At 65.4% G+C, this 57671-nt stretch carries 46 protein-coding genes, 1 tRNA gene and 1 pseudogene (1 of these 48 only partly in view); 20 read left to right on the plus strand and 28 right to left on the minus strand.

Features of this window, described 5'->3' with window-relative positions:
- Positions 1-199: 199 nt before the first annotated feature.
- From BRX37_RS04175 to pabB, 3 genes are all read right to left on the minus strand, one after another.
- Positions 200-1402, minus strand: a complete 1203-nt coding sequence (locus BRX37_RS04175) for a pyridoxal phosphate-dependent aminotransferase (RefSeq protein ID WP_017500850.1) — start codon at positions 1400-1402, stop codon at positions 200-202.
- A gap of 185 nt (positions 1403-1587) precedes the next feature.
- Complete coding sequence (locus tag BRX37_RS04180) at positions 1588-2211, minus strand: aminotransferase class IV (RefSeq protein ID WP_017500849.1); 624 nt, start codon at positions 2209-2211, stop codon at positions 1588-1590.
- Positions 2212-2243: 32 nt separating this feature from the next.
- Positions 2244-3422 carry an aminodeoxychorismate synthase component I gene (gene pabB, locus BRX37_RS04185; RefSeq protein ID WP_125985647.1) on the minus strand — a complete coding sequence of 393 codons (1179 nt, stop codon included), beginning with the start codon at positions 3420-3422 and terminating at the stop codon, positions 2244-2246.
- A 93-nt stretch (positions 3423-3515) separates the two neighbouring features.
- On the opposite strand from pabB, the gene BRX37_RS04190 reads away from it, so the two are divergent.
- Complete coding sequence (locus tag BRX37_RS04190; protein WP_125985648.1) at positions 3516-3902, plus strand: DUF983 domain-containing protein; 387 nt, start codon at positions 3516-3518, stop codon at positions 3900-3902.
- Positions 3903-3916: 14 nt separating this feature from the next.
- Here BRX37_RS04190 and BRX37_RS04195 read toward each other — a convergent pair whose 3' ends face one another.
- Complete coding sequence (locus BRX37_RS04195) at positions 3917-4357, minus strand: acyl-CoA thioesterase (protein ID WP_004210293.1); 441 nt, start codon at positions 4355-4357, stop codon at positions 3917-3919.
- Between the two features lie 219 nt (positions 4358-4576).
- Between BRX37_RS04195 and BRX37_RS04200 the strand changes: the two genes are divergently transcribed.
- The 4 genes from BRX37_RS04200 (at position 4577) to BRX37_RS04215 (ending at position 10672) form a co-directional block, all read left to right on the plus strand.
- A complete protein-coding gene (locus BRX37_RS04200; protein ID WP_125985649.1) occupies positions 4577-6847 on the plus strand; it encodes a TonB-dependent receptor in 2271 nt (756 codons plus the stop codon).
- 1 nt (position 6848) lies between these two features.
- On the plus strand, positions 6849-8189 hold the full coding sequence (locus tag BRX37_RS04205; protein ID WP_125985650.1) for an alkaline phosphatase family protein: 1341 nt from the start codon (positions 6849-6851) through the stop codon (positions 8187-8189).
- A gap of 103 nt (positions 8190-8292) precedes the next feature.
- Complete coding sequence (locus tag BRX37_RS04210) at positions 8293-9528, plus strand: YceI family protein (RefSeq protein WP_125985651.1); 1236 nt, start codon at positions 8293-8295, stop codon at positions 9526-9528.
- Between the two features lie 49 nt (positions 9529-9577).
- A complete protein-coding gene (locus BRX37_RS04215) occupies positions 9578-10672 on the plus strand; it encodes an AI-2E family transporter (protein ID WP_125985652.1) in 1095 nt (364 codons plus the stop codon).
- Positions 10673-10744: 72 nt separating this feature from the next.
- On the opposite strand, the gene BRX37_RS04220 is transcribed toward BRX37_RS04215, so the two are convergent.
- Positions 10745-12613 (minus strand): ABC-F family ATP-binding cassette domain-containing protein, encoded by a 1869-nt coding sequence (locus tag BRX37_RS04220; RefSeq protein ID WP_125985653.1) that lies wholly within the window; start codon positions 12611-12613, stop codon positions 10745-10747.
- Between the two features lie 198 nt (positions 12614-12811).
- Positions 12812-13687, minus strand: a complete 876-nt coding sequence (locus BRX37_RS04225) for an OmpA family protein (RefSeq protein ID WP_026109112.1) — start codon at positions 13685-13687, stop codon at positions 12812-12814.
- Positions 13688-14344: 657 nt separating this feature from the next.
- Here BRX37_RS04225 and BRX37_RS04230 point away from each other — a divergent pair.
- Positions 14345-16495, plus strand: coding sequence for a TonB-dependent siderophore receptor (locus tag BRX37_RS04230; protein ID WP_125985654.1), 2151 nt, complete (start codon positions 14345-14347; stop codon positions 16493-16495).
- Positions 16496-16946: 451 nt separating this feature from the next.
- On the opposite strand, the gene katG is transcribed toward BRX37_RS04230, so the two are convergent.
- From katG to BRX37_RS04250, 4 genes are all read right to left on the minus strand, one after another.
- Positions 16947-19181 carry a catalase/peroxidase HPI gene (gene katG / locus BRX37_RS04235; RefSeq protein WP_125985655.1) on the minus strand — a complete coding sequence of 745 codons (2235 nt, stop codon included), beginning with the start codon at positions 19179-19181 and terminating at the stop codon, positions 16947-16949.
- A gap of 131 nt (positions 19182-19312) precedes the next feature.
- Entirely contained in the window at positions 19313-21598 is a 2286-nt protein-coding gene (locus BRX37_RS04240) for a glycoside hydrolase family 3 N-terminal domain-containing protein (protein WP_125985656.1), read from the minus strand.
- Positions 21599-21772: 174 nt separating this feature from the next.
- On the minus strand, positions 21773-22093 hold the full coding sequence (locus BRX37_RS04245) for a DMT family transporter (protein ID WP_097385455.1): 321 nt from the start codon (positions 22091-22093) through the stop codon (positions 21773-21775).
- Between the two features lie 85 nt (positions 22094-22178).
- A tRNA-Tyr gene (locus BRX37_RS04250) sits at positions 22179-22264 on the minus strand.
- A 103-nt stretch (positions 22265-22367) separates the two neighbouring features.
- Between BRX37_RS04250 and rlmB the strand changes: the two genes are divergently transcribed.
- Positions 22368-23108: a 23S rRNA (guanosine(2251)-2'-O)-methyltransferase RlmB gene (rlmB, locus tag BRX37_RS04255; protein ID WP_010339339.1), complete on the plus strand. Its 741-nt coding sequence runs from the start codon at positions 22368-22370 to the stop codon at positions 23106-23108.
- A gap of 85 nt (positions 23109-23193) precedes the next feature.
- Positions 23194-23961: a hypothetical protein gene (locus tag BRX37_RS04260; RefSeq protein WP_125985657.1), complete on the plus strand. Its 768-nt coding sequence runs from the start codon at positions 23194-23196 to the stop codon at positions 23959-23961.
- 9 nt (positions 23962-23970) lie between these two features.
- On the opposite strand, the gene BRX37_RS04265 is transcribed toward BRX37_RS04260, so the two are convergent.
- Entirely contained in the window at positions 23971-24288 is a 318-nt protein-coding gene (locus BRX37_RS04265) for a 2Fe-2S iron-sulfur cluster-binding protein (protein WP_004210272.1), read from the minus strand.
- Positions 24289-24364: 76 nt separating this feature from the next.
- Here BRX37_RS04265 and BRX37_RS04270 point away from each other — a divergent pair, with 76 nt between their 5' ends.
- On the plus strand, positions 24365-24994 hold the full coding sequence (locus BRX37_RS04270; protein ID WP_125985658.1) for a DNA-3-methyladenine glycosylase family protein: 630 nt from the start codon (positions 24365-24367) through the stop codon (positions 24992-24994).
- 39 nt (positions 24995-25033) lie between these two features.
- On the opposite strand, the gene BRX37_RS04275 is transcribed toward BRX37_RS04270, so the two are convergent.
- Both BRX37_RS04275 and BRX37_RS04280 read right to left on the minus strand, forming a co-directional pair.
- On the minus strand, positions 25034-25666 hold the full coding sequence (locus BRX37_RS04275; RefSeq protein ID WP_125985659.1) for a YidH family protein: 633 nt from the start codon (positions 25664-25666) through the stop codon (positions 25034-25036).
- A gap of 13 nt (positions 25667-25679) precedes the next feature.
- Entirely contained in the window at positions 25680-26216 is a 537-nt protein-coding gene (locus tag BRX37_RS04280) for a DUF4136 domain-containing protein (protein ID WP_125985660.1), read from the minus strand.
- A gap of 293 nt (positions 26217-26509) precedes the next feature.
- On the opposite strand from BRX37_RS04280, the gene BRX37_RS04285 reads away from it, so the two are divergent.
- A complete protein-coding gene (locus BRX37_RS04285; RefSeq protein ID WP_037506240.1) occupies positions 26510-26707 on the plus strand; it encodes a hypothetical protein in 198 nt (65 codons plus the stop codon).
- 195 nt (positions 26708-26902) lie between these two features.
- Positions 26903-27577, plus strand: coding sequence for a hypothetical protein (locus BRX37_RS04290; protein WP_099234052.1), 675 nt, complete (start codon positions 26903-26905; stop codon positions 27575-27577).
- Between the two features lie 5 nt (positions 27578-27582).
- On the opposite strand, the gene BRX37_RS04295 is transcribed toward BRX37_RS04290, so the two are convergent.
- The 3 genes from BRX37_RS04295 to BRX37_RS04305 form a co-directional block, all read right to left on the minus strand.
- The gene (locus BRX37_RS04295) at positions 27583-28257 is read right to left on the minus strand and encodes a hypothetical protein (RefSeq protein WP_125985661.1); all 675 of its coding nucleotides are present in this window, start codon (positions 28255-28257) and stop codon (positions 27583-27585) included.
- Positions 28258-28272: 15 nt separating this feature from the next.
- On the minus strand, positions 28273-29004 hold the full coding sequence (locus tag BRX37_RS04300; protein WP_125985751.1) for a hypothetical protein: 732 nt from the start codon (positions 29002-29004) through the stop codon (positions 28273-28275).
- Between the two features lie 241 nt (positions 29005-29245).
- Positions 29246-29917 (minus strand): murein L,D-transpeptidase catalytic domain family protein, encoded by a 672-nt coding sequence (locus BRX37_RS04305; RefSeq protein ID WP_029547954.1) that lies wholly within the window; start codon positions 29915-29917, stop codon positions 29246-29248.
- A gap of 133 nt (positions 29918-30050) precedes the next feature.
- Here BRX37_RS04305 and BRX37_RS04310 point away from each other — a divergent pair, with 133 nt between their 5' ends.
- Positions 30051-30620, plus strand: coding sequence for a helix-turn-helix domain-containing protein (locus BRX37_RS04310; RefSeq protein WP_125985662.1), 570 nt, complete (start codon positions 30051-30053; stop codon positions 30618-30620).
- Between the two features lie 21 nt (positions 30621-30641).
- Here the strand turns inward: BRX37_RS04310 and BRX37_RS04315 are convergent, their stop codons facing one another.
- The 9 genes and pseudogenes from BRX37_RS04315 to BRX37_RS04350 form a co-directional block, all read right to left on the minus strand.
- A complete protein-coding gene (locus BRX37_RS04315; RefSeq protein ID WP_125985663.1) occupies positions 30642-31964 on the minus strand; it encodes an oligogalacturonate lyase family protein in 1323 nt (440 codons plus the stop codon).
- Between the two features lie 14 nt (positions 31965-31978).
- Complete coding sequence (locus tag BRX37_RS27590; protein ID WP_486056197.1) at positions 31979-33247, minus strand: exo-rhamnogalacturonan lyase family protein; 1269 nt, start codon at positions 33245-33247, stop codon at positions 31979-31981.
- Between the two features lie 3 nt (positions 33248-33250).
- Positions 33251-34636: pseudogene (locus tag BRX37_RS27595) on the minus strand (exo-rhamnogalacturonan lyase family protein); the annotation flags it as partial.
- A gap of 73 nt (positions 34637-34709) precedes the next feature.
- Positions 34710-35402, minus strand: coding sequence for a DUF6250 domain-containing protein (locus tag BRX37_RS04325; protein WP_125985665.1), 693 nt, complete (start codon positions 35400-35402; stop codon positions 34710-34712).
- Positions 35403-35507: 105 nt separating this feature from the next.
- Positions 35508-38234 carry a TonB-dependent receptor gene (locus BRX37_RS04330; protein WP_125985666.1) on the minus strand — a complete coding sequence of 909 codons (2727 nt, stop codon included), beginning with the start codon at positions 38232-38234 and terminating at the stop codon, positions 35508-35510.
- A 320-nt stretch (positions 38235-38554) separates the two neighbouring features.
- On the minus strand, positions 38555-39367 hold the full coding sequence (locus BRX37_RS04335) for a class I mannose-6-phosphate isomerase (RefSeq protein WP_125985667.1): 813 nt from the start codon (positions 39365-39367) through the stop codon (positions 38555-38557).
- A 100-nt stretch (positions 39368-39467) separates the two neighbouring features.
- Positions 39468-40880 carry a succinylglutamate-semialdehyde dehydrogenase gene (gene astD, locus BRX37_RS04340; RefSeq protein ID WP_125985668.1) on the minus strand — a complete coding sequence of 471 codons (1413 nt, stop codon included), beginning with the start codon at positions 40878-40880 and terminating at the stop codon, positions 39468-39470.
- Between the two features lie 177 nt (positions 40881-41057).
- Entirely contained in the window at positions 41058-42092 is a 1035-nt protein-coding gene (locus BRX37_RS04345) for a tyrosine-protein phosphatase (RefSeq protein ID WP_125985669.1), read from the minus strand.
- A 20-nt stretch (positions 42093-42112) separates the two neighbouring features.
- Positions 42113-44392, minus strand: coding sequence for a TonB-dependent receptor (locus tag BRX37_RS04350; protein ID WP_125985670.1), 2280 nt, complete (start codon positions 44390-44392; stop codon positions 42113-42115).
- 226 nt (positions 44393-44618) lie between these two features.
- On the opposite strand from BRX37_RS04350, the gene BRX37_RS04355 reads away from it, so the two are divergent.
- The gene (locus tag BRX37_RS04355) at positions 44619-45824 is read left to right on the plus strand and encodes a TetR family transcriptional regulator (protein ID WP_318276597.1); all 1206 of its coding nucleotides are present in this window, start codon (positions 44619-44621) and stop codon (positions 45822-45824) included.
- On the opposite strand, the gene BRX37_RS04360 is transcribed toward BRX37_RS04355, so the two are convergent.
- From BRX37_RS04360 to BRX37_RS04370, 3 genes are read right to left on the minus strand one after another with little or no spacing between them, the layout of a single operon-like run.
- Positions 45806-46645, minus strand: coding sequence for an SDR family NAD(P)-dependent oxidoreductase (locus BRX37_RS04360; protein ID WP_125985672.1), 840 nt, complete (start codon positions 46643-46645; stop codon positions 45806-45808). The genes BRX37_RS04355 and BRX37_RS04360 overlap by 19 nt on opposite strands.
- A gap of 5 nt (positions 46646-46650) precedes the next feature.
- On the minus strand, positions 46651-47931 hold the full coding sequence (locus BRX37_RS04365) for a cytochrome P450 (protein WP_125985673.1): 1281 nt from the start codon (positions 47929-47931) through the stop codon (positions 46651-46653).
- Positions 47928-48251, minus strand: a complete 324-nt coding sequence (locus tag BRX37_RS04370; protein WP_373562050.1) for a 2Fe-2S iron-sulfur cluster-binding protein — start codon at positions 48249-48251, stop codon at positions 47928-47930. Before BRX37_RS04370 ends, BRX37_RS04365 begins: the two co-directional genes overlap by 4 nt.
- A gap of 173 nt (positions 48252-48424) precedes the next feature.
- On the opposite strand from BRX37_RS04370, the gene BRX37_RS04375 reads away from it, so the two are divergent.
- The 7 genes from BRX37_RS04375 to BRX37_RS04405 form a co-directional block, all read left to right on the plus strand.
- On the plus strand, positions 48425-49717 hold the full coding sequence (locus BRX37_RS04375) for an amidohydrolase family protein (protein ID WP_125985674.1): 1293 nt from the start codon (positions 48425-48427) through the stop codon (positions 49715-49717).
- Positions 49714-51123 (plus strand): aromatic ring-hydroxylating oxygenase subunit alpha, encoded by a 1410-nt coding sequence (locus BRX37_RS04380; RefSeq protein WP_125985675.1) that lies wholly within the window; start codon positions 49714-49716, stop codon positions 51121-51123. The genes BRX37_RS04375 and BRX37_RS04380 overlap by 4 nt, the downstream gene beginning before the upstream one ends.
- Positions 51124-51132: 9 nt before the next feature.
- Entirely contained in the window at positions 51133-52938 is a 1806-nt protein-coding gene (locus tag BRX37_RS04385; RefSeq protein WP_125985676.1) for a hydantoinase B/oxoprolinase family protein, read from the plus strand.
- Positions 52935-55022, plus strand: coding sequence for a hydantoinase/oxoprolinase family protein (locus BRX37_RS04390; RefSeq protein WP_125985677.1), 2088 nt, complete (start codon positions 52935-52937; stop codon positions 55020-55022). The genes BRX37_RS04385 and BRX37_RS04390 overlap by 4 nt, the downstream gene beginning before the upstream one ends.
- Positions 55019-56131, plus strand: a complete 1113-nt coding sequence (locus tag BRX37_RS04395) for a CaiB/BaiF CoA transferase family protein (protein ID WP_125985678.1) — start codon at positions 55019-55021, stop codon at positions 56129-56131. Before BRX37_RS04390 ends, BRX37_RS04395 begins: the two co-directional genes overlap by 4 nt.
- Positions 56128-57327, plus strand: a complete 1200-nt coding sequence (locus BRX37_RS04400) for a CaiB/BaiF CoA transferase family protein (protein ID WP_125985679.1) — start codon at positions 56128-56130, stop codon at positions 57325-57327. Before BRX37_RS04395 ends, BRX37_RS04400 begins: the two co-directional genes overlap by 4 nt.
- Positions 57328-57397: 70 nt before the next feature.
- On the plus strand, positions 57398-57671 hold the 5' end (the start) of the coding sequence (locus BRX37_RS04405; protein WP_125985680.1) for a class I SAM-dependent methyltransferase. It continues 587 nt past the right edge of the window; only the first 274 of its 861 coding nucleotides appear in the window; its start codon is at positions 57398-57400; the stop codon falls past the right edge of the window.

Consider the following 57671-nt stretch of genomic DNA (forward strand, 5'->3'; position numbering starts at 1 on the left):
AGCGGAGCGACGAAATGCCACCGCACATAAGTTTCTTTACGCAACGGGCATATAGCGCCTGCGGCGTCAATCACAAGACGCTGCAGTGCGAAAAAGACCGTTTCATTTTTTGAGACAATGGAAAAATCCGGCCGCGATAGACAGTATCGCGACCGGATTTTCAAGAGCTTATTGCAGGCCGACGATCATCGGCCGGCGCTTATTTCAGCGCTGCACAGGCTTCCTGGATGCGCACGCAGGCGGTCTTGAGCACCTCTTCCGAGGTCGCATAGCTGATGCGGAAGGCCGGCGAGAGGCCGAAGGCGGCGCCATGGACGGCTGCGACCTTCGCTTCGTCGAGGAAATAGCCGATCAGCGCTTCGTCGCTGTCGATCCGCTGGCCCTTGGGCGTCACCTTGCCGATCACGCCGCTGGCGTCGGGATAGACATAGAAGGCGCCTTCAGGCGTCGGGCAGTCGAGGCCCGGCGCGTCGTTCAGCATGGCGACGACCATGTCGCGGCGCTTCTTGAAGGCGGCATTGCGCTCTTCCAGGAAATCCTGCGGGCCGGTCAGCGCGGCCACGGCGGCAGCCTGGCTGATCGAGCAGGGGTTGCTGGTCGACTGCGACTGCAGCTTGCCCATCGCCTTGATGATCCATTCGGGACCGCCGGCGAAACCGATGCGCCAGCCGGTCATCGAGAAGGCCTTGGAACAGCCATTGACCGTCAGGGTGCGGTCATAGAGATCCGGGCAGACCTGGGCGATGGTGGCGAAGGGGGTCGGCGCGTACCAGACATGCTCATACATGTCGTCGGTCATCACCAGCACATGCGGGTGACGCAGCAGCACTTCGCCCAGCGCCTTGAGCTCGGTCGCCGAATAGGCGGCCCCCGACGGGTTGGACGGCGAATTGAGCATCACCCACTTGGTGCGCGGGGTGATCGCGGCGTCGAGCTGGGCCGGGGTGATCTTGTAGCCCTGGCTGGCCGGGCCTTCGATAAACACGGGCGTGCCGCCGGCAAAGTTCACGATGTCGGGATAGCTGACCCAATAGGGCGCCGGGATGATGACTTCATCGCCCACGTCGACGGTCGCGACCAGCGCGTTGAACAGGGTGTGCTTGCCGCCCGAGTTCACGCTGATCTGGCTGCGCTTGTAGATCAGGCCATTGTCGCGCTTGAACTTGAAGGCGACCGCCTCCTTGACGTCGGCAGTGCCGTCGACATCGGTATAGCGGGTCAGATTCTTGCGAATGGCCTCGATCCCCGCTTCTTTGACGAAATCGGGCGTGTCGAAATCGGGTTCGCCGGCCGAAAGACCAATAACGTCCACGCCTTCGGCTTTAAGGGCATTCACGCGCGCGCTCATCGCCAGGGTGGCGGAGGGCTGGATGCGACCGAGGGCTGCGGAAGTCTGGCTCATGGCAATGATCTTTCTCCAGAGCGATGCCCAGACGGACAAAAGAGTCCGCGCTCAGCGACATCGCGACAAAAAATAATATTATCTCCTTGTCTGCCGCGCAGGCAGACGCGGCGGTCCTTAGTGCGCAAAGGACGCCGGAGCAACCGCCAGTTGCCGGTTATTGGCTTGTGCGCATCCTAGGAAAACTATCGGACCAGCGAGGCCGCGACCATCCCGCGCGACGCATTGCCGATGAAGAAGCCGCGTTCCAGATCATGGATGCGCAGGTCGCCCTCCACCGCCTCGCCCATGTCGAGCAGGCTCTGGCGCAGGATTCCGCGCAGCAGCCCGCGCGAGGCCGGCGGCGTCACCAGCTTGTCGCCCCGCTCCACGAAGATGGAGGAGAAGCAGCCTTCGGTCAGATAGCCCTGTTCGTCGGTCATCAGCACTTCATAGGTGCCGCCGCGGCGCAGCGCGTCGCGATAGAGGGAACGGTCGGTGGTCTTGTGCTCCAGCCGGGGATCCGTGGCGGCGGCGAGCCGGGGCACGACCTTCACCTGCATGATCGCCTTGGGCCAGGTGCGATGTTCGCGCACCTCGATCGACACCGAGCCCTGACGCGATACCAGCAGCCGCACGCGGCTGAGTTCGCGCAGGCGAAAAGTGGCGGCCTGAAGCTCATTGCGCACGCTGTGGCGGTCGAAGGCAAAGCCCAGCGCCTGCGCGCTGTCCTTCAGCCGGCCAAGATGCAGTTCCAGCAGACGCACGCCTTCATGCGGATCGAAGGCCATGGTCTCGAGCAGATCATATCGTCCGTCAGCCACCGACATCGAACCTATTCACGCCCCACTGCAATCATCTTTCATCCCAGCGACAGGAAGCGCCCCTTGGCCAGGCATTCCGCCCATTCGGCCGACGCATCCGAATCCGCAACGATGCCGGAACCCAGGCCCAGGCGACCGATACCGCTTCCTTCTTCGACGCAAATGGTGCGAATGGCAACATTGAAAGCCGCGTCCCCCGCCGGATCCATCCAGCCCATCGCCCCGGTATAGACGCCGCGGGCAAAAGGCTCGACCATGTCGATGATCTCCATCGCCCGCACCTTGGGCGCGCCGGTGATCGATCCGCAGGGGAAAAGCACCCGCAACACGTCGACCGGCGCCAGCCCCGGCAGCACCCGGCCGCGAATGGTGGAGACCATCTGGTGGACGGTCGGATAGGTTTCGACCTTGAACAGGTCAGGGACCGTGACCGACCCGGCCCGCGCCACCCGCGACAGATCATTGCGCAGCAGGTCGACGATCATCAGATTTTCCGCGCGCTGCTTGGCATCGCGCGCCAGATCGGTCGCCAGGGCGGCATCCCGTTCCGGATCATGATCGCGCACGGCGGTGCCCTTCATCGGCCGCGCGGTGAGTTGCCCGCGCACCTGGGTGAAGAAAAGTTCGGGCGAGAAGGACAATATCTGATGCCCGCCGATGTTGACGACGCCGCCATAGCCAGCCTGCGCGCGCGGACGCAGCGCCGCGTAGAGCGCCATCGGATCGCCGGCGAAGCGCAACTCGCACGGGAAGGTCAGATTGACCTGATAGATGTCGCCGGCACGGATCAGTTCCTGCACCTGGTCGAACTGCGCGCGATAGTCGGCCTCGCTGACCAAAGGCCAGGGCGCATCGACGCTGACCGCAGCAGGATCGGGCAGCAGGTCCGCGACGCCATCGGCCGGGATGAAGCGGCAGCCCTCGAACAGGCCGAACCAGAGCAAGGGCATGGCCTGCGGGCCGCCCTTGGGCGGACGGTGCGCGATCGGCGCCAGCCGTTCCTCCAGCGCCAACCCGGCTTCATAGCTGATATAGCCGGCGGCATGGAGGCCGGCCTCGCGCGCCTCGGCGATGCGGTCGAGCGCGGGCTGCACCTCCTCCATCCGCCAGGCCGCGATGACCGACACCGGATCGCGATACAGCCGCGCGGGCGCTGCCCCCTGGACGCGCGCATCGTCGAACAGGGCAAAGGCTTCGGTGGGACCAGGCAGGCGCATGGCGTCCTCTTAACAGGCTTTGGCGCGCACGAAAGAGCGATGCAGGTGGCGCCATGATTGCCCGGCGGGGCAAAGCTGGCCTAGACAGGGGCGATGTCCGACCAGCCCCCTGCCCCGACCAGCGAACCGCGTCCGTTCAAACCGGCCTTGCTGCTGGGCCTGCGCAGCCGCTGCCCGGCCTGCGGCGAGGGCAGGCTGTTCGCGCGCTTCCTGAAACCGGTGTCGGCGTGCAGCCATTGCGGCCAGCGCTGGGACGGGCATCAAGCCGACGATTTCCCGGCCTATATCGTCATCCTGCTGCTCGGCCATCTGCTGGTGCCGCTGATGATCGAGGTCAATGCCGCGCTGGCCATCCCATTGGGCTGGCAGGCGGTGCTATGGCCGACGCTGGCGGCGATATTGGGGCTGGCGATGATCCAGCCCGCCAAGGGGGCGGTGCTGGCCTTCCAATGGTCGCGCCGGATGCACGGCTTCGCCTGACGGCGCGCCGGGCCTTATTCTGCCGGCTTGCGGATGAAGTTGAGTTCCATCGCTTCGCGCAGCGTATCGTCGATCGAGCGACGGCCTTCGGCGCCATGGGTGACGACGGTGGTGTCGCAGGTGGCGACGCACACGCCCTTCTGGAAGCCGGCCGAGCTGATCGTCCAGCTGGTGCGGCCGATATGGCCGATCGCGCAATGGACCTCGAACGGATAGGGGAAATGCGATTCCTCGATGAAATTGAGGTTCACATTGGCCACCAGCCAGCGCACGCCCTGTTCCTGCGGGTGGCGGCCCATATGGTGATGAAAGCGGATACGGGCCGTTTCGAAGATACCGGAAATGGCCACATTGTTGATGTGCCCCATGGTATCGAGATCCTGGAAACGCGTATCGATGCTCGTGATGAAGCGATATGCGTCGGGACTGAACCGCCAGGATTCGGGTTTGGCCATGTCCTGCTTTCCTTGAAATTGTTTTTTTCGCTCTTAGCCCAGCGATCTTGCGATGCAATGTTCGCGACGAAAATGCCGCGACTGCGACCTTTATGACACAGACAAAATCATAACGACATTGTCACGAAACTGACGCCGCAGCGTCGCGATAGTCACATTGCAGTGCAACATGCCAGCCCTAGAGCGCCCGCCAATCACATCCGATTGGGGGATTTCACCATGCGCCACGCACTCAGCCTGCTGCTCGCTTCGACCGCCTGCATCGCCGCACCCGCCTTTGCCCAGGACATGGCGCCCGCCGCCGATGCCGCGGCCGACGCGGACAGCGCCGGCATCATCGTCTTTGGCCGCGGCGAGACCCGCCAGGTCCAGGAAATCACCACCCGCGACCTCGTCACCCTGACGCCCGGCACCAATGCGCTCAAAGCCATCGAGAAGCTGCCCAGCGTCAATTTCCAGTCGTCCGATCCGTTCGGCAGCTATGAATGGTCGCAGCGCGTCAGCATCCGCAGCTTCAACCAGAACCAGCTTGGCTTCACCTTCGACGGCATTCCGCTGGGCGACATGAGCTATGGCAATCATAACGGCCTGCACATCACCCGCGCCATCAGCAGCGAGAATATCGGCACCGTCCGCGTGTCGCAGGGCTCGGGTTCGCTCGGCACCCAGTCGACCGGCAATCTGGGCGGCACGGTCGAGACCTTCTCGATGGATCCGGCCGATGCGCTGGGCGCACAGGGCAACCTCACCTATGGCAGCGACGAAACCTGGCGCGCCTTCGCCCGGCTGAACATGGGCAGTGCCGACGGCATTCGCGGCTATGTCTCCTACGCTTACGGCTCGACCGACAAGTGGAAGGGCCAGGGCACGCAGGACCAGCATATGGTCAATGCCAAGGTCGTGATCCCGGTCGGCGACGGCAAGCTGGATGGCTGGCTGAGCTATTCGGACCGCCGCGAGCAGGATTATCAGGACATGTCGATGGACATGATCAACCGCCTGGGCTGGAAATGGGACAATACGTCGCCCGACTATGCCCGCGCCGTGCTCTATGCCGACATCGGCAATAATCGCGGCGAGACCGGCGCGCCGGTCAGCAACGCCGCCGCTGGCACCGTCTATCCCGACAATGTGACGTCGGTCTGGGACGCCTATTATGACGCCGCCGGCCTGCGTGAGGACTGGCTGGGCTCGATCGGCTACAGCACGCCGCTGGGCGATCATGCCAATTTCAAGATCAAGGGCTATTATCACAATAATAGCGGCATGGGCCTGTGGGCGACCCCCTCGGTCCCCAGCCCCACCGGCGGTTCGCCGCTGTCGATCCGCACCACCGAATATGACATGGACCGGATCGGCGCGTTCGGCAGCGTCGATGCGACGATCGGCGTCCAGACGCTGGAAGCAGGCGCCTGGTACGAGAATAACAAGTTCAACCAGGCCCGCCGTTTCTATGCGTTCAAGAGCCGCACCGAAGCCGGCCTGTCGTTCCGCGACTATCCCAAGAACCCGTTCGCGACCCAGTGGGAGTTCGATTTCACCACCGACACGATCCAATATTATGTCCGCGACAAGATCGACCTGGGCATGCTGACGATCAACCTGGGCTGGAAGGGCTTCAAGGTCACCAACGAGGCCGAGGCGGTCGTGTCGAGCAGCTTCCCCGAGGGCAAGATCAAGGCCGAGGACTGGTTCCAGCCCCATGCCGGCTTCGCCGTCGAGCTGAGCCCCGAGGCGGAAATCTTCGGTGGCTTCACCCAGGTGACCAAGGCCTTTGCCAGCGCGACCACCACCGGCCCCTTCTCCACCAACCAGGCCGGCTTCGACCAGATCCGCGACGACCTGAAGCCGGAAAGCTCGGACACGTACGAGCTGGGCCTGCGCTACAATAGTTCGCGCTTCAACGGCACGCTGGGCGCCTATCTGGTCAATTTCCGCAACCGCCTGCTGGCGGTGCAGGTCGGCAGCCCGATCCTGGGTCTCGCCTCCGCGCTGCAGAATGTCGGCAATGTCCGCGCCGTCGGCATCGAGGCGGCGGGCGACCTGAAGCTGGGCCAGGGCTTTGGCCTCTATGCCAGCTACAGCTACACCGACGCCACCTATCGCGACGATGTGCTCAACAGCTCGGACGGCACACTGGTCGCCGCGATCAAGGGCAAGACCGTGGTCGACAGCCCCAAGCATATGCTGCGCGGCGAACTCAATTATGACCAGGGGCCGCTGTTCGGCCGGATCGGCGCCAACTATATGTCGAAGCGCTATTACAGCTACACCAACGATGCGTCGGTCGATGGCCGGGTGATCGTGGACGCCTCGATCGGCTATCGCATCACCGACCAGATCGAAGTGCAGCTCAACGCCAGCAACCTGTTCGACAAGAAATATATCAGCACGATCGGCTCTGGCGGCTTTGGCAATAGCGGCGACGCGCAGACGCTGCTGATCGGCGCGCCGCAGCAATTCTTCATCACCCTCAAGGCGGGTTTCTAAGATGAACAAGGCCGCGCTGCTTGCCTCCGCCCTGCTCGCCCTCGCGCCGCTCCCGGCGCTGGCCGAGCCGGTGCTGCTGATCTCGATCGACGGGCTGCGCCCCGGCGACGTGCTGGAGGCGGACAAGCGCGGCCTTGCCTTGCCCAATCTGCGCCGGTTCCTGACCGATGGCGCCCATGCCTCGGGCGTCACCGGCGTGCTGCCGACGCTGACCTATCCCAGCCACACCACGCTGATGACCGGCGTGTCGCCGGGCAAACATGGCATTGTCAGCAACAACAGCTTCGACCCGATGCAGATCAACCAGGGCGGCTGGTATTGGTATGCGCAGGATGTGAAGGTGCCGATGCTGTGGGATGCGGCCGCAAAAGCCGGGCTTTCCACCGGCAATATCCACTGGCCCGTCAGCGTCGCCGCGAGGGGCGTCCGCTGGAACCTGCCGCAAATCTGGCGCACCGGCCATGCCGACGACGCGCAACTGCTGGATGCGCTGGCGACGCCGGGCCTGAAAGCGGAGCTGGAACGGGCAGTCGGCCAGCCCTATGCCATGGGTATCGACGAGAGCCTGTCCGGTGACCAGAACAGGGGCCGCTTCGCCACCGCGCTGATCGCCGCGCACCAGCCTGATTTCCTGACCGTCTACCTGACCGCACTCGACCATGAACAGCACGGCAGCGGTCCCGACACGCCAGCCGCCAAGGCCGTGCTGGAAAAGATCGACGCGATCGTCGGCAACCTGATCGCGGCCGAGCGCAAGGCCCATCCCGACGCGCTGATCGCGCTGGTCAGCGACCATGGGTTCGAGGCGACGCACAGTGGCCTAAACCTGTTCCGCCCCTTCATCGACGCTGGCCTCATCACCCTCGGCGCGGACGGCAAGGTCGCATCCTGGCAGGCCATGCCCTGGATCGGCGGCGGATCGGCCGCGATCATGCTTGCCCGCCCCGATGACCAGATGCTGGCCGACAAGGTGAAGGGCCTGCTCGACAGGCTGGCCGCCAACCCCGCCAACGGCATCGACCGCATCGTCGGCCGGGCGGAGATGGCGAAGCTCGGCGGCAATGCGCAGGCCAGCTTCACGATCAACCTCAAGCCCGGCTTTGTCACCGACATCTTCCGCGGCGCCAATGCGCCGCTGGTCGCGCCGACGCCGGTCAAGGGCATGCACGGCTATTTCCCCGGCCCGGCCAATCTGCGCGCGACCTTCATGGCGATGGGACCGGGCGTGAAGCCGGGCAAGGATCTAGGCCTGATCGACATGCGCGCAATCGCGCCCACCCTGGCCAAGGCGATGGGCGCCAGCCTGCCCGACGCGGAGGCGGCGGCGATCGACCTGCGCTGATCCACCCGGCAACGGATCGTTTCCGGCTGCGACGATGGACTTCATTACCCCCGCGACATAATTTTGCGCCCAATCCAACAGGGTCATTTTCGGGGTAGTCCATATGCCGCAGCGTTACAGCCTGGCCGCCATCATCTTGCACTGGGCGATCGCCGCCCTGCTCGCCTTTCAGATCGCCGTCGGCTGGGCGCTGGGCAGTTTGGGCGCGCGCGGCTTTGCGCTGTTCCAGTTGCACAAGTCGATCGGCATCACCGTGCTGCTGCTGACCCTGCTGCGCATTGGCGTGCGCTGGTGGAAGCCGCGCCCGGCCAAGCTGGAAGGCGGCTGGCAGGGCGCGCTGGCCTCCGGCGTCCATGTCGGCCTCTATGCCTTCATGCTGGGGGCGCCGCTGACCGGCTGGGCGCTGGTCTCGACCGCCAAGGTCAAGGTGCCGACGCTGTTCTTCGGCGTCATTCCCCTGCCCCATCTGCCGCTGCCGATGGCGAGCCATGGCCTGGCCGAAGGCGGCCACAGCCTGCTCGCCTGGATCGGCATCGCGCTGGTCGCGCTGCATGTCGCGGGCGCGCTGCGCCATCATGTGATGATGCGCGACGGGCTGATCTGGCGGATGGTGCCGGGCCGTTCGACCGCCTTGCTGCTGGGATTGCCCGCGCTGATCCTCGTCGGCTTCCTGCTGGGCCGGGCGATCCTGCCGGGTGCAGTGCCTGAAGCGCCCGCTGCCCCCGCCGCCAATGCGGTCGAGGCGCCGGTCGAAGACAATGCCGTCGAAGCCGCCGGCAATGCGAGCGACAATGCCGCCGCTCCGGCTGCGAACGAGACCGCAGCCGTCGCCGAGGAACCCGCCGGCCCGCCGCCCGCCTGGGCCGTGCAACCCGGCGGCAAGATCGGCTTTGCGGTCGGCAACAGCGGCGAGACGATCAGCGGCAGTTTCTCGAAATGGACCGCGAAGATCGTGATGGACCCCGACCATCCCGAAAGCGCCGACATCAAGGTGACGATCGACATGGCATCGGCCAGCGTTGGCGACGCCTATAAGGACGGCATGCTGCCGGGCGACGAATTCTTTGGCAGCGCCGCCCACCCGACCGCGACCTTCGTCGCCAAGGGTGCGGAGAAGACCGGCGCCAACGCCTATCGCGCCCATGGCACGCTGACGCTGAAGGGCGTGGCCAAGCCGCAGGCGATCCGCTTCACCCTGTCGGGCAGCGGCACAAGCCGCAAGGTCAGCGGATCGGCCAGCGTCGCCCGCCTGCCCTTTGGCGTGGGCAATGGCGACAGCAGCACCGGTCTTGATCCCAAAGTATCGGTGACCTTCAGCTTTGACGCCAAGGCGCAATAAGGCCATGCGACGCATGGATTAACGTAACGGTTTCTGCCAAGAAGCGGACATGGAACGACAGAGCCGGCATCGCCGAACGCAGATTGAGGATGGGGTGTTCGTCGCCCTGGTGGTGCTGGTTTCCATCGCCTTCGCGCTGGTGGTCGAGCCCTTCTTCGGGGCGATCCTCTGGGGCGTGATCGTCGCCATCCTGTTCATCCCGGTGAACCAGGGACTGCTCAAGCTGATCCCCGGCCATCGCAACAGCGCCGCGCTGCTGACGCTGTTGCTGATCATCGCCATCGTCATCGTGCCGGCCATCATCCTGTCGATCGCGCTGGTGCAGGAAGCGACCGCGCTCTACGCCCAGATCAATGTGGGGAAGATCAACATTCCCCACATGTTCGCACAGTTCCAGGCGGCGCTGCCGGATTGGGCGTCGATCGGCCTGCGGCGGCTGGGCATATCCAATTTCGCGGCGGTCCAGCGGCTGCTGACCGATGGCCTGACCGCCAGTTTCCGCACCGTCGCGGCGCAAGCCTTCCTGATCGGCCAGAGCGCCTTCAGCTTCCTCATCGCGCTGACGGTGATGCTCTATCTCACCTTCTTCCTGCTGCGCGACGGGCTCGACCTGACGCGCAAGCTGGACCGGGCCGCGCCGCTGCGGGTGCTGCATCGCCGCGCGCTGATGCGGCAATTCGTCATCGTCATCCGCGCCACCATCAAGGGCAGCATCGTCGTCGCCATCCTGCAGGGGCTGATTGGCGGGCTGGTGTTCGGCGCACTGGGCATTTCCGGCGCGCTGCTGTGGGGCGTGATGATGGGCTTCTTCTCGCTGCTGCCGGCCGTCGGCACCGGCCTCATCTGGGCGCCAGTGGCGATCTATCTGCTGGCGACCGGCGCGATCTGGAAGGGGCTGATCCTCATCTTCTGCGGCATGTTCGTGATCGGCATGGTCGACAATCTGCTGCGCCCGATCCTGGTCGGCCGCGACACCCGCATCCCCGACTATGTCGTGCTGATCACCACGCTCGGCGGGCTGCAACTGTTCGGCTTCAACGGCATCGTCATCGGCCCGGTGATCGCCGCCCTGTTCATCGCCACCTGGCAGATCGTGATCCGCACCCGCTCCAACGAAGCGGGCGCGCCACCGCTCACCTTCTAGACCCTGATCGTCTGAGGTGGAAGCGCTCCGCGCTTTCACCGATGGCGTGAATCAGGGTCTAAAGCCGAAGAATCAGCCTGCCTCGAGCGCCGCGCCGGCCTCCATCCAGACTTCCTCGGCCGCTTCCAGCTTCTTTTCCACCGCGGCGCGCTTCACCATCAGTTCGCTGGTGGTCATCTTCGCCTCGGCCCCGGTTGCGCTCTTGGGATCGGACAGTATGGCGTCGATCCGCGTACGCTCGGCGATCAGGGTGGACATCTCGCGCTCGGCCTTGTTGACGGCGTTCTTGAGCGTCTTCTGCTTCTCGCGCCATTCGGCAGCGGCCTTCTTGTCGGCCTTGCGATCGACCTTGGGCGCGTCACCGCCGGACGGATTGCCGTCTGCCTTGCGCAGGATGATGTCGGTATAGTCATCCAGGCTGCCGTCAAACGGCTGGGCCGTGCCATTGTCGACCAGCACCAGCCGGTCGGCGACCAGTTCGATCATGTGACGGTCGTGCGAGACGATCACCACCGCGCCCGAATATTCGTTGAGCGCCTGCACCAGCGCCTCGCGGCTGTCGACGTCCAGATGGTTGGTCGGTTCGTCGAGGATCAGCAGGTGCGGCGCATCGCGGGTGATGAGCGCCAGCGCCAGACGCGCGCGCTCGCCGCCCGACATGGATCCGACCTTCTGCGTCGCGCGCTCGCCCGAGAAACCGAAGCGGCCAAGCTGGGCGCGGACCGCGCCGGGCGTCGCCCCCTTCATGACGCGGGTCATATGCTCCAGCGGCGTGTCGGTGACGTCCAGTTCCTCCACCTGATATTGAGTGAAGTAACCGACATTCATCTTGGCCGAGCTGTTGATGGCGCCTTCCATCGGCGCCAGTTGTGCCGCGATCAGGCGGGCCAGCGTGGTCTTGCCGTTGCCGTTGCGGCCTAGCAGCGCCAGACGATCATCGGGATCGATGCGCAGATTGACGCGGCGCAGGATCGGCGTGTCGTCATAGCCGACCGAGGCCATGTCCATGGTGATGAGCGGCGGGCGCAGTTCGGCGGGGCTGGGGAAACCGAAATGCAGGCTGGGGTCTTCGATCGCAGCGGCAATGGGCTGCATCTTGGCCAGCGCCTTGGCGCGCGACTGGGCCTGCTTCGCGGTCGAGGCGCGGGCCGAATTGCGGGCGACATAATCCTGCAGCTTCTCGCGCTCGGCCTGCTGCTTGGCGCGTGCCGCCTCCTGCTGGGCCAGCCGTTCGGCGCGCTGGCGCTCGAACGCGTCGTAGCCGCCGGGATAAAGGGTCACCTTCCCGCCTTCGAGATGCAGGATATAGTCGACCACATTGTTGAGCAGATCGCGCTCATGGCTGATGATGACCACGGTGCCGCGATAGGCCTTGAGGAAATTCTCCAGCCAGAGGGTCGCTTCGAGATCGAGATGGTTCGACGGTTCGTCGAGCAGCAGCAGGTCCGGGTTGGAGAAGAGCAGCGCCGCCAAGGCAACGCGCATCTTCCAGCCGCCCGAATAGCTGTCGAGCGGGCGGCCCTGCATTTCCTCATCAAAGCCCAGGCCAACGAGGATGCGGGCTGCGCGCGCGGGCGCGGTATAGGCATCGATCGTGGTCAGCCGTTCATAGATATGGCCAAGCCGATCGGGATCTTCGGTATGCTCCGCCTCCGCCATCAGTTCGGCGCGTTCCTTGTCGGCGGCGAGCACGGTGTCGAACGGGGTCGCGGTGCCCGAGGGGGCTTCCTGGGCGATATAGCCGAGGCGGGTGTCGCGCGGCATGTCGCAACTGCCCTCGTCCGGGTCGAGCTGGCCGATCATCACCTTCATCAGGGTCGACTTGCCCGCGCCGTTGCGGCCGATGAGGCCGACGCGGCTGCGCGGCGGCAGTGCGGCGCCGGCGCGGTCGAGGATGGTGCGGCCGCCCAGGCGCACGGTGATACCGTTCAAGTTAAGCATGGCCGCGCCTGTAGCAGAGCTGCGGCGGGGGGTGAAGCGGCTTGGCGCGCTTGCGAAAGCTGCAAAATATATAGTGTCGCAGAGGACGCATTTACGCCGCTGCCGGTCCGCGGTCACGACTTCGCAATAGGAGATTTTTGCGAAGTCGCGCGATCGACGCGCGGAAAATGGGGTGGACCAAAGTCCACCCCGCAGGGGTCAGAGGCCGTCGACGGCCTTGCTGACGAGGATATTGACCGCGACGCGGCGATTCTGCGCCTTGCCCTCGATCGTGTCGTTGCTGGCCACCGGATCGGCCTCGGCCATGCCGGTGGGGGTCAGCATGCGATAGGGCTTCCAGCCGCAGGCCTGCTGCAGATAATTGACCACGCGCGAGGCACGCTTTTCGCTGAGTTCCTGATTCAGCTCTTCGCCACCGGTGGAGTCGGTATAGCCCACGACCAGCAGCAGCGCGTTGCTCATGCCATTGGCCGAGGTCGCCGCAGCGCAGAGATCATTCTTTGCCTGATCCGACAGCACCGCCTTGCCGGTGTCGAAATTGACGTTGGTCGTGCCCTTCACATTATACTGGTCGATCTCGCCCATGCGGCCACGCAGCGCCTCGGTCGCGGCGGTCTGTTCGTCGAACCGCTGGGCGGTGCCGTTATTGATCATCGACGCGGTCTTGAGATCCTTGTTCTGCAGGGCGATCTTGCTGGCAAGCAGCCCTTCGCCGGCCTGCAGGGTCTTCACCGTCACCGGCAGACCGTTCAGCAGCGATGTCGCAGCCAGATGGTCGCGGCCAAGGCCGAACAGCCCCTTGCTGGCGCTGATCTTGGTATCGTCATTGATGGTGATGACGCTCTTGCTGCCGTCGGCGGCGGTCACCTGCATCCGGTCGCCGCTGCGCGCGGAGATGATGCCCTTGATCTCGGGCCCCTCCGTCAGTTCGGCGGCCGGCATGGCGACGCTGGCCGACACATCGGCCGGCGGCGCGTCCTGGGCCTGGTCCTGCGCCACGACAGCGGCCGGGGCGGCCCCGGCCAGCAGGGCAAGCATCACAAGATATTTTTGGTTTTTGGACATGATAGGCATCACGCTGCTCCTTCACTTCTCGATCGGTCGGGCCTGCAGCATTGCAGCTTGTCGTCCGACGGCGGCCGCCTGGTGGCGTTTCCGGCCGTCAGAACCCCCTTCTTCTGACCTTCATAAATTTTGACGTCTTGGCGCCGTGGGATGCGCCAGACACATTGCCTGTTCGTGTCCGGCTTTCTGCTGCATGAACAGCCCGTGTTCCGGCCGTGTTGCGCAGGCCAGATGAGTGGATGATGCGACGAAACGAAGGCGGAGACGGAAAGTGTTAACGCGATCCACTTGAGTCAGAACAGCTATAGATTTCCATCACACTTCGCGATGAAGACCCCTCTTGTTGTGAAACAAAAATCAGCGTCCGCGTGGAACAAGTTCCGAATTTCTATTTTTGCGCTTTCATAACATTGACTTGAAACATTATTTGACGATCCGGTTTGCGTGCGCGCGCGGAAGCAGGCCGATGGACGCCTCGACCGGCCGCCGCCACACCGCGCATCACCCGCCGGTCGACGGCGGGATCTGTGGCAATATGGTCACAGAGGGAAATATTCGCATATTTTGCGCAAAATAGCATTGCGACGCATTCGCATTATTGTTGCGATCGCCTCGCAATACCGCTTAGGACGACGCCCAATTTCCTACCAGAAAACAGGGGTCTTCATGCTGTCCAAATATCACTGGCTTGCCGGCGTCGCACTATGCGTCGTCGCCCTTCCCGCCGCCGCCCAGACCAGCGCCGCACCGGCCGATGAGAATCGCGACGACCAGATCGTCGTCACCGGCACCTATACCCTGCCCGACAAGATCGACACCGCGACCGGCCTGGGCCTGACGGTCCAGGAAACGCCGCAGTCGGTCAGCATCATGACCGCGCAGCGCATCCTCGACCAGAATCTGATCAGCGTGAAGGATGTCATCACCAATGCGGTGGGCGTATCCGCCAACGAAGTCGATGACGTGCGCAACAGCTTCTACGCGCGCGGCTTCGAAATCCGCAACACCCAGGTCGACGGCGTGCCCGCGGCCTGGACGCTGGCCGGTGGCAATGGCGAGACCAGCATCGACGTCTCCATTTATGAACGGATCGAGGTCGTGCGCGGCGCAACCGGCCTGCTGTCGGGCGCGGGCGATCCGTCCGCGTCGGTCAACCTGGTGCGCAAACATGCCGACGCCACCGACCTGACCGGCTATGTCAATGCCAGCGTCGGCAGCTGGAACACCTGGCGCCTGTCGGCCGACATTGGCGGCGCGCTGACCGCCGATGGCCGCATCCGCGCCCGGCTGGTCGGTCGCTATGAAAAGGGCGACTATTTCATCGACATCCAGGACCGCAAGAAGTGGGTCCTCTATGGCGTGGTCGAGGCCGACGTCACCGATAGCACGCTGGTCCGCGTCGGCATGAGCCACCAGGACAGCAAGCCCAAGGGCGCGACCTGGGGGGCGCTGCCCACCTTCTACACCGACGGCACGCTGACCGACCTGCCCCGGTCGCAGACCACGGCGGCGGACTGGACCTACTGGAACACCACCAACCAGAATATCTATGCCACGGTGCGCCAGGAATTTGGCGATCGCTGGAACCTGACCGCCAATTACAACCGGCTCAAGACCACCGGCGATACGCAGCTCCTGTATCTCTATGGCGGCGTCGACAAGGCGACCGGCACGATGGACGGCACCAACCCCTACAAGTCCAAGGGCGAAAGCATCCAGAACAGCATCGACGCCCAGTTGAAGGGCCAGGTGGCGCTGTTTGGCCGCGATCATGAGGTCGTGCTGGGCGCGCTGCACAGCGTGCTGAAGCGGCACACCGACAATTATGTGGCGCCCTCGCCCTGGCTGACGGACGTGCCGGTGCTCGGCCAGGAAGGCGTGCCCTATCCCGAGCCGGTCTGGGGCACCGACGCGGTGCGCAACGAACAGGAACGGATCGAGCAGACCGGCTATTATGGCGCGTTCCGCCTGAACGTGGCCGATCCGTTCAAGGTCATCCTGGGCGGCCGTATCGCCAGTTGGAACCAGCGCGGCTTCGCCTGGAGCGGGCCGAGCGACTATGGCGACGACAATGTGTTCATCCCCTATGTCGGCACGCTGTACGACATCACGTCGAACCATCGCGTCTATGCCAGCTATACCAAGATCTTCCAGCCGCAGAACCTGTATGACCGCGAACAGCGCCTGCTCGATCCGCTGAACGGCGCCGCCTATGAAATCGGCCTGAAGAGCAGCTTCTTCGGCGATGCGCTGCAGACCTCTATCGCGCTGTTCCGCATCGAGCAGGATAATGTCGGCGAGATGGACGGCCCGGAAATCATCCTGAACGGCCAGACCTTCCAGCCCTATCGCGCGGTCGAGGGTGTCACCAGCAAGGGCTTCGAACTGGAAGCCACCGGCCAGCCGCTGCCGGGCTGGAACGTCAATGCCAGCTACAGCCAGTTCAAGATCGAGGATCCGGACGGCAATGACGTGAACACCGCGCAGCCGCGCAAGCTGCTCAAGATCTTCACCACCTATGACCTGCCCGGCGTGCTGACCGGCCTGACCATCGGTGGCGGCGTCAATTATCGCAGCAAGGCCTATTCGGACGGCACCATCCCCGGCACCACGCCGGCCGTGCCCTTCCGCTTCCAGCAGGACGGCTATACTCTGGTCAGCCTGATGGCGCGCTATGCCGTGACCGAGCAGCTGCAGCTCCAGGCCAATGTCGAAAATCTGTTCGACAAGAAATATTACAGCCAGGCCGGCTCGTTCAGCCAATATCGCTACGGCGCCCCGCGCAATTTCACGATCAGCGCGAACTACAAGTTCTGATGCTGGAAGGGCGCCGTGGGAGACCAGGGCGCCCTTTTTGTTGGGGGTAGATGGATGCTGACGCGGGTTCAGCTTGCGGAACGACGCAACGCTATTCTGGAGCAGCTAAGCGCCAGACTGTTTTCCAGTCCTTCATACCCCCTTCTCCGCGCCCTTCGCGGCTCCGCGTGATTCATTATTCGCGCGGAGCCGCGAAGAGCGCGGAGGAGAAAGAAGGAGGGGCGGATTTGGGTGGGAACAAGACATAGCCCCTCCCTTCCAGGGAGGGGTTGGGGTGGGTGGCGAGCGTAGCGAGCTTCTGCCCTATCGACCGTAGACCGCCGCTACGCGGCGCACCCACCCCCGGCCCCTCCCTGGAAGGGAGGGGAGTAGGAAACGTCCGCTTCAGATCGCTCCCGCCAATCCGATCCGAAGAACCCGGCGACGCCGTGCGCCGCCGGGTTGCTCATTTTCAGAAGCGGTCCGCGTTCATGACCTTGGTCCAGGCGGCGGCGAAGTCGGTGACGAACTTCTCCTTTGCGTCGTCCTCGGCATAGACTTCGGCGACGGCGCGCAGTTCGGAATTGGAGCCGAAGATCAGGTCGACCGGGGTGGCCGTCCACTTTGCCGCGCCGCTGGCCCGGTCCTTGCCGTCATAAAGGCCCGGCGTCGCCGACTTGCTCCACACCGTGTCCATCGTCAGCAGGTTGATGAAGAAATCGTTGCTGAGCGTGCCCGGACGGGTGGTCAGCACGCCGTTCTTGGACCCGCCGCTATTGGCACCCAGCGCACGCATGCCGCCGACCAGCACCGTCATTTCCGGCACGGTAAGGTCGAGCGCATCGGCCTTGTCGACCAGCGCGTCGGCCGGGCTGACCTCCGCCCTGGGGCCATACCAGTTGCGGAAGCCGTCCGCCTTGGGCTCCAGATAGGCGAAGGATGAGACATCGGTCTGCGCCTGCGCTGCGTCGACCCGGCCGGGCGTGAACGGCACGGTGATGTTGTAGCCGCCCTTCTGCGCCGCCTGCTCGACCGCGGCGTTACCGCCAAGCACGATGAGGTCGGCCATCGACACCTGATTGCCGGATTTCGCGAATTCCTTCTGAATCGCGGTCAGCTTCGTCAGCACCTTGCTGAGTTCCGCCGGGTCATTGACCGCCCAGCCTCGCTGCGGGTCGAGCCGCAGGCGCGCGCCATTGGCGCCGCCGCGCATGTCGGTGCTGCGGAAGGTCGCGGCCGAGGCCCAGGCGGTGCGCACCAGTTCCGGCCCGGTGAGGCCCGACGCCAGCACGGCGGCCTTCAGCTTGGCCTGATCGGCGGCGCTGACGGGGGCGAAGCTCGCCTTGGGCAGCGGATCCTGCCAGCTATAGGTTTCGGACGGGATGTCCTTGCCGAGATAGCGGGCCTGCGGCCCCAGATCGCGATGGGTCAGCTTGAACCAGGCGCGGGCGAAGGCCTTGCTGAACAGCTCGGGATCCTTCTGCCAGCTTTCCAGCACCTTGTGGAAACCGGGATCTTCCTTGAGCGCGATGTCGGTGGTGAACATGATCGGCGCGTGCCGCTTGTCCTTCACATGCGCGTCAGGGACCATGTTGGCGGTGGCGGGATCGGTCGGGATCCACTGGGTCGCGCCGGCCGGGCTCTTGGTCTTCACCCAGTCGAAGTTCAGCAGATTGTCGATATATTGGGTGGTGAACTGGGTCGGCGTGGCCGACCAGGCGCCTTCCAGGCCCGAGGTCAGCGTATCTTCCGCATTGCCCTTGCCGCACTTGTTCTTCCAGCCGAAGCCCTGATCCTCGATGCCGGCGGCAGCGGGTTCCGCGCCCAGGCATTCCTCGGGCTTCTTGGCGCCATGCGCCTTGCCGAAGGTGTGGCCGCCCGCGATCAGCGCCAGCGTCTCCTCGTCATCCATCGCCATATTGCCGAAGGCGCGGCGGATGTCTGCGGCGGCGCCCTTGGGATCATGATTGGCGCCGGGGCCTTCGGGGTTCACATAGATGAGGCCCATGGTGGTCGCGGCGAGCGAACGCTTGAGCGAGCCGTCGGGATTGGAGCGCTCGGTGCCCATCATCTTGGTTTCCGGGCCCCAATAGACGACGTCCGGCTGCCAGGCATCGATCCGGCCGCCAGCAAAGCCCACGGTCTTGAAGCCCATATCCTCCAGCGCGACATTGCCGCTGAGGACCATCAGGTCGCCCCAGCTGAGCTTCCGGCCATATTTCTGCTTGATCGGCCAGACCAGGCGGCGGGCCTTGTCGAGGCTGACATTGTCGGGCCAACTGTTGAGCGGATCGAAGCGCTGTTCGCCGCCATCCGAGCCGCCGCGGCCATCACCGACGCGATAGGTGCCGGCGCTGTGCCAGGCCATGCGGATGAAGAAGGGGCCATAATGGCCATAGTCCGCCGGCCACCAGGGCTGCGACGTGGTCAGCACCTTGCGGATGTCGGCCTTGACCGCTTCCAGGTCGAGGCTGTTGAATTCCTTCACATAGTCATAGTCGGCGCCATAGGGATTGGCGCGGGTCGCCTCATGCTGGCGCAGCGCGGTGAGGTCGAGGCGATTGGGCCACCAGTCCTTGTTGGTCATGCCGCCGGGCTTTTCGGTGACGGCGGGCGCGGCAGCGGCGGGCTTGGTCTCGGCGGCGAGCGCCGGGCTGGCGAGCAGCGCGCACGCCAAAGCGAATGTGGAAATGCGGGTCGTGGACATGTTTCTCTCCCCTGTCCTGTTCTGCCTGTTCAAGGCGGGAAAAGGGGTAGTCCTGCGCGGCGGCGGATCGAAACGAATCGATTCCGTCACAGTGATCGGATTTTCCTATGAGAGAGGGTGGATCGGAGAGTTCAGCCTTTTGGTGGCGGAGAAGTCGGCACCGCCGCGTAGAGGGTGAACTGGCCGTGCAGGCCGCCGGTCGAGGACTGGCCGACCCACAGGTCGAACAGGCCCGGTTCGGCGAGGCGGCGGTTGCCGGCGCCGACAAATTCGAGGTCGGTGCGCGACAGGGTGAAGCGGACCTGGGTGGAATCGCCCGGCGACAAAGTGACGCGCTGGATGCGCTTCAATTCGCGGATCGGGCGGGTGCGGCTGGCGACGCGGTCGCGGATATAGAGTTGCACCACCTCGCTGCCCTTGCGCTTGCCCTTGTTGGTGAGGCGCGCGGTGATTTCGACCGCGCCGTCCCAGCGCAGCGCGGTGTCGGAGAGTTTCAGGTCGCTGAGGGCGAAATCGGTGTAGCTGAGGCCATGGCCGAAGGGGAAGCGGGCGCTGTTGTCGGTGGTGGCGTAGCGCGCCTTATATTCGGTGCTGCCATTGTCCACCGTCGGTCGGCCGGTCGACTTGCGGTCGTAGAAGAAAGGCTCCTGCCCGCTTTCCCAGGGGAAGCTGACCGGCAGCTTGGCCGAGGGATCGACCTTGCCGAAGAGGATGTCGGCCAGCGCATGGCCGGTTTCCGACCCCAGGAACCAGGTCGCCAGCAAGCCCTGCGCATTGGCGACACCGTCATGCAGGGCAAGCGCGCGGCCATGGCGCAGCAGCACGATGACCGGCTTGCCGGTGGCGGCGATCGCATCGGCCAGTGCCTGTTGCGAGGAGGGCAGCTCGATCATCGTGCGCGATTGCGCCTCGCCCGACATCGCCTGGGATTCGCCGACCGCCAGGATCACCACGTCCGCCGCCTTCGCCGCCGCGACGGCGCGGGCGATCCCGTCCTTGATCGGGCCGTTGACCGCGCAGCCCAGTTCGACCGTCAGCTTCGCGGGATCGGGCATCGCCGCGCGCAGGCCGGTGGCGATGTCGACACCCTTGTCGGGATCGCCGTAAAAGGCCCAGGGGCCATAGAGATTGGCCTTGTCCTCGCCGAACGGGCCGATCAGCGCGATCTTCTGCCCGGCGGCGGGATCGAGCGGCAGCACCCCGTCATTCTTGAGCAGCACGACCGATCGCGCCGCCGCCTCGCGCGCCAGTGCATGATGGCCGGGCGTGCTGATGCGCGCCTTCTCCACCGTCTCATCGAGCGAGCGATAAGGGTTGTCGAACAGCCCCATCGCGGTCTTCACATAGAGGATGCGGCGCACGGCGACATCGACCGTCGCCATCGGCACCGCGCCGCTCTTCACCAGATCGGGGATGTGGCGGATATAGAGGCCGCTCTGCATCGACATGTCGACCCCGGCCAGCACGGCGAGGCGGGCGGCGTCGCGCTCATCCTCGGCAAAGCCATGGGCGACCAGTTCCTCGTCGGCGGTGTAATCGGAGAAGACGAAGCCGCGAAACTGCATCTCGCCGCGCAATATGTCGGTCAGCAATTCGCGGTCGGCGGTGGCGGGCACGCCGTTGATTTCGTTGAAGGCGGCCATGGTGGTGAGCGCACCGGCGGCAAAGGCCTTGCCGAAGGGCGGCAAATGGGTTTCGCGCAGCGTCTCGTCACTGATGTCGACGCTGCCATATTCCAGCCCCGCCGCGACCGCGCCATAGGCGGCGAAATGCTTGGGACAGGCGAGCAGCGAATCATCGCGGCGCAGGTCGCGCCCCTGGAAACCGCGAATGCGCGCCGCCGACAAGAGGCCGGTCAGATAGACATCCTCGCCCGCGCCCTCGACCACCCGGCCCCAGCGCTGGTCGCGCGCGACATCGACCATCGGCGCGAAGGTGAGGTGCAGGCCCGCCGCCGTCGCCTCCACCGCCATGACCCGCGCGGTCTTTTCCACCAGCATGGGATCGAAGCAGGAAGCCTCCCCCAGCGGCACGGGAAAGATGGTCTTGAGGCCGTGGATCACGTCGCCCGCCAGCAGCAGCGGGATGCCCAGGCGGCTGTTCTTGACCGCCATTTCCTGCGCGCGGCGCGCGCCGGCAACGCCAATGCCGTTGAACAGGCAGCCGACCCGGCCCTTGCGAATCTCGTCCGCCAGGCGCTTCTCGTCCTGGATGCCGGCCGCCGGATTGGGCGGGTTGAAGGGGCGGAAGCTGTCGGCCAGGCAGGTCATCTGCCCGGCCTTTTCCTCCAGCGTCATCTTCGCGATCAGCGCATCGACGCGGGCGACGTCGGCCTGCGCCAGCGCGCGGCGGGGAATGCCAAGGGCGAGGACACCGCCCAGGGTGCGGATCAGGAGGTCGCGGCGATCAAGAGTCATGCGGGAGAGAGCGTAACCGGGGAAGAATGAACGGGGCTTGTCCGAAGACAAACGGACTTCCGCCGTTTTTGTTGCGCTGCGGCAATAAGCCTGCGGCGCGACGCCCCGATCCCGCGATCAGGCCATGCGCCGAATCATGCCGCGCGAATCAGCGGCGACGATCAGGGTCGGATATCAGGCCTGCGCCGACAATTTGGTGCCGACCACGCCAATCACGATCATCGCCATGAAGCCGATCTGGGCCATGTTGACTCGATCGCCATAGAGAATCATGCCGCCGATGATGACGCCCACGGCGCCCAGGCCCGTCCAGATCGCATAGGCGGTGCCCGCCGGCAGATCCTTCATCGCCAGCGCCAGCAGCCCCATGTTGAGGAAGCTCAGGGCAATGGGCACGACGGAAGCCTGCCAGCTGCCGACGGTGGCGGCCCATTTCAGGCTCAATGCCCAGATGATTTCGGTGAATACGGCGATGCCGAGAATGACCCAAGCCAAGCGGCGTTCCTCATGCGGTAACGGGCTCGGCTGGAGCGGCGCGCGGACCGGAAACCCGAAAGAGGCGGCGCGCCGATGAGAGCAGTGGTGGACAGGGCTGGATTCGAACCAGCGTACGGAAACCCGGGCAGATTTACAGTCTGCTGCCTTTAACCACTCGGCCACCTGTCCAGTGCCCTACGCGGTGGAAATTTGCTGTCCCGCCGCGCTGGAGGCGGCTCAATGGCGAATGGAGGCTTGCCTGTCAATGGGGTGATGTGAAAAGAGCGAAAACATGAAAAGAGGACATCGTACCGGCAAGCCGAAAGGCGCCTTCCCCCGCTTCTACGGACGCCATGCCATCACGGCTGCGCTCGCCAATCCGAACCGCGTCGTGCGCAAGATATGGGGCACGCGCGAAGCGATCGGCGCGCTCGACCTGCCGCCCGTGCTGCCGATCGTCTATTCCGACGTCGCCGACATGGGCCGGATGGTGCCGTCGGATGCGCCGCATCAGGGCATCGTCGCCGAAGTCGAGCCGCTGGACGATGTCTGGCTGGGCGACGTGCTGGAACAGGGGCAGGACGACCAGCGCCCGATCCTGGTGCTCGACCAGGTGACCGATCCGCATAATGTCGGCGCGATCCTGCGTTCGGCCGCGGCCTTCGACGCGCTGTGCATCGTAACCCAGGACCGGCATGCGCCGCCCGAATCGGGCGTGCTGGCCCGTGCCGCGTCGGGCGCACTGGAAACCGTGCCCTGGGTGCGGGTGGTGAACCTGGCCCGTGCGCTCGAAGAGATTGCCGAGGCCGGTTACTGGCGCATCGGCCTGGACGGCGACTGCGACACCGTGCTGGCCGACGCGATCGGCGAATCGCGCGTCGCGCTGGTGCTGGGCGCCGAGGGCGAAGGGCTGCGCCACAACACCATGGCACATTGCGACATTATCGCTAAGCTGCCGATCAGCCCGCGCATGGAGAGCCTGAACGTCTCCAATGCGGCAGCGATCGCCCTGTACGCCGCCACCAGCCGGTAAGCGGCCGCCGGGCACCATCTTGCGGCGATGTGGGTAGGGCGCCCTGCCCCGCCCATATCGTCGCGCAGACGAACGGGGGTTCGCCATGGTCCTATTGTCCCGCGCGGCGGGCGCACTGGCGGCGCTGCTGATGCTGCCCGGATGCCTGGTGACCCCCGGCAGCTTCACCTCCACCCTAGACATCCGCGCCGACCGCAGCTTCGCCTTTGCCTATAAGGGCGAGATATTGGCGTCGGACATGGACAAGGCGCTGGGCGGCCTGAACAGCGATGCGGAGGAGGATCCGCTGGAAGGCGTCGCCCCGCCCGAGGGCGAGGAGGCCGTGCTGCAGAAAGTCGCGCAGAGCCAGAGCAAGACACCCGCCCCGCCCGCCGAACCGCAATTCGACAAGGCCAGCGGCGACGATGCGCAGATGCAGGCGATGGCGAGTGCGCTCACCAAGGAAAAAGGGTTCCGGTCGGTCCAGTATCTGGGCGATCATAAATTCGCGATCGACTATGCGATCAGCGGAAGGCTGGACCATGCCTTCCTCTTCCCCTTCAACATCGACGCGCAGATCGTCCTGCCCTTCGTCGCGGTGGAAATGCGCGGGGCGGACCGGGTGCGGGTGAAGGCACCGGGCTTTTCCAACGGTTTCGACAAGAGCCAGGGGCCGGCCGGCATGGGCGGCGGATCGGGCGACGCCGCCGCCAAGGCGCTGAACGGCACGTTCACGCTGACCACCGATGCAGAGATCGTCAGCCAGAATCAGGAAGATGGCGCAACCACCGTGCCGGAGGGCAAGCGCATCACATGGACCATCACGCCGCTGACCGGCGATGCGCCGGCCGCGACGTTGCGGGTCAGGCCCTGAAGTAAGAAATCAGTCTTCCGGCGCGATGGTGACGCGCAGGCCGTCAAGCGCGTCGCTCAGCACGACCTGACAGGACAGGCGGCTGGTCTCGTTGCGATGATCGCTGCTGTCGAGCAGGTCATTCTCGTCTTCGCTCATCGCCGGCAGGGCGTCGGCAAAGGCCGGGTCGACATAGACATGGCAGGTCGCGCAGGAGCAGCAGCCGCCGCACAGCGCGAGCAGCTCGTCAAAGCCATGGTCGCGAATGACTTCCATCACCGAGAGACCCTTGTCCCCCTCAACAGTCTGTTCGGCACCATCACGGTTGACCACGATCAGCTTCGGCATCTACCCATTCCTTTTGGACTTATCCCCGCCGCTCTGACCGACAGCGGCGGCGAAATCAAGGGCTGGACGGGCGGACATGGTAAGCACGGCGGAAGAATTGCGCGTCAGCCTGGACTTCATCGCTGCGGCGGAGCCGGCATTCGGCGCGGCGATCGCCAGCGTCGGCTATCCGGTGCCGCGCGTGCGCGAACCGGGCTATGAGACCTTGCTGCGCACCATCGTCGGCCAGCAGGTCAGCGTCGCCTCCGCCGCGGCGGTCTGGCGCAAGCTGGAGGCGGAGCTGGGCGTGGGCTGCACACCCGAAGCGCTGCTGGCGCGCGATTTCGATACGTTGCGCGCCTGTGGCCTGTCGCGGCAGAAACAGGGCTATGCCCGCAGCCTGGCCGAACTGGTGGTGGACGGCACGCTCGATCTCCACGCCCTGCCCGCCGACGATGAGGCCGCGATCGCGCAACTGGTGCAGATCAAGGGGATCGGCCGCTGGTCGGCGGAAATCTATCTGCTGTTCGCCGAAGGCCGCCCCGACATCTGGCCGGCCGGCGACCTGGCGGTGCAGATCGCGGTCGGGCGCATCCTGGGGCTGGGCGAGCGGCCGAGCGAGAAGCTGACCCGCGACCTTGCCGAAGCTTGGCGGCCGCATCGCGGCGCCGCCGCGATCATGGCCTGGCACCATTATAATAGCGGGCAGGACATGCTGCAGAGCTGAGACGCGGCGGGGCACAGACCCCGCCCGCCTGCCCGCGATTCAGCCCAGCAGGGCGATGTTGAAGACGATGCCCAGCACCGCCGCCAGCGCCAGCGCCAGCAGGCACAGCGCAATCACCAGCGTCACCGAGATCGGGAAGCGGCTGTCGGAGTGAATCAGCCCATCCTCCGTCATGATCTTGCGCCGATCCCGCAATTCGGTCGCGAATTGGACATGCCGCACGATGCCGCCGGCCAGCAGCACGATGCCGAACACCAGCAGCGCCACGCCGAAATTGCGCGGCGCGTTGACATTCTGGATGCTGCCCGCGTCCTGCATCTTCTGGAATGCCTGGTTGATGGTGAAGCCGAAGCCGATCAGCGACAGCGCCGTGCGCATTTCCGACATCAGGGTCCGGTCCGCGCTCATCCGGGTGCGCTGGAACGACATGCCGGTCCGGCGCATCGACATTTCGGTGCGATGCCCGGACAGGTCGGTGCGATATTCGGACAGGTCGGTGCGATGTTCCGACAGACCCGTGCGATGGCGCGACAGGCCGGTGCGGAAATGCGAATAGGCGGTCGATGCCCCTTCGGCATCACTCATATCGACCGACGGAATGGGCGGCACGGGCTCGCCCACATTGCGGGCCGGGCGTACCGGTATGCCCCTGGGTTCCTGCGATTCGGCCATATGCCCCCTCCTGTCAGTTCGGCTTGATCGGCGGCGGGAAATTGGCGAGCACGGCGGTCACCGCCTTGTCGATTGTCGCCTGGTCGGGGCTCTTGCGGCTGACCTCCTGCGTGGCCGTGCCGTGCCAGACCGGCTGTTTCGTCCCGGTGTCATAAATGTCGACCGTCAGCGTGCCGTCGGTCACGTTGCGCACATCGACATTGCGATAGCCGCCCCAGCCGGCCCACCCGCCCCAGGGACGATAATAGGTGGCATAGGGACCGAAATCGGTCACCTCCACCCGGTCGCGGGCGCCCAGGGTAAAGCCGATGGCAAATTCGCCGGGATCAGCCTGACTATAGCCGCGCGCCGCGAGGGCGGTGTCGATCGACGCCTTCACCCGCTGGAACAGCAGCGGGTTCATGCCCTGCGGCACATTGATCGACGCCCAGCTATAGCTGCGATAGCTGGCGAAATTGGCGGCGGGATCGGCATCATAATTGACCCGTGGCGTGGTGGCACAGCCTGCCAGCGCCAGCAGCAGACCCGTGACGAATATGCGCCTGATCATATCGCGACCTCCCTTTGAACATCCCTGGGCATAGCCAAGCGGACGCCGGGCCAGCCATCGGGATTCTCCCCTAGGGACCGCCCCGGATATCCCTATCCCATGGCGTGAAGCGGCGCCCGAAAGCCGCGGTCGGACCAAAGCGGGACGATCGCCCGCCCCCGGAAAATCCGCTATGGCGCGATGCCCGCGAATGCGCGATCATCCCCCTATTCCAGCGTTCGGACGGGTGAGTCGCGGCGCCAATCGCGAAACTTTTCCTGCCGATCGCAGCCCAGCAGAGGGAGCTGTGTGCGATGGTAAGAGACTGGCCTGCAATGGTCGCAGCGGGCGCCGGCATTTGTGTGGCACTGGCCACGGCAAGCAGTATGGGCACGCCGCAGGATGCAACCCCGACCGTCAGGCTGGCGCCACCGGCCCTGCCCTGGCTCGACGATCTGACCGCGGACAAACCGGCGGTGCGCGCCGGGCAACAGCTCGCCAGCAACCGCTAGCGCGGCCATCATCCGAGCCGGACGGGCCTGCGTTGAACGGGCTGACGGATTCACGCTGAACCGGCCCAACTGAACCGGGAAACATTCGGCCGGGGCGGCACCAACGCCTGCCCAGCCCGCCTGCACAACCCTGCCCGGCGGCACGCCCCTGCCCCGGCGGCGGGATACCACCCTTCCTCATGATCGGGAGTATCGATGGATTTCCTACGCCTGTTCCAGTCGCTGGAAGAATTTCTCTATGAGGCGATGAGCTGGCTGGTCTTCTATCCCCGCACCTTGTGGCGGACCATCCGCCACCCGATTCAGATGCTGCGCTATTCCGACAAGGAACTGGAGGATGCGCCGGACCAGCAATTCACCGACATGCTGAGCCCGCCCCTGTTCCTGATGCTGACCATATTGCTGTCGCACCTGATCGAGGTGGCGTCGCACCAGAAGATGCCGGAGGTCGCGACCACCGGCATCGGCAAGGAAATCACCGCGTCGGAAATGAACCTGCTGGTGCTGCGCGCCTTCCTCTTCGCCATCTATCCGCTGATGTTCGCGGTGCGGCGGCTGAAGGCGCAGGGCCTGGCGCTCAACCGCGACACGCTGCGCCGTCCTTTCTACGCCCAATGCTATATTGCCGGGCCGGCCGCGCTGGTGCTGGGCATCGCGTCGATCCTGGCGCGCCTCGGCGACGTCGCCTGGGCGATCGCCGCGCTGGTCATCATGCTGGTGACGATCAGCTGGTATCTGCGGATCGAGACGATCTGGCTGCGCAGTCGCACCCGGAAATCGACCGGCAAGGCGTTCCGATCGGCGTTGGGTACCTGGCTGCTCGCCTCGCTGATCAACAGCGGGGCGAGCTTCCTGATCCTGGGCGGCTGACCCGGCTATTTGCCGTCCGGCGTCATCGCCATCACATCGACGAAGCGACGCTGCGCGTCGAAGCGGCAACGGAAGCGCTTGATCCCCTCGCTGCCCTTGTCGACCGTGCCGTCGATGAAGAAACCACCGGGCGCCTTGGCGATCGCGCCGGTCTTCACATAGGACGGGCGGGTGCCATATTGGCCGGACACTTCCCCCCGACAATAAGCGGGCATGTTGCCGGGCGTCAGCGCCGGGCCGGTCGCCGCCGGCATCACCTGCGCTGCGGTCGCCGCCAGCGCCTGCACGCTGACGGTCAGGATATAATTGGCGACTTCGTTGCGGCGGGCGGCATTGCGCATCAGATAGACGCGAATGCGATAATCGCCATTGGCGGGCAGGCGGCCGGAAAAGCTGTTGCCGACGGACGAGCCGACGAACATGGCGCTATCCCCGGCACCGGGCGCGATCACGTTGAAATAGCTGGAGGCGTTGCTGGTCTGAAGCCGGACATTCATGGTCTGGCCGGCCCGTGCGCCGACCAGATAATCGACCATGTCATAGCCCTTGAGCGACGCCTTGATGACCTTGGATGCGGTCCCTTTGGCGAATTGCACCCGCTCGCTGCGCACCGGGGCCTGGGCGATGGCCGGCATGGCCAACGCCGACAGCGCGACGGTCGCGATCATGGCATTCCTCATGATGCATCCTTTCGTTCAATAGGGGTCCATCGACATCACATTGCCATTGCCCGTCACAGTGCAGCGCGAGCGATAATGGCCGGACGCGACGATGATCTCATAGCGATCCCCACCTTGCGGATAGACGCTGACCGGCACGGAACTGCCCGCCGGCACATTCTGGAACTCGTCGCCGCGCCGGGCACAGGCCCGCTGCGCCGCCGCCGGCGCGCCCCGCACGATCTGGCTGTTGGCGGCAAGGCGATTGCTCCGCTCCGCATTGCCCGCCGAAAAGCCCGAATGATAGGCTTCGCTGTCGTTGCGATCATAGTCACCGCCATACAGGCCGTCATGATAGCCGCGCTCATATTCGCTGTCATGCTGGGCCGAACTGTCATTATGGCTCTTCTTGTGACTGGCGAGCGCCGCGATCAGGCCGATCGCCGCAACGCCGGCTACGGCCGCTGCGGCCGTATTGCCACCGCCATGGCCGCAATCGCCGTCCGACGCGCTGTCGATCGCATCATAGCGGCCATTATAGGTGATGACGCGGATGCACTGGTCCTTCGCGCTGTTCCACCAATAGTTGGTGAGGCCATTCTGCTTGGCGATGCGATAGCCACGCGACTGGAGCGCATTTCCCCCCGAAGAGCCTCGCGCGCCGACCAGATCATCGACATCGCGCGGCGGCGCCGCATGGGCCGGCGAGATCGGAAGGGCAGCCGCCAGCAAGGCGGTCACCGACAAGAATGTCGAAAAACGCGTCATCCTCATGTCCCCTGTTCCTGCGACGCCGGAAAGCGGATTCGCAGACGGCCGCATGCTACAGCAACGCTGGCGCGGCGCATTCGGCAAAGCCGTGGATAGGGCTCAGGGAAAATACCGAGAAATAAAGTCCGGGAGCGATGCAAGCATCGCTCCCGGACGGCCATGGTGCCCACCGCGAAAGGGGTTAAGCGGCGGCACGGACCCGCGCGCCGATTGGGGCGACGCGCTTAACTGTAGAAGGTCAGACGACCAGCTTGGCCGCGTAGATCAGGCTGCCCCGGCCCAACTGGGCCATGACCTGCGACCGGACGCTGTCGCCGACCGCGAAACAGCCCTGGCTGCGCCCCAGCTTGCCGCGCGCACCGGCCAGCGTGGGTTCGGCATACCAGGCACCATGCAGCACGATCGCCCGGCTCATCGCATTGTCATTGGTCGGATCGAGCCCCTGCAAGCGCTGCGACGGGCCATGTTTCCCGACATAGGGATCGGCCGTCAGGAACGCGCCCGAACAGGAGGCGTTGGAACCGGGCGCATTGGAAAAGCGCTCCAGCCAGCCGCTATGATCCGGGTCCGATCCGCTGCCATGCGCCACCAGATAGGAGGTGGTGGTGCCATCCAGCAGGTTGACGATGTGCAGCCGCGGCTCCGACGAGGGCGCGGCAAAATCGACCAGCGCCATGCGGTGCCGGTTGACGATCTGCGGATGCCGTTCCAGCGCCGCGCGGGCCTGCGCGAACAAAGCGGGCTTCACCAGCGCCGGCGGGGTCGGCGTGGTGAGCGGCGCGATCGGCTGGGCCGGCACCATGGGTTTCAGCGCGCGCATCGGCCCCGGCGCAGAGGCACGCGCGGTGCCGACAGCGCCCGCGACCAGAACGGAAGCGGAGAGGAGAAAACGGCGACGATCGGGGTTCATGGATGGTGCAACTAGGGTGCAGGCCCCGCCAAGGTCTTTGCCGGAATCGGGCGCCGCGCACAAAGTCTTGCGCACATCCGTCCGGCCCGGCATTTTTGGCGGGCGGGGCACGTCGAAGCGGGAGAAGCGGGACATGGCCGGAACGCGGCTATCGAACGGCATCTATCGGGAAGTAGTCGCCACCATCGTGCGGCGCATCCAGAAGGCCCATGGCCTGTCCGACAGCCAGCTGGCGGAGCGGATCGGCTGTTCGGCCGGCACGGTCAAGAATGCCCGCAACGAGGCGAGCAACCTGGACGCCGTGACCCTTGCCAATATCGAGCAGGTCTTCGGCCCCGGCGCGATCGACCCCTATCTGGCGCTGGCCGATGTTCGCGCCGTGCCGCTGACCCCGCCGGTGCCGGTCGAGCGGTTGCATCCGACGCTGGCGATCGTCGAGGCGCTGCACCGGATCATCGAGAAGCAGATGCCCGACAGCGAAGGCGGCACCCGCATCACATCCCACGAACTGCTGACGATCCTGAGCGAATTGCGCGAGGCGCGTGGCGTGTTCGACGCCCTCATCATGATCGCCGATCCCGCGATCGACAGCGGCGAGATCAGCTTCCGCGACAAGGGCCGCAAGCGGCTGGCCGTGGTCCACAGCCAGGGCGGCACCATCACCCGCGCCGACATCATGCACAGCGAGGACGATGCCGACTGATCCGGCATCGTCCCGCGCCGATCAGCCCGCCGTCTTGGCAATCTCCGCCGCGTAGATTTGCGGCGCGCCGTCCATGTTGGAGCGGAAGATCATCCATTTGCCGTCGGGCGTGAAGGTGATGTTGGGCTCCAGCCGATAGTCATGCTTGCGCATGTCGACGATCTTCTCGACGCCGAAGGTGCCCGGCGCGATCAGGTCGGCGGCATTGTCGGCATGGATGCCGGCGACATCGGGAATGGCCTGGGGCGTGAAGAGATAGAGATATTTGCCGTCGGGGGCATGGGCGACCATTTCGCTGTCGCCGCCGTCGCCGGAGAAATGCTTCAAATCGGGCGCCTGGTTGTAATGGACCGACCATTGGTTGCGGTCGACCTTGAACCATTGGCGATGCCCGGTCGCCAGCTCATAGCCCGCCAGCCAGAACACTTCGCCACGCGGCGTCTGCAGATCATACCAGATCCACTTGCCGTCCGGCGAGAAGAACTCGTGGCCGGCAATTTCCATGTTCATCGTGCGCTTGTGGACCAGCTGCTGGCCGCTGCCGTCGGTGCGGATCGTCCAGATCCGGTCGACCTTGTGCCAGGGGCCTTCATGGCAATACATGATGAGGCCGGGGTCGGTCGGCGAGAACTGGATATGGTTGAGCCAGTCGGTGGAGGCGACCACCACCTTGCGCTCCCCGGTGCGGATATCGATGGTGAAGATCTCCATCGGGATGCGCGCTTCCAGCCGTTCATTGAGGCGCACTTCCTTTGCCTCGGCAAAGCTGAGCGGCTTTCCGTCCGGGCCGTTGGCGGCATAATTGGCCTGGCCGAACTGCTGCTTGATCTCCGGCGCGGCGCGCTTCTGCGTACCGTCGGGCTGGAGCGGCTTGTCGCTCGCCGCCCATTGGCCGAGCAGCAGCGTCTCGTCCGCATTGATCGAGCCGATCGAGCCGCGATCGACGGTCGCGATCTTGCGCACCTTGCCGCTGTCGATGTCGGCGGCATAGAGCGTCGTCGCGCCGGCGCCATCATCGCGCCTGTGGCTGGCATAATAGGCGGTGCGCGTCTTGCGCCCGGTGAAGAGCAGCTGGATATCCTTGCCCTTGACCAGCGGCCTGATGCTCCAGTCCGCCAGCGTCAGCACCGAAATGCCGTCGGGGGTGGAGATCACCATCTTGTCGCCCTGCGGCGTATAGCTGTTCTGGTGGAAATAGAGGCTGGCGCTGCCCGGCGTGTCGGTCAGCCGCAGCACGCGGTGACCGGTGGTCTGGTCGACCCATTCGGCCACGGGCTTGGCCAGCGCCGGGGTCGCCGCGCTTACGGTCAGCGCCGCCATCAGGCCCATCATCATCGTCTTCATCTTATGGCCCTTCATCAGTTGGCAGCGTCGGCGAGCGCGTCGGGAATGAGCGCCAGATTTTCGATCGCGGCAAGGCCCCATTGCGACGCCGCATTGGTGGAGACGTCGGGCCATTCGACGATCGGGCGGACATAGGCCGGCCCCTTCAGCGCCACGCGCGGATCGCCGTTCGACAGGCCGAGGCCCGCGTCGCCGCCCAGAAACTCCTTCCAGGCGCGGACCGCCAATTCCCTGTCGCCGGTTTCGCGCGCGACATAGGCGGTCAGGCGCGAATGGCCTTCCTTGAGGTTGCGGCGGCCGAAGGGCTGGTCGAACTTCGCCTTCCACTCCTGCGGCGAGGCATTGAACCAGCGGCAATAATCGAGCCAGGCAGTGCGATAGCGCGGCACATCGAGCAGGTCGAGAAGCTCGGCATTCACCTCCAGCGCGCCGAACACGGCATTGAGGTGCGAGATCGAGATCTTGTCCCCCGCGCCCATGAAGCGCCCGGTCTTGAGGTCATAGGGCGCGCTGCCCGCCAGCCAGCCATATTTCAGCCGACCGATGCTATCCATGCCGTTCAGCAGTCGCTCGCGCCACTTCTTGTCGCCGGTCCGCTCCCATTCGGTGAGCCAGGCCGAGGCGACCGAACACCACATGGTGCCGAAGCTGAGGTCAATGACGCCGGCCGGCAGCGGATTGCGCTCCGCGCCCGGCACCTTGCGGCCGATCTCGACATGCTCCAGCGACAGGTCGGACGTGACCAGATCGCGCATCAGGTCGCCGGCGCGCTCGTCGGCGGTCAGATAATAGAAGATGCGGCGATACATGGCGTTGCTGACGCGCGGCTGCTTGCTGCTGTCGCTCCAGTGCTGGACGCCATGGCGCGTGCCCAGCCCCTTGAAACGGCCGAGATGATAGACGTCGACCTCGCCCGTATGGCGGGTCAGCGCCTCGGCAAAACGGAAGGCGGCGGCATTGCCGGTGCGCAGCACGCTGGTCCAGAACCACAGGTCGGGCGACAATTCGCTATTGTCCCAGGCGAAGCCGCCAATGTCATAGCGCCAGACATGCCGGTCGAAATCATAGGTGTGCATGATGTCGCCATGGTTCCAGAAACCATACCAGCGGCGGCGATCGACCTCACCAACATAGAAGTCGACCAGATTTCTATTCTGGTCCTCGATCCGCGCCTTCATGGGCGTCGAGCGGTCGGGCAGGCTCCAGATGCCGAACACGCCAGCGGCATGAATGCGGTCGGGCGTCACCATCAGCTGCGGCGGCACGGCGTTCGCCTGTGCCATGGCGGCCAGCGCCTCGGCCGAGGGGGTGGCGGCGCAGGCCCAGAGGGTCAACTCGCTGGTGCGGGCAACGCCGGTCGCGGCATCCCAGCCGGGCTCATAATCCTCATAGGTGATGTCGAGCCCTTCATTCTGGGCGTCATAGCCTTCCATCCCCAGGACGCCGCGATAGGAGCGCATGTCCATCGGCTTGGCATCGGGCGACCAGAGCCAGGCGGTCAGCGTCGCCATGTCGCTTTCGGCGTCGCGAATGCTGATCTGGGACGGGTGGCGCTGCCAGAAATAGCGGGTGGCGATCGCCGCGCCGCCCTGGGGCGAGCCGATATAGCCCAGGCCCTGTGACCGGCTGCCGGCGACGGAATCGACCCAGGCATGGCCGTCCTGGGTGCGCTTGGCGATGGCGAAACCGTCGGCGGACAATTGGGTCAGGTCGAAATCGCCCCAGGTCGGGATGCGATCGAGCAGCTTGGCGACGCCCGGCGCCATCGCGTCCATCGGCACCGCCTTGCCGGCGATCTGCGCGGCGCGCACCGCCTTGCCCGGATCGCGGCGCAGGCCGGTGAGCGGCCGCACCGCTTCGCTGAACAGGCCATCGTCGGCGGTGGCGAGGCGGACATGACGGTCATGCGGGGCGCCGGCCATCGGCACGGCAGCGGTCAGGCCGATGCCGCTGATGAAATCCTTCGCCGGATCGCCATCGAAGATGAAGCTGTGGACGATGCGCAGATGATCGCCGCCGGCATGGGCATAGAGGCGCAGGGTGAAGGGCAATAGCTGCCGCCCCTGCCCTTCATGCACACCGGTCAGCTTGACGACAGCGCGGACCGGCCCCTTCTGCTCAACCGTGGCGCTGGTGATGCGGCCGGTGAAAGGCGTGCGGGTGCCGCCTTCGGGCGCGCTGTCGACGCTGGCGACCAGGGTCAGGGGACCAACGACGGTGCGACCGCCCTGCTGCGCCGACTGGATGATCGCATTGCCCGACCGGCCGATGCTCCAGCGCAGCGTACCGACCTGAATCTCGATCCGGTCGGCGAGTTCGCGCACCAGTACCGGCGCCTGCGGCGCGGCGGGCTTGCCCTGCACCACGCGCAGCGCGCCGGGCTGGCCAGTGCCCGCCGGCAGCGCATGGGCGGTCCATTTGATCGAACCGTCGGGCCAGGTGGCCAGCGTCCAGTGCTGCGAGGGCAAAGCGGTGCCATCGGCGCCCTGCACCGACAGCGGCTTGCCGGCGCGCAGCACGCCGCGCGGCCATGGCACGCCGAAGGTCTGGCCGAGCGAGAGCGGCGGGGCGGCATCGTCGATCCAGCGCACCGGCGTTTCCGGCATGGCGCCGCCACGCGCGCCAGTCGCCGCCTGCGCCGCGCCCGGCAGCAGCGCGGTCGCGCTCGCCATCAATCCTGCCTTCAGGCTGTCGCGCCGGCTGATCCCCGCCCTGATATCCACTTTGCTCTCCCTTTTATGTTGTTCAGATCTTGGTGATGGTGAAATTGCGGACCTGAAGATGGCTCTGCGTCGTGCGCAGGCCGAAATGGCCGCTGCGATAGGGATCGGGATCGTCGAGCGTGAACAGGGTCGCGCCGTCCCGCTCCACCATGATATGAGATCCGTTGGCGATCAGGCCGATCGAAAACCATTGATTGGGCACCAGCATCGCCGCCTTGTCGGTGCGGTCATGTTCCGGCAGCAACGGGCGATGGCCCGGTTCGCCGACATAGCGACGCATTCGCGTGGTGCTGTTCCGGTTACCGCCAATGCCGACATAATAGGTGCGGAGGCTGTCATACTCCTCGAACGTGCCGCTGCGCGTGCGGCCGAGCGCCGATCCGCCGGGCGCAGCCGGGTCGCGCGCCATCCAGAAAGCGTTGACGTCGCTGACCTCGTCATAGGGGCCGCCGTCCGACACGGCGCGCACATCATAGCGGATCGCGACCGGGCCGCTTAGTTGCTTGCGGAACCAGAGCGTCAGCCCCCTGGGCGCGACGATGTCGAGCAGGCCGTCCTGCGCGGTCACGCGCGCGTCGCCCACTGCCTCCAGCTGCCATTGTTTGAGGCCATGGCGGAAATCGTCGCGCCAGAGCGGGCCCCGCGCCGCAGCGTTCAAGGGGCCGGCGATCGGCGTCAGGGCCAGCGATGCAAGGAGGGTGCGGCGAGAGAACATGGCGACCTGTCCCGCTTGATCTTGAAAAAATGATGCTGCGGGTCGGGCATGTCCCGACCCGCAGCCTGTCTCATGACCTGGGGGAGGCCAGGCCATGAGCGCCAATCAGAGCTTGAAGCGGATACCGCCATAGACGCGGCGGCCGACCGTCTCGATGATGGTGCGGCGTTCGACGCTGTTGGCATTTTCCTTGCGCGTCGCGTCGAGCAGGTTGACGCCCTCCAGGAACATCGAGATGCCCGGCATCAGCGTGACGTTGAGCGACGCATCGAGCTGGCCATAGGCTTCGCCGAACTCGGGATTGTTGCCGCGGCCCTGCGCCGTGATCAGATATTTGGACCGCCAATTATAGGCGCCCCGCAGGCTGACGACGTCGTCTTCATAATAGGCCGAGATATTGTAGGCATGGCGCGACAGGCCCTGGAAGGGCAGGGAATCGCCGGTGAAATAATCCTTCCCTTCATAGCCGCTATCCTTGGAATAGGTATAGTTGGCGACCACGCCCATCTGCTTGAGCACCGGCACGTCGATGAAGTCGAACGCGATCTGCGCGCCGGCTTCCACGCCGTTGATCGTCACCTTCTGCGTGCCGTTGGTGGGCACGGTGATGGTGTAGGTCACGCCGCTGGCATCGGTGTAAGGTTCGGTCGTGTTCTGGATGAACGAGCTGATTTCCTTGCGGAAATAGGTGACCGACGCGAAGCTGGTGCGGTTGATATAATATTCCAGGCCCGCATCATATTGGCGAGCGCGGAACGGCTGCAGATCCGGGTTGCCGCGCGAACCCGACAGGCCAACCACGTCGATGGTGAAGCGCGGGGCCAGCTGCTGCGGCAGCGGACGGGCCATCACTTCGGTCGCGGTCGCACGCGCCATCAGCTTGTTGGGGATGAGTTCCGCCTTCATGTTGATCGAGGGCAGGAATTCGGTGCTGTTGCTGTCATAGGATACGGGTGAGATCACGCCACCGGTGCTGAGATAGCCCGAGGTGTTGACCTTGGTATTGACGACGCGGGCGCCGATCACGCCGCTGACGGGCACGGCTCCGACATCGAAGGCGAAGCTGGCCTGGCCATAGCCCGCCAGGTTGCGTTCGCCGACCTTCCAGGTGTCGGTATAGACCTGACAGGTGCCGTCGGCATTGGCCGGGCAGCCGCCTTCCGCGAACGGATCGGGAATGCCGACCGCATCGGCCACGCCCTGGGTCATGTTGAGCCAGCCGCTATAATCGCCGGTGAAGCCCAGATTGCCGGTGTGGAAGAAGGGCGAGGTGCCAAGCGCCGCATTGCCGCTGACGATGCTGTCGATTTGTGCCTGCACCGCCGGATCGCTGAAACCATTGAGCGTCGTGGTGCGGGTGTAGAAGCGGCTCTTGACCGTCAGGTCGCGATACTGGCCACCAATCTTGAACGAGGTGAACAGGCGGCCGTCGGTCTTATATTCCGCGTCCAGCTTGGCCATCTTCTCGGTCTGGTCGTCATAGCGCGGACGGCGCAGCACGGTCAGCTGGTTGATGCCGGCCGTGGTGGTCGGATCATTGGGCAGGATGATGTTCGGCGCATTCTGGCCGTTGCTATAGTCGACGATCAGGCTGGACATGCCGGTGACGGCCGCGGTCGCATTGATCTCGTTATTATAGGCCTTGGCCTTGGACAGCGAGATTTTCGGCGTCAGCGTCAGGTTGCCGGTCGTCCAGTCGGCGCCCAGCGCGACATTATAGGTGGTACGCTTGATGTCGCCCAGAATGTTGCGATAGGACACGCCCAGCTGGCTGGTCTGCGCCTTCGACGTATTGTTGGTCATCACCAGATATTCGACCGTATTGTCCGGGCCGATGATGGTGTTTTCCGTGTCGACGATGCCGCCGCTGGTGCCGGTCTGCAGATATTGCGAGGTCACCGACTGGATCGACTTGGTCCAGTTGCTTTCGACATAGGCCTTGAAATCGTCGCTCGGGCGCCATTCCAGGATGCCGTTCAGCGCATAGCGGCGGGTTTCCAGGCGGTTAATGACATAGCGCGGAATGTCGGGGAAGAAATCGCCGACGCCGTCATTGTTGAGGTCATAGGCCTGCATGCCGGCCGTATTGGGATCGCTGTCCAGCTGGACCCAGCCGGTGGTGCGCGCCTGATGGCTTTCGACATTGCGGTTCTCGAACGTGCCCGACACCAGCACGCCGATCGTGCCATTGGCGAAGGTGTCGCTGCCGATCAGCGCCAGGCGCGGGTCCATATGGTCGCCGATATCGGCATAGATGGCCTGGGCGGAACCGGCCAGATAGGGCTTGCCGCCATTGTCGAACGGCCGGCGGGTGATGACGCGCACGGTGCCGCCGACGCCGCCTTCGGTCATGTCGGCGGTCGCCGACTTCACCACTTCCAGGCGGTTGACGAATTCGGAGGGCAGATCGCGGAAATCGACGTCGCGGCCGCCGCCCACGGTGGTGGACAGGGCGGTGACGCCGTTGATCTCAACGCGGTTCAGTGACGGATCGGCACCACGGATGGTGATGCCGGAGCCTTCGCCGTCGGAACGGGTCAGCTGGACGCCGGTCACGCGCTGCAGCGCTTCACCGACATTCTTGTCCGGGAACTTGCCGATATCCTCGGCCGAAATGGCGTCCAGCACCTGGGCTGCATTGCGCTTGGCGTTGAGCGCGCCCTGAAGGCTGGAACGGATACCGGTGACGACGATATCCTCGCTGCTCGCTTCGGGCGCCTGCTGGGGCTGTCCGGACTGCTGCTGGTCTTGTGCCGCGGCCGGCATGGCGCCCAGCAGGACGGCGGCGACGGCCGACGTCGACAACAAGGCGCGATAATTGGAAAACCTCACTTAAACATCCTCCCTATGCGTGCCCCCCCGTTTGGGCACGGGTTTGAGGTCGACCGCGACCAGACCCCGCCGCGACAACCCTTTGATATCCCATATATTGGGTATTCATATCTATATATGGACACGTAGAGATGGCGCTCTCTTTGCGACAAAGCGAGCCATACCATCGATGAACCGTTGCCATAACGGACCATGGTTCCATCATGTGGATCATCAGGCGTCACCAGACGCTTCACCGCGGATCCGGGCGCGCCGGTCGCGTTAAGCCGTCCGGCGGATCGAGCGGCAATGCGTTCCAGATTGTGGAATGGGTGCGCCGTTCAGGCGACGGGTCGTGCCAGTAGGGCGTGCAACTGTTGTTCGACCGCGATGTCCGCCTGATCTTCGATCAGCCAGCACTCGCCCGCCATCCAGGGCTGACCGTCGATCAGCCCACTCCCCTGCAACGGAATGAACCAGAACGGCCCCTGATCCTGCCGAACCCGTTCGCCAGCCTCATGCACCAGATTTTCGAGCGTGAAGGGGGCGCCGGTTTCCTCCACCAGCATAGCGGCGCTGTCGTTGGTCACATGCTGTGCCAGCCGGTCATAGGGTACGGGCTCACTAACAGCCATGCCGGCATCCAGATGCAGTTCGCGGGGGCGCCCATAATCAAACAGGCGATAGGTCACGTCGTTATTCTGCTGCACTTCGACGAGGGTGATGCCGCCGCCGATGGCGTGGATCGTACCTGCCGGAATATAATAGAAATCGCCCGGCTTTACCGGCTTCCAGTCGATCAATTCCTCAATCGATCCATCCAGTGCGGCAGCCTTCAGCGCATCGGCATCGACCGTCCGGGTCAGGCCGATGCCCAGCCGAGCGTCCCCTTCGGTTGCCAGCACATACCAGCATTCCGACTTGCCGCCAGCCAGCCCCATGGCCTGCGCCTGGGCATCGTCGGGATGGACCTGCACCGACAATTTCTCGCTGGTGAAGAGATATTTGACCAACAGCGGCTGAGGCAGGTCCGCGTCCGCCGTGAACCAGATCTCGCCCACGCGACGATCGGCATTCAACCCAAAGCGCGCAGGCAAATCCCTGCGTCCCCAAGGCTTTTCGACGGCGCTCGGAATCAGGCGATAGGACGACATATCCAAAGCCATAGCAGAATGGCAATCGCTGTCATGTCATCATCCGTGCCAAGCCGATATTGTCTTGCGTCATCTAGTAATTCCCGACCGGGCGCATGTATCAGCCCGCCAGCCCCTTGATATCGGCGGTCAGATCCAGCACCTGCGCCGCCTCGAAACTGGCGACCGGATAGGCGCAGTAATCGGCGGCATAATAGGCGCTGGGTCGGTGATTGCCCGACGCGCCCAGACCGCCGAACGGCATGGCGCCGCTCGCGCCGGTGGTCGGCCGGTTGCGGTTGACGACGCCGGCGCGGCTTTCCAGCAGGAACCGGTCCCACAGCGCATCGTCGGCGGATACGAGGCCCGCCGCCAGGCCATAGCGGGTCGCATTGGCCGCCGCGATCGCCGCGTCGAAATCGGCGACGCGGATCACCTGCAGCAGCGGCGCGAAAATCTCTTCGTCGGGTGCCTCCACCCCGGTCATGTCGATCATGCCCGGCGTCAAGAAGGCATCGCCCAGCCCGGCCGGTTGTTCGAGCGGCAGCAATTCGACGCCACCCAGCGCCAGCAGCGCGGCATGGCGCACTTTGGCATGGGCCGCCGCCTCAGCCGAGATCAGCGCGCCCATATAGGGTTCGGGCTGGCTGTCCCAGGCACCGATCGTCAGCCGCCGGGCGAGCGCCACCGTCGCGTCGAGGATCGCGTCGCCCGCCGCGCCCTGCGGCACGATCAGCCGGCGCGCGCAGGAACAGCGCTGGCCCGCGGTGATGAAGGCCGACTGGACGATGATCGAGGCGACCGCCTGCGCATCGCCGTCCCAGGCGACCAGCGGATTATTGCCGCCCAGCTCCAGCGCCAGGATCACGCCCGGCCGGTCGGCCATGACGCGGGTGAAATGCGCGCCCGCGCCCGCCGATCCGGTGAACAACAGGCCGTCGATATCTTGCGCGATCAATGCCGCGCCGGTGTCCCGCCCACCCTGCAACAGGGTGAAGACGCCATCGGGCAGGCCCGCGTCGCGAAACGCCTGCGCCATCAGTTCGCCGACCAGCGGGGTCAGTTCCGATGGCTTGAAGATCACCACATCGCCCGCCAGCAGCGCCGGCACGATATGGCCGTTGGGCAGATGGCCGGGGAAATTATAGGGGCCGAGCACAGCCATCACGCCATGCGGCTTGTGGCGCAGCACCGCCCGGCCGAACGGGGTCGCCTGCTCGCGCGATCCGGCGCGTTCGGCCTGCGCCGCGATCGAGATGTCGACCTTGCCGATCATCGAGGCGATTTCGGTCTTCGCCTCCCACAGCGGCTTGCCGGTCTCACGCGCGATCGCCTTGGCAAAGGCATCGCTGCGGTCCGACAGCAGCGCCTTGTAGCGGCGCACATGATCCTCGCGAGCGGATTGCGGCAGTGCCGCCCAGGCCGGAAAGGCAGCGCGGGCGCGGGCGACGGCCGCCGCGCAGGTCGCGGCATCGGCCGCCTCCCCTTCCCACAGGAGCGTGTCGCTGGCCGGGTCGATCGAACGGAAAATCATATGGCCTCCAGAAAGCGGGACAAGGATAGCGCACCCTTTTCCAGCCTCCTAGCGCCTTGCGGGCGCGACGGGATAATGAATCCCGCCGCGCCCTTCATGCCGATCCGGAATAAGCGGTGCCTATTCCAGATAGGTGGTACGCAGCGCCGCAATGTCCACCGGCGTCAGGCCGATTTCCTAAGCCAGATAGGCGTCCACCGACCCCCAGCGCTTGTCGATTTCGGCGAAGGCATAGGTCAGGAAGGGCGTGCCGTCGGGCAACACCAGCGGATTGGCCTTGGCCATCGCTCCGCCCTTCTGCATCTGCGCGAACATGCCGGCGACCGGGCTGCTCTGCGCCACCCCGTCGCTCATCGGCGGCACTTCATATTGCGGGCGGCGCGACGGGGTCGAGAGCACATAGTCGCGATAGATGACATCGCGCGGCACGCCCAGCGCCGACAGGATCATCGCGCTGACAAAGCCGGTGCGGTCCTGCCCGGCCGAGCAATTATAGAGTAGCGGCCCGTCCTTCGACAGCAGGCGGGCGAAGACGATACGCAGCTGCGGCTTCAGCTGGGTCGCCATATTGCCATAGGTGCCGGCATAGGCCGCGGCCTGCTTGGCCATGTCCATATTCTTGGCATCGAACTTCATGCCCTGCATCATCGCGGCCATCGAATAGCCGACTGCATTATAGGGGATGCCGTCCAGCTTGGTCGGGGCGAACAGCCGCTCTTCATCCGAGCGGAGATCGACCAGATTGGCAACGCCCAGCGCCTTCACCTGCGCCACGTCGGCCGGGGTCAGCATCGCCTGCCCGCCCGACCGGTAGATCTGGCCCCAACGGACATGCTTGCCACCGGCCGCCGGATAGCCGCCCAGATCGCGGAAGTTGGAGGATTGCTCCATCACCAGCACACGCTCGGCCACGCGCGTCACCGCGCCGCTCTTGCTGTCGCGCAGCAGGAAATAGGGGCGGGTGCCCGGCGCCACCTGCACCTCCTGCACGCCGTCCTTGTCCCTGGCCGAAAGCAGCGTGGCGCTGGCAATGGGGGCATCGGGGCGATCGGCCTGCAACAGATCGACCGGATCGGCATCCTGCCAGCGGATCGCCAGCTTGTCGGGCGCCACGCGCTCCACCACCGGATCGGCGATGGTACCGGCGAAGGCGGCGGCCGGCATCGTCAGGGGCAGCGCCGCCAGCGTGGCGCGGATCATCATCTTGCGCATATTCGTCTCTCTCCTCTATTTTAGAAGCGGACCGTGGCTTCCAGGCCATAGGTGCGCGGTTCGTTGAAAATGCCCATTTGCAGCGACGAGGAGCCGGTCTGGAAGAACGTGTGCTGTTCGTTGAACAGGTTGCGCGACCAGGCCGAAATCTGGAGCTTGGCGTCGCCCTTGAGGGCGATGTCGGCGAGCGACAGGCGGGCATTCACCAGGAAGGAGGAGTCGGTCAGCGCCGCGTCGCTGGATTGGGAATGATAGCCATCGCCGCCATTGGCATCGACATGGGCGCGCAACGTCGCCCAGTCGAGCGGCAGGCTATAGTCGATCGCACCGCTGAAGGCGTTCTTGGGCGTGTAGACCACGAACACGGTCTGCAGCGCATTGCCGGCAAAGGGGTTGGCCGCCTGTGCCAGATCGCCCTTGGTATAGGCATAGGCGGCGGTCAGCGTCAGCCCCTCGACCGGCATCACCACCAGATCGGCCTCGACGCCCTTGATCGTGCCATGGCCGTCGACATTGACGGTCTCGATCGTGGTGCGGGTCGGGCCGCCCGGCACTTCGGACAGCACCGCGTTGAAGTCGATCTGCTGATTCTTGTAGATCGTCTTGTAGGCGGCGAGGTTCAGCCGGACATGACGGTCGAGAAATTCGCCCTTGAAGCCGATTTCGGAGGTTTCGACCTCCTCGGGCTTATAGGCGCGATAGGTGACGGAGCGCGAATTGGCGCCGCCCGCGCGATAGGCCGTCCCCCATTTGCCATAGAGATGGATATTGTCGGTTGCGTCGAACGCCAGCGTGACGGTCGGGTCGATCCGGCTGCTGGAAATGTCGAAGCGGAAATCCTTGTCGACGCCATTGACCTTGAACAGATCGCCGCTCTTCTTGTCACGGGTATAGCGCGCGCCGCCGGTCAGGTGCAGCGCATCGTCGAGGATCGCCGGGGTCCAGGTCGCCTGCCCATAGAGGGCGAAGCTGTCTGCCTTGGCGTCGCTGGCGCGATCGGGATAGGGCGTGACCTGGCCGGCTTCCAGCGTCGGCAGCCGGGTCGGCGCGTCGGCCGCGGTTGCGCCCCACTGCATGGTATAGGGCGCCCAGGCCCAATCCTCGCCCTTTTCATGATAATAATAGGCGCCGGCGACGAAATCGACGCGCGAGAGCGAGCCTACCAACTGCACTTCCTGGCTGAACTGATTCTGGTCGAGGCCCGCCAGGCTGTAGCGCGCGAACTTGGCATAGGGCGCAAAGGCGCCCTGATGCGCACCGCCATTGTCATATTGGCTCTGGCTCAGCTCACGATAGGAGGTGATGGAGCGCAGGTTGATGCCATCGGCGACCTGCCAGTCCATATGCAGCGCATGGCCATGGGTCTTGCCGATGCTCTTCTGGATCGGCACGCCGATGTCCGCGGTCCTGGCCCGATCGGGCTGGACCTCGACCATGTCCGCGACCGGCAGACGGTCCGACTTGCCCAGCATCTGGAAATAATAGGGCGTGCTGGCGTCATAGGAGGTGTCGAAATCATATTGGGCGGAGAAGCGGCTGCTCGGTTCCCACAGGATCGCGCCGTGCATGCCCCGCTGGTCGAGCTGGTTATAATCCTCCTCGCCCGCCATCGGATTGTCGGTGGTGCCACCGCGCTTGGTGACGAGCGCGTCCAGCTTGACGCTGAAATTGGCGAAGCTGGGCAGGTCGAGATGGGTTTCGACCTTATAGCCGTCATAGTTCATGACGCCCATCGTCTGGCTGAGGTGAAACTCGCCGCTCGGCTTCCTGCTGACGATGCTGAGCGCGCCGCCGGTCGAGTTGCGGCCGAACAACGTGCCCTGCGGCCCCTTCAGCACCTCGATCCGTTCGATGTCGAACAAAGCCGTGCCCAGCCCCTGCGACCGGCCGAGATAGACGCCGTCAATATAGATGCCGACGCCCGCGTCGCGGCTGGGCTGGTTGGCGTCGAACGGCACGATGCCGCGAATGCCGACGGTCAGCGCTGAATTGCGCGACGCAAAGGGGGCGATGCGCAGCGACGGCACCGCCCCGTCGCCCAGATCCTTCAGGCTCACCACGCTGCGCGCCTTGAGATCATCGCTGCCCAGCACCGAAATGGCGATCGGCGTCTTCTGCAAATTGGTCTCGGTCTTCTGCGCGGTGACGACAATCGAACCAAGGCCGGCATCTCCTTCGTCGAGCGGCGCGTCCTCCGCATGGGCCGGGGCCGCGAAGCCCGCCCCCATCAGCCCCGCCCCCATCAGCATGGTGCCGGCCAGAATGAGTGCGCGACGGCGCAGGACAGACGAACATTTCATGATGCGTATCCCCCGAATGATGTTGAATTCGGAGGGGCAGTTAGAACGTCTGTATGCAGCCGCAGTTACATATGTATCTCAGTTCGATGACAGGATCAGCGGCAATATGACAGTGGCGAGACACGGATATCGCCCCGACGCAGCCTTTGCCAGTTCGGGGGGATATGGCATAAAGGACGCTATGGCGACGGCTGCACATTCGGGAAAAACATCGGAAATCGGCGCAATGGCGCGGCTTATCGAGGCGGTTCTCGACCTATGGGAACGTGATGGCGCGAGCGACACATCCGCCCGTGCGATCAGCCGCCTGGCCCAGACACCTGTATCGGGAATCTATCATCACTTCGGTTCACTGGAACAGTTGTTTCTATCCAGCCACGAACAGGCCCAGCGCGAGTCGGAACGCTGGTGCGCGGCGCGGCTGGCGGAGCTGGAGGGGGTCGCGCCCCTGTCGCGCGACGCCTTTGCGCCCCTGCTCGCCGCGCTGATCGACCAATGGTGCGAGGAACAGCGCCGGCTGGCCTTTGCCTGGCGCGAATGCCAGCTGATCGCCGCGCGGGAGGATCGCTATGGCCCGGTCGCCCAACGCTGGACGACCATGTGGCGCAATTTCTGGGAAGAGGTCTGCGCGCGCTGTGGCCATCCGGGCCGGGGCGCCTTCACCGCCTATCTGTTCGATGGCGAAGCGACGCTGCACCTGATGCGCTGGCGCCGACCGGTCGACCGCGCCGCGCTGGACGACATGTGCGCCAGCTGGAACGACTGGCTGTGCGGTCGCCCGGTGCGCGCCGGCCATTGGCGTCAGTTCGCCCGCGAACAGGCCGACCTTGCCCTGCCCGAACAGACGATCAGCAGCGGCACGATGGAACAGATTGCCGAAGCGGCTGCCGATGTGCTGGCGCAGGAGGGCATGGCGGCCCTGACCCATCGCGCCGTCGCCACGCGGGCGGGCCTGACGCTGGGCGTCGTTTCCTATAATTTCCGGTCCAGCGCCGAACTGGTCCGCGCAGCGTTCGAGATGATCTATCGCAAGGCGGTGGAATCGGGCGGCGGCACCGTGCCGGAGGCAGTGACATTGACCGACGAGCAGTTGCTCGCGCGCTATTCCAATCCCCCGCCCCGCAACGACCGTATCCTGCCGGCGATCGACGAGTTGATGCTGGCCGCTGCGCGCGACGGCGACCTGCGCGATTTCGCGCCCCAGTTGCGCTATCGGCGCGGCCGCACCAGCGGCGGCCTGCTCCGCGCGATCCTGGGCCGGGATGTCGCGCCGCTGGAAGCCGCGCTCTTTTCCGGCGTCATATCGGGCCATCGCAAGACCTGTTTCGGCCTGACGCCGGCCGAAGCCGCTAGAGCCGGCGCACAGGCCATGCTGGACCTGCGCACGATGGTGCGCGCCGCTGCGGATACGGCTCAGTCGGAAAGCGCCTGAGCCCGCGCCGCCAATATATCCTCCAGATGGTTGACCGGATCGCCGGCAACCACCCCGCCCTCAACCGGCATGGCGATGCCGGTGATCTGCCGCGCGCGGTCGCTGGCCAAGAACAGCGCCGCCTGCGCCACGTCGTCCGGCACGCCGCGCCGCTTCAACGGCTGGTTGGAGAGATAGACCGCATCGATCGCGGCATCGACCCGCGCCGCCGCCCCGGCCGCTGCCCCCTGCGCGCTGAAGGAGGACAGGCTGGTGCGGATATGACCGGGCACCAGGCAGTTCACGCGGATGCCATATTGGGCAAGATCGATCGCCGCCGATTTGGAGAATTGGATCAGCCCCGCCTTGGATGCCCGGTAGCTCATCATCGCCTGTCCCGCGAGCAAGCCCGCGATCGAGGCATTGTTGAGGATGACGCCGCCGCCATGATCCTTCATGTGCCGCGCCGCCGCCTGCGTCCCCAGCATCGGGCCGAGCAGATTGACCGCCATCACCCGGTCAAAATCGGCCAGGCTGTCGTCGAGGAAATGCGGGAAGGGCGCGCAGCTGATCCCGGCATTGTTGAACAGGATGTGCAACCCGCCAAAGGCATCGACCGCGCGCGTAACCATCGCCTGCACCTGCGCCCGGTCGGCGACATCGACCGCCATGAACAGCGCCGCTGGCCCGAGCGCAGCGGCCAGCGCGGTGCCGGCCGTCCCATCGCGGTCGGCGATCAGCACCCTCGCCCCTTCGGCCACGAATAGCTCCACCGTGGCCCGACCGATGCCGCCTGCGCCGCCGGTGACGATGGCGACCTTGCCCGCCAATTCTCCTGTCATGCGCCTCAATTCCGCCGGATGAAGCGGATCGGCAACCGCTCGATCGACTGGGTCGCGACCGTCGGCAGATAGCGGATATCCTCAGGCGCGATCGCCAGTTCGATATCGCCGATGCGGCGGACGATCTCGCGCGCGGCGACCTTTATCTCCATCCGCGCGAGCGCCAGGCCGATGCAGCGATGCACCCCGCCGCCAAAGGACAGGTGCCGGCCGATATTGGGTCGGTCGAGGTCGAAGCGGCGCGGATCGGGGAACACATCCTCCTGATCATTGGCGGAGGCATACATGAGCAGCAGATGCGCGCCCGCTGGCAGGGTGCGCCCGCCCAGTTCCACCTCGCGCGTGGTCATGCGCGACAGGCCGCGCACCGGCGGCTCGATCCGCAGCAATTCCTCGACAAAACGGTTCATCAGCCGGTCGTCATCCACCGACGCCTGAAGCAGGGTCGCGATTTCCGGCCGGGTCGCGAGGATGTAGAAGAGATTGCCGAGCGCCGTCGCCGTCGTCTCATTGCCGGCGATCAGCAGCGCCCGGATCAGCGACACCGCCTCGGCGAATCTCAGCGCCTGTCCCTCGGCATCGCGGGCATGGACCAGATCGGAAATCATGTCCTCGCGCGGGTCGGCCTCGCGCTCGCGCATCTTGGCGATCAGATAATGTTGCAGGTCGCAAATCTCGCGCGCATGGCCCAGCATCTGCTCGCGATCCTGCATCCGGCCGATCTGGGCCGTGACCGCGATCGACCAGCGCGCGATGCGATCCTTCATCGCCCAGTCGAGGCCGAGTTGCTCGCAGATGATCCGCACCGTCAGCGGCACGGCGAAATCCTGCACCGCGTCCGCCTCGCCCCGGTCGGCGACGCTGTCGATCAGGTCGATCACCACCTTCTCGATCCGCGGTTCCAGTTCCTTGACGCGATGGGCGCTGAACGCCTTTTCCATCAGCTTGCGGATGCGGGTATGATAGGGCGGATCGGACATGATCGCGTCGGGGAAATAGCCGCCGCCGTCGCGCTCCAATATCTGCTGGAACTCCTGCTGGAAGCCCTTGGCCTGCTGGCTGTGATAGCCCTTGTTGACCGAATAGGTGATCGGATCCTGCTGGATCGTGACGATATCCTCATAGCGGGACACCAGATACATGCCGAGCTTCTCGTCCCAATGGACCGGGTCGAGCGACCGCATCGCCGCATAATAAGCGCGCGGCCGGGCCGAGATGATCGGGTCGGTCATCGACGCCGTGTCGAGCAGGCTGCGCGCTTCGGGCGCCAGGGTGCCTTGCGTCATTGCTGCGCCACCACGACGCGCAGGCCGTCGAGCGCCTGGCTCAGGCGGATCTGACAGGCGAGGCGACTGGTGTCGCCGGCGACATCGGACACCATGTCGAGCATCGCATATTCGACATCGTCGGGCGCGCCGGTGCGATCGACCCAGGCCGGATCGACATGGACCAGGCAGGTCGCACAGGAACAGGCGCCACCACAGTCGGCGGCGATGCCGTCGATCCCGTTCGCCTTGGCCAGTTCCATCAGCGACAGGTCGCCCTCTCCGGCGACCGCCTGCTCCACGCCATGCACATCCACAAAGGTGACCCGCACCATCGACATCCTTCTCCTCATGAAGGGGCAGGATGGCGGACGCGGGCCGGGGCGGAAAGGCATGGCGCCGCGCAGCCGCTTGACTGGCGCGGCAGGCCGGGCGGCGGCGAGAGGACACGCCAAGTGCGCGTGCAGTCATTGGGTCAGGAAAGGGCGCGGCCTAGTCTTCACAGCAGAAGAGGATGCCATTCGTGCCGACGACGCTCATCGCCAACGCCACCATCTGGGACGCCACCGGCAGCCCTGCCTTTGCCGGCGACCTGCTGATTGAAGGCAACCGCATCCTTGCGGTCGGGCCGGATGCCAGTGCCGGCCGCGCGCCGGCCGATCAGGTCATCGACGGCAGCGGCAAGACGCTGATGCCGGGCCTCACCGAAGGCCATGCCCATATCTCCTTCGGCGACGCCGCCTCGACCGAGGATCTGATCGCGCCTTCGCCCGAAGCGCATACACTCATCACCGCACGCATGGCCCGGCGCCTGATCGATCAGGGGTTCACCAGCTGCTATGGCGCATCGGCCGCGAAGCTCAAACTGGACGTCGCGGTGCGCGATGCCGTCGATGCCGGCCATATCCCCGGCCCCCGCATCCGCGCCGGATCGACCGAGATCACCGTCACCGGCGGCATGGGCGATGAGAGCAAGCTGCACAATCCGCGCATTGGCATTTCCTGTGTCGTCGACGGGCCGGAGGAGATGCGCCGCGCGGTGCGGCTGGCGATCCGCGAGGGCTGCGACAATATCAAGCTCGATGTGTCGGGCGACCCCTTCTATCCCGGCAGCCCGTCCCATGTGACGCCGATGAGCTTCGCGGAAGTGCAGATGGCGGTCGACACCGCCCATGCCTTCGGTCGCAAGGTCAATGCGCATAGCCGGTCGATAGAAGGCAGCAAATATTGCGTCCGCGCCGGGGTCGATGGCCTGTTCCATGTCGAATATGCCGACAGCGAACTGCTCGACATGCTGGAGGAAGCGAAGGACCGGATCGTCATCGCGCCCTCGATCGGGCTGTTCCACGCGATGATCCATCATGGCGAACCCTGGATCAGCCGCGCGACCTGCGACGCGATGGGCATCCCCGCGCTGATCGAGGCATCGGTCGAGACCCACAGCGAATTGCGCAAGCGCGGCATCCGCCATCTGATCGGCGGCGATTATGGCCTGGCCTGGAATCCGCAGGGTACCAATGCCCGCGATATCCGGCTGATGATCGACAATTATGGCTATGACGCCGCCGGCGCGCTGATCTGCGCCACGCGAAACGGCGGGCAGGCGATGCGCGACCAGGGCAATCTGGGCACGCTGGTCCCCGGCGCGCTGGCTGACATGCTGCTGGTGGATGGCGATCCGCTGGCCGACGTCACCATCCTCGAAGACCAGAACCGGCTGGCCATGGTGATGAAGGACGGCGCGATCCACCGCATCGCGCCCGGCCTGATCGACTGTGCCACGCCCGCCCAACGGAGAGTTGCATGAACATGGAAAGCCGCCCGATGGCAGCGGGCGACGCCCGCTGCCCGGCGATCAGCACGCAGGACATCATCGCCCGCGACAAGGTCGCCGCACCCGGCTGGGTGCGCAGCGAATCCTATGCGTTTCTGGGCAGCGAGGACGTGTCGACCGATCGCTATATCGACCCCGATTTTGCCCGGCGCGAGATGGAAAGCCTGTGGACGCGCAGCTGGCAATTCGCCTGCCGCGAGGAGCATATACCAGAAATCGGCGACTATCAGGTCTATGACATCGGCCGCCACAGCTTCATCGTCACCCGCGTCGCGGCGGACGAGATCCGCGCCTATTACAATGCCTGCCTGCATCGCGGCACCAAGCTGCGCGCGTCGGGATCGGCTGGCTGTGCCAGCGAGTTCAAATGCAGCTTCCATGGCTGGAGCTGGAACGTGGATGGGTCCAGCAAGAGCATCACCTGCCCCTGGGACTTCCCCCATGTCGACCCGGCCAACAACAGCTTGCCGCAGGTCCGCGTGCAGACGCTGGGCGGGTTCGTGTGGATCAACATGGACCCGGACGCACCCAGCCTGGAGGACTATCTGGGCGCCGAGGCGCTGGCCCATATCCAGGCGTGGAAGCTGGAGGATCGCTATATCCACCTCCATATCCAGAAGAGCTTTCCGGCCAACTGGAAGCTGACGATCGAGGCCTTCATGGAGGCCTATCATGTGATCGAGACCCATCCACAGGTCGCCCCGTCCAACGCCGACGCGAACAGCCAATATGATGTCTATGGCGACCATGTGAACCGCTTCATCTCCTGCCTGGGCGTCGCCTCGCCACATCTGGAAGGGCGTTTTTCCGAGCAGGATATTCTCGACCAGTTCACCGTCGGCGACGCATCGGTGCTGAGCGAGGATCGGCCGCGGGTGGGCGACGGCACCGCGCGGCAGGCGATGGCCGACCTGTTCCGCACCATGTTCGGCGCAGCCACCGGCAGCGACCTCAGCGCCACATCCGACAGCGAGATGCTCGACTGCTTCTCCTACACGCTCTTTCCCAACACCTATCTCTTCCCCGGCGTGTCGCTGCCGATGGTCTATCGCTTCCGCCCCGACCCCAGGGACCATCGCCGCTGCATCTATGAGGTGTTCTTCCTGCGCCCGGTGCCCGACGGCGGCGCCCGCCCCGAACCGGCCGAGCCGATCCTGCTGACGGACGAACAAAGCTTCTGCGAGGCGCCGGGCATGGATGCGGGCTTCGGCAGGATCCTCGATCAGGATACCGACAATCTGTTCCTGCAACAGGAGGGGATAGAGGCGAGCGCCAAGCGCGGCCTGACGCTGGGCAATTATCAGGAAATCCGCATCCGCCATTTCGAGCAGGCGGTCGACCGCTATGTCGCCATGCCGCCGCTGCGGCCTGGCCGCTGAGGCAGGCCCATGTCCTTTGCCCTCAACGCGCAACTGGCCGCCAAGCGCCCGCCCCTGCCGACCACGACGACGATCGATCCGGTCACCGCCAGCATCATTCGCGGCGCGCTGGAAACCGTCTGCTATGAGGCGACGACCCATCTCGGCCGCGCCGCCTCCTCGCCGATCATCAACCAGTCGAACGAGCGCAACGCGGCGATCGTCGACGCCCATGGCCGGCTGGCCATGGGGTCGATCGGCACGCCGCATCTGACCTTCGTGTCGCAACTCACGGTCCGCTACGGCCTGATGCAGCAGCAGGATTATGACTGGGGACCGGGCGATGTGTTCGTCGGCAACGACCCCGATTATGGCGGCGGCCACCTGCCCGACTATAATGTCTATGCGCCGGTCTATGATGCGGCGGGCGACCTTGTGCTGGTGCAGGCGTTGCAGGCGCATCAGGGCGATACCGGCGGCAAGGATCCGGGCGGCTTCACCCTCGACGCCACCGACATCTTCACCGAAGGCCTAGCCATCCCCTGCCTGAAGCTGGTCCATCGCGGCGAAAAGCGGCGCGACGCCATCCACCTGCTCGAACGCAACAACCGTTTCCCCAGCTTCGCCGGCGACCTTGCCGCGATGATCGGCGCGGTCGAGAAGGCGACCGTATCGATCCGCGCGATCCTCGACAAATGGGGGGCGGACATGGTGCGGGCGGCGGTCAATCATGCGATCGACCAGTCGGAACGGCAGATGCGCGCCACCGTCTCCGCCTGGCGCGACGGCCGCTATGACGCGACCGTCCATATCGATCATGACACGATGGGGACCAGGGATATCCGCGTCCAGGTCGGCTGCACCGTCGCGGGCGACCAACTGACCGTCGACCTCAGCGGCACCGACGATCGGCAGGATCTGGTCGGGGTGTGGAACACCTTCGCCAATTCGCGCGGCTATATCATGACCCAGATCGCCGCCAGCATCGACCCCGACATCGTCAAGAATGAAGGGCTGTTCAACGCGGTCGATATCATCCTGCCCGAAGGCTGCATCGCCCACCCGGCACCCAACCGCCCGGCGGCGCTCGGCTCCTTTCACCCCGCCTGCGAGATTACCGAAGCGGTGTGCGTCGCTTTGTCGCAGGTCGCGCCGGACCGGTCCGCGCCACAGGTCTACAAGATCGGCATGCCGAACGCCGTGATCGGCTTCGACGCGGCGGGCCAGATGTGGATGGACCAGGGCGTCGACTGCCGGTCGATGGACGTGTCGGCGGTGCAGGGTATCGATGGCTGGGGCAGCTGCCCGGTCTCGCTCGGCAATCTTCTGCTGTCGCAGGCGGAGGATGGCGAGGCGCGCTTCCCGGTGATCAACATCAGCCGCGAACTGGTGACCGACAGCGGCGGCGCGGGCCAGTGGCGCGGCATGCCCGGCAGCCGCAATGTGAAGCAGATATTGGAACCGGCGCTGGCGATGGCCTGGATGGTCAGCCATGACCATCCGATCAGCGGCCTGGCCGGGGGCGCCGACGGCACGCCCTATCTCAATCATTTCCAGGTCGGGACGCCCGATGAATATCGGGTCGAGCTGACCGCGCGGGCGCAACTGCCGGCGGGCGCGGTCATCGCCTATCAGCATGGCGGCGGCGCCGGTTTCGGCCCGGCGCTGCGCCGCGATCCGCAGGCGGTGTGCGAGGATGTGCTGGACGAACTGGTGAGCATCGCCGCCGCCCGCGACCTTTATGGCGTGGTGCTGACCGGCTGCCTGGAGGATTACAGCCTGGCGGTGGACCATGCCGCCACGGCAGCATTGCGCGGGGAGCGGATCGCGGCATGAGCTATCGCGTCGGCATCGACATTGGCGGCACCTTCACCGACTTCGCCCTGCTGAAGGATGGGCCAGAGAACCAGCAGGTCATCCTGCACAAGAATCTGAGCACCCCACAGGATCGCTCGATCGGGGTGATGGAGGGGCTGGAGACGCTGGCCGGCAAGGAGGGTCTGTCGCTGGGTGACTTCCTCCAGCGCTGCGAGGCGATCGTCCACGGCACCACGGTCGCGGACAATATATTGATCGAGATGGACGGCGCCGTCACCGGCCTCATCACCACCCAGGGCTTCCGCGACGAGATGGAATATCGGCGCGGTTACAAGGAAAGCATCTGGGACGTGCGACTGGAGCCGCCGATTCCGATCGTGCCGCGCCGCCGCCGCCTGACCGTGCCCGAACGGGTGCTGGCCGATGGCAGCGTGCATGAGGCACTGGACGAGGCGGCAGTGCGTGAGGCCTGCACCAGGCTGCGCAAGCAAGGCGTCGAATCCGTCGCGATCGGCCTGATCTTCGCCCATGTGAATGGCGATCATGAGGATCGGGTGGCACAGATCGTGGCGGAGGAGATGCCCGGCATCCCCGTCTCGCTTGGGCACCGCATCCTGTCGCGCGCGCCGGAATATGACCGGATCAGCACGACGGTGGTGAACGCCTATGTCGCGCCGCGCGTAAATGCCTATCTCGAACGGCTGGTCAGTCGTCTGGCGCAGGCCGGCTATGGCCGGCAGTTGATGGTGATGCAGGCGTCCGGCGGGGTCATGACCCGCGCTTACATCGAAGCCGCGCCGATCCGGCTGCTCGCCTCCGGCCCGGCCGGCGGCGTCATCGCATCGGCGCGCACCGGCGGCGCCAAGGGCTATCGCAACCTGCTGTGCGTCGACATGGGCGGCACCAGCTACGACATGTCGGTGGTGCGGGACGGCGCGGCTCCAGCCGAAGCGGGATGGAACATGCATCACCGCTATCTGGTCGGTGTGCCGATGGTGCAGGTGGAGACGCTGGGCGCGGGTGGCGGATCGATCTGCCATGTCGACAAGGGCGAACTGAAGGTCGGCCCCGCCTCCGCCGGTGCGGCGCCGGGGCCGATCTGCTATGGCCGCGGCGGGCTGCGGCCGACCGTGACCGACGCGCTGCTGATGCTGGGCATCCTCTCCACCGGCGAGGGCTTTGCCGGCGGCAGCTTCCGCCTGCGCGACGAGGGCGTGGCGGAGGCGTTCGCGGCATTGGGCGCGGAGCTGGGCTATGATGCGCAGCAGGCAGCGTTCGATTGCTGGCGGCTGGTCAACGCCAATATGACCCAGGCGGTGCGGCGCACGACGGCGGCCAAGGGCATGGATCCGACCGACATGATGATGCTCGCCTATGGCGGCAACGGCCCGGCCTTCGCCGCGATCCAGGCGCAGGATCTGGGGATCGACCAGGTGCTGGTGCCCCGCGCCTCCCCCACTTTCTCCGCGCTCGGCACGCTGGTCGCCCATCCCGCGATCGACGAGGAGCGATCGTGCAGTGCGCCCGCCGATGCGCTGGACCTCGACCGGCTGCGCGGCCTGTGGGCCGATCTCGCCGCCGACGCCGGGGCGCATTTTGCCGAAGCGGGCTTTTCCGCCGATGCGGTGCAGGCGCGCTGGCGGGTGGCGATGCGCTATGCCGGGCAGAATTGGGCGCTGACCTTCGACCTGCATGAAGGCCGGGGGCTGGATGATCTGGGCTTCATCGACGAGACACTGTCGGCCCGCGCCATCGCTGCCTTCAACGCGCGGCATCTGGCCGAATATGGCCATGTCCGCGACGGCGAGGTGCCGGAAATCACCGGCGTGCGCCTGACCGCCCAGGTCGAAACGCCGATGCCGCCCGCCGGTGGCGGCTTCACCGCGCCGGTCGTGGAACCCGCGCCGCACGGCTATCGCCGCGCCAATCTGGGCGATGGCTTTGCCGATGTCGCGATCCACAAGGGGCCGGACCTGATCCCCGGCGCCCGCGTCACCGGCCCCGCGATCATCGAGGAGGTCTTCACCACCATCGCCGTCTATCCCGGCTGGCAGGCGCGGGTCGATGATGTCGGCGACTATCTGCTGGTGCGCCAGCCATGACGGCGCTGGCCGGGCTGGTGATCGTGGAGACGGCGGAGCGGGTGACGGGCGAATTTGCCGCGCGGCTGCTCGCCGATTTCGGTGCGGAAGTAATCAAGGTCGAGGCGCCCGGCGGCGCCCCGACCCGCGCCATGGGGCCGTTTCATGAGGGACAGAGCACGCTGTTCCGCTATCTCAACAGCAACAAGAAATCGGTGCTGCTCGATCTGGATGCGCCGCAGGACCGCGCCCTGCTCGACCGGCTGCTGGCGCGTGCCGATGCGCTGATCGACGATCATGGTCCGGGCTGGGCGGCGCAGCACGGACTGGCGCTCGGCAGCCAGCCCGACATCGTCCATTGCGCCATCACCCCCTTTGGCCAACAGGCCCCGGCGCCTTGGCAGATTGCCCGGCCGATCAACGTGATGAATGCCGGTGGCTGGGCCTGGCACACGCCCAGCGAGAGCGCGCCCGACCGGCCGCCGCTGATGGGCGCCGGCCGCTTCATGAGCGATTATGAGGCGGGGCTGGAGGCGGCGCTCTGCACTGCGGCCTCGCTGCTGCGCAAGCGGCGGACCGGCATGGGACAGGCGATTGACATCAGCGAGGTCGCCGTGCAGCTGTCGCGCGCCGACTGCGTGCTGGGGCGGATGCTGGCCGGGGATGCGGAGCCGGGGCCGGAGCGGACCCGCTATGACATGGGCGGGCCGGGCGCCGCCTTTGCCTGCGCCGATGGCCATGTCTATCTGCTGATGACGACGCGTGCGCACTGGCGCGGGCTATGTGCGCTGATGGGCGATCCCGACTGGGCCGATGCCTTCCCGGAGGACTGGCTGGAATATCATTGCACGCGCGACCGGGTCGCCGATTTCCGCCGGCATTTCCGCGCCTGGATCGCGACCCAGGCCAAGGATGTCGTGGCGCAGGCGGCGCAGCAGGCGGGCGTACCGCTGGTGCAGGTCAACAGCGCCGCCGACCTGATCGACCATGTCCAATATCGGCATCGCGGCTTCTTCCAGTCGCTGGGCGGTGCGCTGCATCCGACCGTCCCCTACCGCATGAGCGCATCGCCGGTGCGGCTGCACAGTCCGGCCCCCTCGGCGGGCGCCGATCAGGCGATGCTGCGATGAGCCGGGGCGGACCGCTCGCCGGTGTCCGTGTGCTGGAGATCGCCAAGGTCTGGGCCGGCCCCTATGCCGGCAAGCTGCTCGCCTTCCTCGGTGCGGAGGTCATCAAGGTCGAAAGCCGCGCCAATCTGGACGAGATGCGCGCCTATGGCGGGGTCGATATCGACAGCGCACCCTATTTCCGCAGCATCAACCAGGAGGTGCTGAGCGTCCAGCTCGACATGAAATCGGATGAGGGCATGGCCCATCTGCGCGCGATGATCGCCGCGTCCGACGTGCTGATCGACAATCTGCGGCCCGGCGCGATGGAGCGATCGGGCCTGGGCTATGAGGATGTCCGTGCGATCCGCGCCGACATCATCCAGCTGTCGATCAAAATGTATGGCAGCGACGGGCCGCTCGGTTGCCAGACCGGCTATGCTCCCTGTTTCGCGGCGCTGGGCGGGCTCAATGCGCTGGTCGGCCATGTGGGCGAGACACCGGCGGGGATGAATATCCGCTATGGCCACTCCACCGTCGGCGCGGCCGCCGCACTGGCGATCGTCGCCGCGCTCCATCATCGCGAGACGAGCGGCGAGGGCCAGTTTATCGACCTGTCGGCGGTCGAGACGCTGTCGATGATGGTCGGTGACAGCCTGTTCGCCTATGGCCTGACCGGCGAGTTGCCGCAGGCGACCGGCAACACCCATGCCGACATGGCGCCCCATGGCTGCTATCCTTGCGCTAACGGGCAATGGATCAGCCTCGCCATCGCCGATGACCGGGAATGGCGCGCTTTCTGTGCCACCATCGACGCGCAGGCGCTGGCCGCCGATCCCCGCTTCGCCGATGCGGCCGCCCGCATCGCCAACCGGGACGCGCTCGACGCGACGATCGCCCAACGCAGTCCGGAATGGGATACCGAGGCGATGGCGCAGGCACTGCTTCTGGCCGGTGTGCCGGCCTTTCGCAGCCAGTCCTCGCTTGACCTGATCGGGAGCGAGGCGCTCTGGGCGCTGGGTGCCTATCGCATGGTCAGCGACGCCAAGGGCGAGCCACGACCGATCATCGGGCCGGGCTGGCGCATGACACCGGACGAGGCCAGCATCACCCGCGGCGCGCCGTTGCTCGGCGAGCATAACCATCTGGTCTATGGCGAGATATTGGGATTGCGTGACAGCGAAATTGACGACCTGATCGCCCGTCGCGTCATTTGGTAATCAGCCGCTCTTGCAAGTTGATCGCCAGCCATTAGATTTTTTTGCGAACGATTCGCAAAAAGGAAAGAAGATGGCGCAGCCCAATGTCTATCAGGTGTCGGACTGGAACGGATCGAGCGGTGAACGCTGGGTCACGCACCGGCAGCGGCTCGACGCCATGCTCGCGCCCTTTGGCGATGCGGCGATGGCAGCTGCCGCCGCCCGGCCGGGCGAGCGCGTGCTGGACGTGGGGTGCGGCGCGGGCACCAGCAGCATCGCCCTTGCCCGCCAGGTCGGCGCGACCGGTGAAGTGCTGGGCCTCGACATTTCCGGGCCGCTGATCGCGCTTGCCCAATCGCAGCAGC

Origin of the sequence: Sphingomonas sp. S-NIH.Pt3_0716 (assembly GCF_003950715.1) — a bacterium.
Lineage (GTDB): Bacteria > Pseudomonadota > Alphaproteobacteria > Sphingomonadales > Sphingomonadaceae > Sphingobium > Sphingobium yanoikuyae_A.

What these genes read in the sequence shown, in the direction of transcription:
- BRX37_RS04180 (WP_017500849.1), bottom strand. Translation starts at nt 2,211, where the DNA reads ATGTCGGTGGCTGACGGACGATATGATCTGCTCGAGACCATGGCCTTC.
- BRX37_RS04210 (WP_125985651.1), top strand. Translation starts at nt 8,293, where the DNA reads ATGCCGCAGCGTTACAGCCTGGCCGCCATCATCTTGCACTGGGCGATC.
- BRX37_RS04275 (WP_125985659.1), bottom strand. Translation starts at nt 25,666, where the DNA reads ATGGCCGAATCGCAGGAACCCAGGGGCATACCGGTACGCCCGGCCCGC.
- BRX37_RS04300 (WP_125985751.1), bottom strand. Translation starts at nt 29,004, where the DNA reads ATGACGCGTTTTTCGACATTCTTGTCGGTGACCGCCTTGCTGGCGGCT.
- BRX37_RS04265 (WP_004210272.1), bottom strand. Translation starts at nt 24,288, where the DNA reads ATGCCGAAGCTGATCGTGGTCAACCGTGATGGTGCCGAACAGACTGTT.
- BRX37_RS04215 (WP_125985652.1), top strand. Translation starts at nt 9,578, where the DNA reads ATGGAACGACAGAGCCGGCATCGCCGAACGCAGATTGAGGATGGGGTG.
- BRX37_RS04230 (WP_125985654.1), top strand. Translation starts at nt 14,345, where the DNA reads ATGCTGTCCAAATATCACTGGCTTGCCGGCGTCGCACTATGCGTCGTC.
- BRX37_RS04375 (WP_125985674.1), top strand. Translation starts at nt 48,425, where the DNA reads ATGCCATTCGTGCCGACGACGCTCATCGCCAACGCCACCATCTGGGAC.
- BRX37_RS04240 (WP_125985656.1), bottom strand. Translation starts at nt 21,598, where the DNA reads ATGACTCTTGATCGCCGCGACCTCCTGATCCGCACCCTGGGCGGTGTC.
- BRX37_RS04335 (WP_125985667.1), bottom strand. Translation starts at nt 39,367, where the DNA reads ATGTCGTCCTATCGCCTGATTCCGAGCGCCGTCGAAAAGCCTTGGGGA.
- BRX37_RS04325 (WP_125985665.1), bottom strand. Translation starts at nt 35,402, where the DNA reads ATGTTCTCTCGCCGCACCCTCCTTGCATCGCTGGCCCTGACGCCGATC.
- BRX37_RS04395 (WP_125985678.1), top strand. Translation starts at nt 55,019, where the DNA reads ATGACGGCGCTGGCCGGGCTGGTGATCGTGGAGACGGCGGAGCGGGTG.
- BRX37_RS04290 (WP_099234052.1), top strand. Translation starts at nt 26,903, where the DNA reads ATGGATTTCCTACGCCTGTTCCAGTCGCTGGAAGAATTTCTCTATGAG.
- katG (WP_125985655.1), bottom strand. Translation starts at nt 19,181, where the DNA reads ATGTCCACGACCCGCATTTCCACATTCGCTTTGGCGTGCGCGCTGCTC.
- BRX37_RS04385 (WP_125985676.1), top strand. Translation starts at nt 51,133, where the DNA reads ATGTCCTTTGCCCTCAACGCGCAACTGGCCGCCAAGCGCCCGCCCCTG.
- BRX37_RS04370 (WP_373562050.1), bottom strand. Translation starts at nt 48,251, where the DNA reads ATGTCGATGGTGCGGGTCACCTTTGTGGATGTGCATGGCGTGGAGCAG.
- BRX37_RS27590 (WP_486056197.1), bottom strand. Translation starts at nt 33,247, where the DNA reads ATGGCACAGGCGAACGCCGTGCCGCCGCAGCTGATGGTGACGCCCGAC.
- BRX37_RS04360 (WP_125985672.1), bottom strand. Translation starts at nt 46,645, where the DNA reads ATGACAGGAGAATTGGCGGGCAAGGTCGCCATCGTCACCGGCGGCGCA.
- BRX37_RS04350 (WP_125985670.1), bottom strand. Translation starts at nt 44,392, where the DNA reads ATGAAATGTTCGTCTGTCCTGCGCCGTCGCGCACTCATTCTGGCCGGC.
- pabB (WP_125985647.1), bottom strand. Translation starts at nt 3,422, where the DNA reads ATGCGCCTGCCTGGTCCCACCGAAGCCTTTGCCCTGTTCGACGATGCG.
- rlmB (WP_010339339.1), top strand. Translation starts at nt 22,368, where the DNA reads ATGAAAAGAGGACATCGTACCGGCAAGCCGAAAGGCGCCTTCCCCCGC.
- BRX37_RS04175 (WP_017500850.1), bottom strand. Translation starts at nt 1,402, where the DNA reads ATGAGCCAGACTTCCGCAGCCCTCGGTCGCATCCAGCCCTCCGCCACC.
- BRX37_RS04310 (WP_125985662.1), top strand. Translation starts at nt 30,051, where the DNA reads ATGGCCGGAACGCGGCTATCGAACGGCATCTATCGGGAAGTAGTCGCC.
- BRX37_RS04295 (WP_125985661.1), bottom strand. Translation starts at nt 28,257, where the DNA reads ATGAGGAATGCCATGATCGCGACCGTCGCGCTGTCGGCGTTGGCCATG.
- BRX37_RS04315 (WP_125985663.1), bottom strand. Translation starts at nt 31,964, where the DNA reads ATGAAGACGATGATGATGGGCCTGATGGCGGCGCTGACCGTAAGCGCG.
- BRX37_RS04280 (WP_125985660.1), bottom strand. Translation starts at nt 26,216, where the DNA reads ATGATCAGGCGCATATTCGTCACGGGTCTGCTGCTGGCGCTGGCAGGC.
- BRX37_RS04225 (WP_026109112.1), bottom strand. Translation starts at nt 13,687, where the DNA reads ATGCCTATCATGTCCAAAAACCAAAAATATCTTGTGATGCTTGCCCTG.
- BRX37_RS04285 (WP_037506240.1), top strand. Translation starts at nt 26,510, where the DNA reads ATGGTAAGAGACTGGCCTGCAATGGTCGCAGCGGGCGCCGGCATTTGT.
- BRX37_RS04205 (WP_125985650.1), top strand. Translation starts at nt 6,849, where the DNA reads ATGAACAAGGCCGCGCTGCTTGCCTCCGCCCTGCTCGCCCTCGCGCCG.
- BRX37_RS04190 (WP_125985648.1), top strand. Translation starts at nt 3,516, where the DNA reads ATGTCCGACCAGCCCCCTGCCCCGACCAGCGAACCGCGTCCGTTCAAA.
- BRX37_RS04400 (WP_125985679.1), top strand. Translation starts at nt 56,128, where the DNA reads ATGAGCCGGGGCGGACCGCTCGCCGGTGTCCGTGTGCTGGAGATCGCC.
- BRX37_RS04220 (WP_125985653.1), bottom strand. Translation starts at nt 12,613, where the DNA reads ATGCTTAACTTGAACGGTATCACCGTGCGCCTGGGCGGCCGCACCATC.
- BRX37_RS04380 (WP_125985675.1), top strand. Translation starts at nt 49,714, where the DNA reads ATGAACATGGAAAGCCGCCCGATGGCAGCGGGCGACGCCCGCTGCCCG.
- BRX37_RS04345 (WP_125985669.1), bottom strand. Translation starts at nt 42,092, where the DNA reads ATGCGCAAGATGATGATCCGCGCCACGCTGGCGGCGCTGCCCCTGACG.
- BRX37_RS04390 (WP_125985677.1), top strand. Translation starts at nt 52,935, where the DNA reads ATGAGCTATCGCGTCGGCATCGACATTGGCGGCACCTTCACCGACTTC.
- BRX37_RS04270 (WP_125985658.1), top strand. Translation starts at nt 24,365, where the DNA reads ATGGTAAGCACGGCGGAAGAATTGCGCGTCAGCCTGGACTTCATCGCT.
- astD (WP_125985668.1), bottom strand. Translation starts at nt 40,880, where the DNA reads ATGATTTTCCGTTCGATCGACCCGGCCAGCGACACGCTCCTGTGGGAA.
- BRX37_RS04260 (WP_125985657.1), top strand. Translation starts at nt 23,194, where the DNA reads ATGGTCCTATTGTCCCGCGCGGCGGGCGCACTGGCGGCGCTGCTGATG.
- BRX37_RS04305 (WP_029547954.1), bottom strand. Translation starts at nt 29,917, where the DNA reads ATGAACCCCGATCGTCGCCGTTTTCTCCTCTCCGCTTCCGTTCTGGTC.
- BRX37_RS04195 (WP_004210293.1), bottom strand. Translation starts at nt 4,357, where the DNA reads ATGGCCAAACCCGAATCCTGGCGGTTCAGTCCCGACGCATATCGCTTC.
- BRX37_RS04365 (WP_125985673.1), bottom strand. Translation starts at nt 47,931, where the DNA reads ATGACGCAAGGCACCCTGGCGCCCGAAGCGCGCAGCCTGCTCGACACG.
- BRX37_RS04355 (WP_318276597.1), top strand. Translation starts at nt 44,619, where the DNA reads ATGGCGCGGCTTATCGAGGCGGTTCTCGACCTATGGGAACGTGATGGC.
- BRX37_RS04200 (WP_125985649.1), top strand. Translation starts at nt 4,577, where the DNA reads ATGCGCCACGCACTCAGCCTGCTGCTCGCTTCGACCGCCTGCATCGCC.